53 protein-coding genes and 2 other annotated features (2 of these 55 only partly in view) are annotated in these 57,671 nt (G+C 60.3%); of the genes, 49 read left to right on the top strand and 4 right to left on the bottom strand.

Going from position 1 to position 57,671, the window contains the following annotated elements:
- From hemA to hemL, 9 genes are all read left to right on the top strand, one after another.
- Nucleotides 1-288, top strand: partial view of a glutamyl-tRNA reductase gene (gene hemA, locus ACP26L_RS29040; protein WP_426455136.1) — the end only. 1,110 nt of this gene lie to the left of the window's left edge; 288 of the gene's 1,398 nt are visible here — the last part of the coding sequence; its start codon lies off the left edge, out of view; the stop codon is at nt 286-288.
- A 15-nt stretch (nt 289-303) separates the two neighbouring features.
- Nucleotides 304-1,128, top strand: coding sequence for a cytochrome C assembly family protein (locus tag ACP26L_RS29035; RefSeq protein ID WP_426448702.1), 825 nt, complete (start codon nt 304-306; stop codon nt 1,126-1,128).
- Nucleotides 1,129-1,144: 16 nt separating this feature from the next.
- A complete protein-coding gene (locus ACP26L_RS29030; RefSeq protein WP_426448700.1) occupies nt 1,145-1,927 on the top strand; it encodes a precorrin-2 dehydrogenase/sirohydrochlorin ferrochelatase family protein in 783 nt (260 codons plus the stop codon).
- 16 nt (nt 1,928-1,943) lie between these two features.
- Nucleotides 1,944-2,891 carry a hydroxymethylbilane synthase gene (gene hemC / locus ACP26L_RS29025; RefSeq protein ID WP_426448698.1) on the top strand — a complete coding sequence of 316 codons (948 nt, stop codon included), beginning with the start codon at nt 1,944-1,946 and terminating at the stop codon, nt 2,889-2,891.
- Between the two features lie 103 nt (nt 2,892-2,994).
- A complete protein-coding gene (gene cobA / locus ACP26L_RS29020; protein WP_426455135.1) occupies nt 2,995-4,536 on the top strand; it encodes a uroporphyrinogen-III C-methyltransferase in 1,542 nt (513 codons plus the stop codon).
- Nucleotides 4,537-4,592: 56 nt separating this feature from the next.
- The gene (hemB, locus tag ACP26L_RS29015; protein ID WP_426448697.1) at nt 4,593-5,588 is read left to right on the top strand and encodes a porphobilinogen synthase; all 996 of its coding nucleotides are present in this window, start codon (nt 4,593-4,595) and stop codon (nt 5,586-5,588) included.
- A 306-nt stretch (nt 5,589-5,894) separates the two neighbouring features.
- Nucleotides 5,895-6,968: a uroporphyrinogen decarboxylase gene (gene hemE / locus ACP26L_RS29010; RefSeq protein ID WP_426448695.1), complete on the top strand. Its 1,074-nt coding sequence runs from the start codon at nt 5,895-5,897 to the stop codon at nt 6,966-6,968.
- 1 nt (nt 6,969) lies between these two features.
- Nucleotides 6,970-7,914 (top strand): ferrochelatase, encoded by a 945-nt coding sequence (gene hemH / locus ACP26L_RS29005; protein WP_426448694.1) that lies wholly within the window; start codon nt 6,970-6,972, stop codon nt 7,912-7,914.
- A 66-nt stretch (nt 7,915-7,980) separates the two neighbouring features.
- A complete protein-coding gene (gene hemL / locus ACP26L_RS29000; RefSeq protein WP_426448692.1) occupies nt 7,981-9,282 on the top strand; it encodes a glutamate-1-semialdehyde 2,1-aminomutase in 1,302 nt (433 codons plus the stop codon).
- Between the two features lie 297 nt (nt 9,283-9,579).
- Here hemL and ACP26L_RS28995 read toward each other — a convergent pair whose 3' ends face one another.
- The gene (locus tag ACP26L_RS28995) at nt 9,580-11,268 is read right to left on the bottom strand and encodes a phosphodiester glycosidase family protein (RefSeq protein ID WP_426448690.1); all 1,689 of its coding nucleotides are present in this window, start codon (nt 11,266-11,268) and stop codon (nt 9,580-9,582) included.
- A 294-nt stretch (nt 11,269-11,562) separates the two neighbouring features.
- Between ACP26L_RS28995 and ACP26L_RS28990 the strand changes: the two genes are divergently transcribed.
- The 7 genes from ACP26L_RS28990 (at nt 11,563) to ACP26L_RS28960 (ending at nt 21,697) form a co-directional block, all read left to right on the top strand.
- Entirely contained in the window at nt 11,563-11,724 is a 162-nt protein-coding gene (locus ACP26L_RS28990; protein WP_426448689.1) for a hypothetical protein, read from the top strand.
- Nucleotides 11,721-12,605, top strand: a complete 885-nt coding sequence (locus ACP26L_RS28985) for an RluA family pseudouridine synthase (protein ID WP_426448688.1) — start codon at nt 11,721-11,723, stop codon at nt 12,603-12,605. The genes ACP26L_RS28990 and ACP26L_RS28985 overlap by 4 nt, the downstream gene beginning before the upstream one ends.
- 112 nt (nt 12,606-12,717) lie before the next feature.
- Nucleotides 12,718-13,836 (top strand): LysM peptidoglycan-binding domain-containing protein, encoded by a 1,119-nt coding sequence (locus ACP26L_RS28980; RefSeq protein WP_426448686.1) that lies wholly within the window; start codon nt 12,718-12,720, stop codon nt 13,834-13,836.
- A gap of 126 nt (nt 13,837-13,962) precedes the next feature.
- Nucleotides 13,963-14,231, top strand: a binding site (T-box leader).
- A 299-nt stretch (nt 14,232-14,530) separates the two neighbouring features.
- The gene (locus tag ACP26L_RS28975) at nt 14,531-17,206 is read left to right on the top strand and encodes a valine--tRNA ligase (protein ID WP_426448685.1); all 2,676 of its coding nucleotides are present in this window, start codon (nt 14,531-14,533) and stop codon (nt 17,204-17,206) included.
- Nucleotides 17,207-17,213: 7 nt separating this feature from the next.
- On the top strand, nt 17,214-18,602 hold the full coding sequence (locus tag ACP26L_RS28970; RefSeq protein ID WP_426448683.1) for a bifunctional folylpolyglutamate synthase/dihydrofolate synthase: 1,389 nt from the start codon (nt 17,214-17,216) through the stop codon (nt 18,600-18,602).
- A gap of 7 nt (nt 18,603-18,609) precedes the next feature.
- A complete protein-coding gene (gene murC, locus ACP26L_RS28965; protein ID WP_426448682.1) occupies nt 18,610-19,989 on the top strand; it encodes a UDP-N-acetylmuramate--L-alanine ligase in 1,380 nt (459 codons plus the stop codon).
- A gap of 289 nt (nt 19,990-20,278) precedes the next feature.
- Nucleotides 20,279-21,697: an SPOR domain-containing protein gene (locus ACP26L_RS28960; protein ID WP_426448680.1), complete on the top strand. Its 1,419-nt coding sequence runs from the start codon at nt 20,279-20,281 to the stop codon at nt 21,695-21,697.
- 179 nt (nt 21,698-21,876) lie between these two features.
- Here the strand turns inward: ACP26L_RS28960 and ACP26L_RS28955 are convergent, their stop codons facing one another.
- Nucleotides 21,877-23,181 carry an N-acetylmuramoyl-L-alanine amidase gene (locus ACP26L_RS28955; protein WP_426448679.1) on the bottom strand — a complete coding sequence of 435 codons (1,305 nt, stop codon included), beginning with the start codon at nt 23,179-23,181 and terminating at the stop codon, nt 21,877-21,879.
- A gap of 222 nt (nt 23,182-23,403) precedes the next feature.
- Between ACP26L_RS28955 and ACP26L_RS28950 the strand changes: the two genes are divergently transcribed.
- The 21 genes from ACP26L_RS28950 (at nt 23,404) to ACP26L_RS28850 (ending at nt 42,493) form a co-directional block, all read left to right on the top strand.
- The gene (locus ACP26L_RS28950; RefSeq protein WP_426448677.1) at nt 23,404-23,646 is read left to right on the top strand and encodes a DUF4321 domain-containing protein; all 243 of its coding nucleotides are present in this window, start codon (nt 23,404-23,406) and stop codon (nt 23,644-23,646) included.
- Nucleotides 23,647-23,688: 42 nt separating this feature from the next.
- A complete protein-coding gene (locus ACP26L_RS28945) occupies nt 23,689-24,294 on the top strand; it encodes a Maf family protein (protein WP_426448676.1) in 606 nt (201 codons plus the stop codon).
- Nucleotides 24,295-24,352: 58 nt separating this feature from the next.
- Nucleotides 24,353-25,042: a RadC family protein gene (radC, locus tag ACP26L_RS28940; protein WP_426448675.1), complete on the top strand. Its 690-nt coding sequence runs from the start codon at nt 24,353-24,355 to the stop codon at nt 25,040-25,042.
- Between the two features lie 324 nt (nt 25,043-25,366).
- Nucleotides 25,367-26,401, top strand: a complete 1,035-nt coding sequence (locus ACP26L_RS28935) for a rod shape-determining protein (RefSeq protein ID WP_426448674.1) — start codon at nt 25,367-25,369, stop codon at nt 26,399-26,401.
- A gap of 134 nt (nt 26,402-26,535) precedes the next feature.
- Nucleotides 26,536-27,417: a rod shape-determining protein MreC gene (mreC, locus tag ACP26L_RS28930; RefSeq protein ID WP_426448673.1), complete on the top strand. Its 882-nt coding sequence runs from the start codon at nt 26,536-26,538 to the stop codon at nt 27,415-27,417.
- A gap of 5 nt (nt 27,418-27,422) precedes the next feature.
- Complete coding sequence (gene mreD, locus ACP26L_RS28925; protein WP_426448672.1) at nt 27,423-27,950, top strand: rod shape-determining protein MreD; 528 nt, start codon at nt 27,423-27,425, stop codon at nt 27,948-27,950.
- Nucleotides 27,951-28,021: 71 nt separating this feature from the next.
- The gene (locus ACP26L_RS28920; RefSeq protein WP_426448671.1) at nt 28,022-28,180 is read left to right on the top strand and encodes a hypothetical protein; all 159 of its coding nucleotides are present in this window, start codon (nt 28,022-28,024) and stop codon (nt 28,178-28,180) included.
- A gap of 94 nt (nt 28,181-28,274) precedes the next feature.
- Nucleotides 28,275-28,940: a septum site-determining protein MinC gene (minC, locus tag ACP26L_RS28915; RefSeq protein WP_426448670.1), complete on the top strand. Its 666-nt coding sequence runs from the start codon at nt 28,275-28,277 to the stop codon at nt 28,938-28,940.
- A gap of 117 nt (nt 28,941-29,057) precedes the next feature.
- Nucleotides 29,058-29,858 carry a septum site-determining protein MinD gene (gene minD / locus ACP26L_RS28910; protein ID WP_426448669.1) on the top strand — a complete coding sequence of 267 codons (801 nt, stop codon included), beginning with the start codon at nt 29,058-29,060 and terminating at the stop codon, nt 29,856-29,858.
- Between the two features lie 6 nt (nt 29,859-29,864).
- Nucleotides 29,865-31,019: an FtsW/RodA/SpoVE family cell cycle protein gene (locus tag ACP26L_RS28905; RefSeq protein ID WP_426448668.1), complete on the top strand. Its 1,155-nt coding sequence runs from the start codon at nt 29,865-29,867 to the stop codon at nt 31,017-31,019.
- A gap of 187 nt (nt 31,020-31,206) precedes the next feature.
- Nucleotides 31,207-32,139, top strand: a complete 933-nt coding sequence (locus ACP26L_RS28900) for a peptidoglycan DD-metalloendopeptidase family protein (RefSeq protein ID WP_426448667.1) — start codon at nt 31,207-31,209, stop codon at nt 32,137-32,139.
- Nucleotides 32,132-33,037, top strand: coding sequence for a M50 family metallopeptidase (locus tag ACP26L_RS28895; protein WP_426448666.1), 906 nt, complete (start codon nt 32,132-32,134; stop codon nt 33,035-33,037). The genes ACP26L_RS28900 and ACP26L_RS28895 overlap by 8 nt, the downstream gene beginning before the upstream one ends.
- A gap of 43 nt (nt 33,038-33,080) precedes the next feature.
- Complete coding sequence (locus ACP26L_RS28890) at nt 33,081-34,331, top strand: Rne/Rng family ribonuclease (protein WP_426448665.1); 1,251 nt, start codon at nt 33,081-33,083, stop codon at nt 34,329-34,331.
- Nucleotides 34,332-34,382: 51 nt separating this feature from the next.
- Nucleotides 34,383-34,470 (top strand) — a sequence feature (ribosomal protein L21 leader region).
- Nucleotides 34,471-34,484: 14 nt separating this feature from the next.
- Complete coding sequence (gene rplU, locus ACP26L_RS28885; protein ID WP_426448664.1) at nt 34,485-34,796, top strand: 50S ribosomal protein L21; 312 nt, start codon at nt 34,485-34,487, stop codon at nt 34,794-34,796.
- A 3-nt stretch (nt 34,797-34,799) separates the two neighbouring features.
- On the top strand, nt 34,800-35,135 hold the full coding sequence (locus ACP26L_RS28880) for a ribosomal-processing cysteine protease Prp (RefSeq protein WP_426448663.1): 336 nt from the start codon (nt 34,800-34,802) through the stop codon (nt 35,133-35,135).
- A gap of 14 nt (nt 35,136-35,149) precedes the next feature.
- A complete protein-coding gene (rpmA, locus tag ACP26L_RS28875) occupies nt 35,150-35,461 on the top strand; it encodes a 50S ribosomal protein L27 (RefSeq protein ID WP_013920102.1) in 312 nt (103 codons plus the stop codon).
- A 149-nt stretch (nt 35,462-35,610) separates the two neighbouring features.
- Nucleotides 35,611-36,267, top strand: coding sequence for a Spo0B domain-containing protein (locus ACP26L_RS28870; RefSeq protein WP_426448662.1), 657 nt, complete (start codon nt 35,611-35,613; stop codon nt 36,265-36,267).
- Between the two features lie 22 nt (nt 36,268-36,289).
- Complete coding sequence (obgE, locus tag ACP26L_RS28865) at nt 36,290-37,591, top strand: GTPase ObgE (RefSeq protein ID WP_426448661.1); 1,302 nt, start codon at nt 36,290-36,292, stop codon at nt 37,589-37,591.
- A 316-nt stretch (nt 37,592-37,907) separates the two neighbouring features.
- Nucleotides 37,908-39,140: an MFS transporter gene (locus ACP26L_RS28860; RefSeq protein ID WP_426448659.1), complete on the top strand. Its 1,233-nt coding sequence runs from the start codon at nt 37,908-37,910 to the stop codon at nt 39,138-39,140.
- Between the two features lie 62 nt (nt 39,141-39,202).
- Nucleotides 39,203-41,332, top strand: a complete 2,130-nt coding sequence (gene nasC, locus ACP26L_RS28855) for an assimilatory nitrate reductase catalytic subunit NasC (protein WP_426448657.1) — start codon at nt 39,203-39,205, stop codon at nt 41,330-41,332.
- Between the two features lie 105 nt (nt 41,333-41,437).
- Nucleotides 41,438-42,493, top strand: a complete 1,056-nt coding sequence (locus tag ACP26L_RS28850) for an anthranilate phosphoribosyltransferase (RefSeq protein ID WP_426448655.1) — start codon at nt 41,438-41,440, stop codon at nt 42,491-42,493.
- A gap of 356 nt (nt 42,494-42,849) precedes the next feature.
- Here ACP26L_RS28850 and ACP26L_RS28845 read toward each other — a convergent pair whose 3' ends face one another.
- Nucleotides 42,850-43,353, bottom strand: coding sequence for an NUDIX domain-containing protein (locus ACP26L_RS28845; protein WP_426448653.1), 504 nt, complete (start codon nt 43,351-43,353; stop codon nt 42,850-42,852).
- 144 nt (nt 43,354-43,497) lie between these two features.
- Here ACP26L_RS28845 and ACP26L_RS28840 point away from each other — a divergent pair, with 144 nt between their 5' ends.
- The 6 genes from ACP26L_RS28840 to ACP26L_RS28815 all read left to right on the top strand — a co-directional run bounded on the left by ACP26L_RS28840 (nt 43,498) and on the right by ACP26L_RS28815 (nt 50,525).
- The gene (locus ACP26L_RS28840) at nt 43,498-43,971 is read left to right on the top strand and encodes an ACT domain-containing protein (RefSeq protein ID WP_426455133.1); all 474 of its coding nucleotides are present in this window, start codon (nt 43,498-43,500) and stop codon (nt 43,969-43,971) included.
- 47 nt (nt 43,972-44,018) lie between these two features.
- Entirely contained in the window at nt 44,019-45,305 is a 1,287-nt protein-coding gene (locus tag ACP26L_RS28835) for a homoserine dehydrogenase (protein ID WP_426448652.1), read from the top strand.
- Nucleotides 45,306-45,396: 91 nt separating this feature from the next.
- Nucleotides 45,397-46,362 (top strand): homoserine kinase, encoded by a 966-nt coding sequence (gene thrB, locus ACP26L_RS28830; protein WP_426448650.1) that lies wholly within the window; start codon nt 45,397-45,399, stop codon nt 46,360-46,362.
- Entirely contained in the window at nt 46,359-47,240 is an 882-nt protein-coding gene (gene pheA / locus ACP26L_RS28825) for a prephenate dehydratase (protein ID WP_426448648.1), read from the top strand. Before thrB ends, pheA begins: the two co-directional genes overlap by 4 nt.
- A 201-nt stretch (nt 47,241-47,441) precedes the next feature.
- Entirely contained in the window at nt 47,442-48,122 is a 681-nt protein-coding gene (locus ACP26L_RS28820) for an MgtC/SapB family protein (RefSeq protein WP_426455131.1), read from the top strand.
- Between the two features lie 450 nt (nt 48,123-48,572).
- Nucleotides 48,573-50,525, top strand: a complete 1,953-nt coding sequence (locus ACP26L_RS28815; RefSeq protein ID WP_426448646.1) for a LysM peptidoglycan-binding domain-containing protein — start codon at nt 48,573-48,575, stop codon at nt 50,523-50,525.
- Nucleotides 50,526-50,724: 199 nt separating this feature from the next.
- Here the strand turns inward: ACP26L_RS28815 and lepB are convergent, their stop codons facing one another.
- Nucleotides 50,725-51,282 (bottom strand): signal peptidase I, encoded by a 558-nt coding sequence (lepB, locus tag ACP26L_RS28810; RefSeq protein WP_426448644.1) that lies wholly within the window; start codon nt 51,280-51,282, stop codon nt 50,725-50,727.
- A gap of 124 nt (nt 51,283-51,406) precedes the next feature.
- On the opposite strand from lepB, the gene ACP26L_RS28805 reads away from it, so the two are divergent.
- From ACP26L_RS28805 to ACP26L_RS28780, 6 genes are all read left to right on the top strand, one after another.
- A complete protein-coding gene (locus tag ACP26L_RS28805; RefSeq protein ID WP_426448642.1) occupies nt 51,407-52,117 on the top strand; it encodes a BofC C-terminal domain-containing protein in 711 nt (236 codons plus the stop codon).
- Between the two features lie 231 nt (nt 52,118-52,348).
- Nucleotides 52,349-53,155, top strand: a complete 807-nt coding sequence (locus ACP26L_RS28800) for an HNH endonuclease (RefSeq protein ID WP_426448640.1) — start codon at nt 52,349-52,351, stop codon at nt 53,153-53,155.
- 256 nt (nt 53,156-53,411) lie between these two features.
- Nucleotides 53,412-53,915, top strand: a complete 504-nt coding sequence (ruvC, locus tag ACP26L_RS28795; protein ID WP_014371940.1) for a crossover junction endodeoxyribonuclease RuvC — start codon at nt 53,412-53,414, stop codon at nt 53,913-53,915.
- The gene (gene ruvA, locus ACP26L_RS28790; protein WP_426448638.1) at nt 53,912-54,559 is read left to right on the top strand and encodes a Holliday junction branch migration protein RuvA; all 648 of its coding nucleotides are present in this window, start codon (nt 53,912-53,914) and stop codon (nt 54,557-54,559) included. The genes ruvC and ruvA overlap by 4 nt, the downstream gene beginning before the upstream one ends.
- 176 nt (nt 54,560-54,735) lie before the next feature.
- Nucleotides 54,736-55,740: a Holliday junction branch migration DNA helicase RuvB gene (gene ruvB / locus ACP26L_RS28785; RefSeq protein WP_013920081.1), complete on the top strand. Its 1,005-nt coding sequence runs from the start codon at nt 54,736-54,738 to the stop codon at nt 55,738-55,740.
- 81 nt (nt 55,741-55,821) lie between these two features.
- Nucleotides 55,822-57,671, top strand: partial view of a SpoIID/LytB domain-containing protein gene (locus ACP26L_RS28780; protein WP_426448636.1) — the 5' portion only. Its footprint extends 286 nt past the window's final position; the window shows 1,850 of its 2,136 coding nt (coding positions 1-1,850); it begins with the start codon at nt 55,822-55,824; the stop codon falls past the right edge of the window.

Genomic DNA, 57,671 nt, shown 5'->3' with positions numbered 1-57,671 from the left:
GACGAGCGCGAGCTCAAAGTCATCCGCAAGCTGACGAAGAGTATTGTCAATCAGATGCTGCGTGATCCCATTGTCCGCATCAAAGAGATGGCCGCCGAGCGTCACGGGGATGACGCGCTCGAGATGTTCACACAAATTTTTGCTTTGGAGGAGCAGCTGGCCGAGCAAAAACAGGTGGAATGGGCAGTGCGCCAGCAGGAAGCGGAAGCCGCCGGAGAGCGGATGAAAGAAGAACTGCTGAGCAAAGTACGGGTGCCTGCCCCTGTGGATGCCCTGGCCAAAGCCTGACCGGAAAGGAACATCATGGTCACTCAAACTTGGCTGTACGATGCCATTCTGTATATTTACGCCCTGAGCCTCCTGTTTTACTTCTCGGACTTCGTCGGTCCGAACCGAAGTGCCAAACGGATGGGCGCAGGGCTGCTTTTATTTGTATGGGTGCTCCAAACGGCCTACCTCGGCTATAATCTGGCCGTACATACGTCCTTATCGGCTTTATCTATAGGAGAAACGCTTTTCCTGGTTTCTTGGCTGCTCGTGACGATCTCCCTGATCGTCAACCGGTTTATACGCATCGAAATTTTTGTGTTTATCGTGAATGTGTTTGGCTTCGCCACGCTAGCGCTCAATATATTCAGCAAGCCGGGAATGTCGCCGACCCTGGCGCACTGGGAGATCAATGACGAGCTGCTGTTTATCCACATTACCTTTGCAGCCGCCGGCTATGCGGCATTCGTCGTATCGGCCGTGTTCTCGGGCATGCATCTTTTTCTGCACCGCAGGCTCAAGGAGAAAAAATGGAGCCAGCTGATGCAGCGGCTTCCGAGCCTCGAGAAGACGGACCAGTATGCGATGGTGTCCGTGGTCATCGGCGCGCCGCTGCTGCTGCTGACCATTACCCTCGGAATCGTATGGATCTCGCTGGAGGGGGATACCTCTCTGTTCTTTGATCCGAAGGTCATTAACTCCTGGTTTGTGCTGCTGGCTTATATCTTCTATCTGGTGCAGCGGCTGTGGATGAAAGCTCCCGGCAACCGGCTCGCCCAGTGGAACCTGGCGGCCTTTGCGATCACCTTCCTGAACTTTGTGCTGGCCAACTATTACACAACGTTCCATCAGTGGTCATAGAGTGGGGGGCCAAGGGATGAGCAATGCTTATTATCCGATCCTGCTGGATCTTCAGAACCGCTCATGCGTGATTGTCGGCGGGGGACGGGTGGCTGAACGCAAAGCGGCCTCACTGCTGGAAGCCGGCGCGAGGGTGAAGCTCATTGCGCCCGAAATCACTCCGCGGCTCGAAGCCTGGGTGAAGGACGGGACCGTCAGCCTGCGGCGCGAGAGGTACAGGGCGGGGCTCCCGGAGCTTGGGGAAGCGCGACTGGTGTTCGCCGCTACCGACCGGTCCGAGGTGAATGAGCAGGTGAAGCACGAAGCCGAGCAGCTCGGCAAGCTGTTCAACAGCGCGGATGACCAGAACGCCGGGGGATTCATCGTACCGGCGGTCGTGCGCCGCGGGCGCCTGACGGTAGCGGTGTCCACCTCGGGGGCCAGTCCTGCCCTGGCCGCAGCGCTGAAGCGCAAGCTCGAGGAGGTGTTTCCTGCGGCCTATGAGCCGTACGTCGAGCTGCTCAACGACCTGCGGATGGCCGTGCAGGAGCTGGTGCCGGATACGCAGACCCGGCAGGAGATGTTTCGCGGCATGCTGGCCTGGCCGCTGCTGGCCGTGTTGGAGCCTGCTCCCCGGGAGGCGGCAGGCTTGAAGGTCCGCCTGCTCGAACGGCTCCGCAGCGATCCGTCGCCTGCGGAAGTGCAGCGGGCGGGGGATTGGCTCCGCCGGCAGCTACAGGAGCGCGGAAGCGGCGGGCAGGACGAGTGGATGGAGGATCACAGAAGCAACCCGTCTGATAAGCCGGGAAACGATACATAGGGGGCTGAGGAATCATATGCGCACCATTGTGGTTGGAACTAGACAGAGCGCGCTGGCGCTGACGCAGACCGGACAAGTCATCGACCATCTCCGGGAGCTGTGCCGCCTGAACGGCATCGAAGCGGAGTTTGAACTGAAGAAGATCGTAACCAAAGGGGACCGGATACTCGATGTCACGCTGTCCAAGGTCGGCGGCAAGGGCCTGTTCGTGAAGGAAATCGAGCAGGCGCTGCTCGACGGGGAAGTGGACCTGGCGGTTCACAGCATGAAAGACATGCCCTTCGAGCTTCCGGACGGGCTGGTCGTAGGGGCGGTGCCTCTGCGGGAAGATCCGCGGGACTGCCTCATCATGCGAGAAGGCACGACGATTGACGATCTGCCGCAGGGCGCCAAGGTAGGGACAAGCTCTCTGCGCAGGGCATCCCAGCTGCAGCATTACCGCCCGGATCTGCAGATCGAGCCCATCCGCGGGAACATCGACTCCCGCCTTCGCAAGCTGGAGACCGAAGGATTCGATGCGATCCTGCTGGCGGCGGCCGGACTCCACCGCATCGGCTGGAGCGACCGCATCTCGAGCTACCTTCCGCCGCAGCTGTGCCTCCCTGCCGTAGGCCAAGGAGCACTGTGCATTGAATGCCGCAGCGACAACGAGTTTGTACTGAACCTGCTCTCGAAGTATCTTCATGAGCCGACGGCCGTCGCAGTAGCGGCGGAGCGGAGCTTCCTCGGCCGCCTCAACGGCGGATGCCAGGTACCGATCGGTGCCTTCGGCGAGCTCACCGGTCAGGAGAGCGACGGAAGGCTCGAGGTGAAGCTGACCGGGATGGTCGGTTCGCCGGATGGAGTACAGATGCTGAAAGAAACGCGTACCGGAACCGATCCGGAACGGCTTGGACGTGAGCTCGCTGAAGCTCTGATCGCCAAAGGGGCAGCGGAGCTGCTTGCTGCGGCCGGAGAAGTATAGAGAGAGAAAGCCGCAAGGCACAAGTTTCATGGGAGAGCAGGCACGGTGGAAGAGTACGCCGCCGGGTCTGACGGAATATTGGAAACTGCGCTGCAGGTTCGGGATGGGGGAGATTCGGTTGAAAAAGGGAGTCGTTTATTTGGTGGGCGCCGGGCCCGGGGATCCGAAGCTGATTACGGTTCGGGGGCTGGAGGCGATTCAAAGAGCGGATGTGGTGGTGTACGACCGGCTGGCGAGTCCGCGGCTTCTGAAGCACATGAAGCCGGAAGCGGAGAAGATATTCGTAGGCAAGCTGCCTGATAAGCATATGCTGAAGCAGGAAGAGATCAACCAGCTGCTGGTCGATCTGGCGCTGCAGGGCAAGACCGTAACACGCCTCAAGGGCGGGGACCCGAGCGTCTTCGGGCGTGTGGGAGAAGAAGCGGAGCTGCTCGCCGAGAACGAGATCCTATTCGAGATTGTGCCGGGCATCACATCTTCGATCGCCGTACCGGCTTATGCGGGTATTCCGGTAACGCACAGGGACTTCACGTCTTCCTTCTCGATTGTGACGGGACACGAATACAAGAACAAGACCTACAATACGGTCAACTGGCCGAACCTGGCCCAAGCCTCCGGCACACTGATCTTCCTGATGGGTGTAGCCAACCTGGAACATATCTGTACGCAGCTCATGCAGGGCGGCAAATCGGCGGATACGCCGGTGGCGCTGATCCGCTGGGGAACGTGGATGGAGCAGGAGACCCTGACCGGTACGCTGACCGATATCGTAGAGAAGGTCCGGGCAGCCGGTTTCCAGTCTCCGGCCGTCACGATTGTCGGTGAGGTGGTCCGGCTGCGCGAGAAGCTGGCCTGGTTCGAGAAGAAGCCGCTGTTCGGCCGCCGGATTCTCGTGACGCGGGCACGCAGCCAGAGCAGCGAGCTCTCCGCGCAGATCGACGAGTTGGGCGGAGAAGCCGTCGAATTCCCGGTGATCCGCACCCAGCCTTCCAGCAAGCCGGAAGCCCAGGCGGCCCGGGATGAAGCGCTGCGCTCGCTGGGCGGGTTCGATTGGATCTTCTTCACGAGCGTCAACGGCGTGGAATCGTTCTTCCAGCGGCTTCGCGAGCTGAAGGTTGATATCCGCTCCATGGGCTCCGCACGAATCGCGGCGGTAGGCCCGAAGACGGCTGCCGCTTTGGAAGAGCGCGGGCTGGTCGCCCTGACCGTGCCGGCCGAGTTCCAGGGCTCCGCGCTGCTGGAAGCGCTGGAGGGCGAACTGAAGCCGGGGCAGCAGGTGCTGCTGCCTACGGCGGACATCGCCAGAGAGGAACTGCCTGAAGGCCTGCGTGCCAAGGGGCTGCAGGTGCGCAAGATCGACATCTACGAGACCGTGCTCGAGACCGAGGGCGGCGCCGAAGTGCTGGAGCTTCTGCGGCAGAAGGCGATCCACATCGTCACGTTCACAAGTTCCTCGACCGTCACCAACCTGATCCGTGCCCTGCAGGAAGTGGGCGAATCGGAGCCGCTAGGGCTGCTGCGCGGCTGCAAGATTGCCTGCATCGGTCCCATGACCGCCCAAACGGCGGAGGAAGCGGGTCTCCAGGTGGACCACATCGCCAAGGAGGCTACCGTTGCTTCGCTGGTAGCTTCATTATACGAGTAGGGGCTGTACGGCCGGCTGATGCCGGCGGTCTCCCCCAAGTCAGGAGGAGAATTTCAATGGCTTTTCCATTAATCCGCAATCGTCGTCTCCGTTCTTCAGCCGCCATGCGCCGGCTCGTGCGAGAGAATGACGTTACCCTAAATGATCTGATCTACCCGATCTTCGTGACGCACGGGGAGAATATCAAGGAAGAGATTCCTTCGATGCCGGGCGTGTACCACTTCTCGCTGGACCGTCTGCAGGAAGAGATCGCGGAGGTATCCGCTCTCGCACTGCCGGCCGTTCTGCTCTTCGGTGTACCGCACGAGAAGGACGCCCACGGCAGCTCGGCATTCGATCCGAACGGCATAGTGCAGCAGGCGACACGCTTGATCAAGACCTGGGATCCGGAGCTGCTCGTTATCGCCGATACGTGCCTGTGCCAATTCACGGATCACGGCCACTGTGGTGTAGTGCATTACGATGAGGCGAAGGGGCGTGCCGATGTCGTCAATGACGCATCGCTCGAGCTGCTGGCCCGTACCGCTGTTTCCCAGGCGGAAGCCGGGGCGGACATCATTGCGCCTTCGAACATGATGGACGGCTTCGTGTATGCGATCCGCCAAGGGCTCGATGAGGCAGGATACGAGAATGTGCCGATTCTGTCCTACTCCGTCAAGTATGCCTCTTCCTTCTACGGTCCCTTCCGGGATGCGGCCCATTCGACGCCGCAGTTCGGCGACCGCAAGACCTATCAGATGGATCCGGCCAACGGACGGGAAGCGCTGCGGGAAGCGGATGCGGACGTGGCCGAGGGCGCGGACATGCTGATGGTCAAGCCGGCGCTGGCGTACATGGACGTGATCCGGATGCTTCGCGACCGCTATGATCTGCCGATCTGCGCTTACAACGTCAGTGCGGAGTATTCCATGGTAAAAGCGGCGGCTGCCCAGGGCTGGATCGACGAGCGCTCCATCGTGCTCGAGACGATGGTAGGCTTCAAGCGTGCCGGCGCCGACATGATCATCACGTATTTTGCCAAAGACATCGCCCGCTGGATCGCCCGTTCCTGAAATGACGAATGCAAGAACCGCCTTGCTTCCCGCTGGGGGGCAGGCGGTTTTTTGATAGATTAACTGTCGCGCACCCTCCTTGGGGATGCCGAAGCCGATGATCTTTGGATCCAGAAAAGTGTTCACCCGTAAGTTCATTCACAGCTGCTTACATAGAGGGGTTAGGTCAAGTTCGGCATCGCCGGACCCAGCCGGGCCATGTCAACAATTTGTCGGAAACGGCTTCCGCTGGAAGTTGTTACCCGTTTTCAAATAGGGCATAATGGGAAGAAAGACTATGGAAGCAAGCGGAAAAGAGGAACCCTCATGACCTATAACGACCGGTTTATCCGTGCTTGTAAAAAACAGCCCGTGGATACGCTGCCCGTCTGGTATATGCGCCAGGCCGGACGCTACGATCCCGAGTACCGCAAGATTAAAGAGAAATACAGCCTGCTTGAAATCTGCCAGCAGCCGGAGCTTGCCGCCGAGGTCACGCTGATGCCGGTCCGCAAGCTGGGTGTGGATGCCGCAATTCTCTACTCCGATATTATGAACCCGGTCGCTTCGATCGGCATCGATTTTGACATCGTGAAGAACATCGGTCCGGTGATCGACAACCCGATCCGCACGGCTGCGGACGTGGAGCGGCTTCGTCCGATCCAGGTGGAGAAGGATCTTCCCCACATTCTGAAGACGATCGAGATTCTCGCCGCCGACCTGCAGGTGCCGCTGATCACGTTCGCCGGTGCGCCTTTTACCATCGCGTCTTATCTCATTGAAGGCAGACCGTCGAAGAGCTATATCCGTACGAAGGGCATGATGTACGGTGAACCGAAGGTCTGGTTCCAGCTGATGGACAAGCTGGGCGACATGGTCATCACGTACCTGAAGAGTCAGATTGCCGCCGGAGCCAAAGCGGTGCAGCTGTTCGACAGCTGGATCGGCGCCCTGTCTCCCGCCGACTTCCGGACGTATGTGCTGCCTACGATCCAGCGGATCTTTGCCGAACTGAAGCATCTCGAGCAGCCGAAGATTTATTTCCCGGGCGTGGCATCGGGCGAACTGCTGCCTCATCTGCAGGGAATCAAAGCCGACGTCATCGGCCTCGACTGGAGAGTGCCCATCAGTGAAGGCCGCCGCCGGGTCGGCTCGCGCTACGCCGTACAGGGCAACCTGGATCCTTATGTGCTCACTGCGCCGATGAAGGTGATTCAGGAGCAGGCGAAAGCGATCATCGACGATGGAATTCAGCAGCCCGGGTATGTCTTTAACTTGGGGCACGGCCTGTTCCCTGAAGCTTCCCTAGAAAAGCTGAAGGAACTGACGGACTACATTCACGATTACTCCCGTGAAGCGATCAAAGCGCGCGGGGGGTATACACAGGAAAGCGGGGTTTAGCATGAGCGAGAATCAGCAAAGAACAGTAGGCGTGCTGGTCATGTCCTACGGTACACCTGAGAATCTGGAAGGCATCGAAGCCTACTATACCCATATCCGCCGCGGCCATCCGCCTACAGCGGAACAGCTTGAAGATCTGCGCAGCCGGTACGAAGCCATCGTGGGCGGGGTATTCCCGCTCCGAGAGAATACGGACAGGCAGGTGCAGGCTCTGGAAGAGCGTCTGAACGAGAAATATCCGGATATCCGTTTTGTCTGCTATCAAGGCCTCAAGCACGCAGCTCCGTTCATTGAGGACGGCGTGGAGAAGATGGTGCAGGACGGCGTGAAGGAAGCGGTGGGCATCGTGCTCGCTCCGCATTATTCGGTCATGAGTGTCGGAGGCTACATCAAGCGCGCGAAGGAAAAAGCCGAGGAGCTCGGCCTGCCGATCTCTTTCGTGCAGAGCTATCATCTGCATCCGGCCCTGATCGAAGCGCTGACAGTCCGCGTGGAAGAGGCGCTGGAGAAGTTCGGTGAAGGGGCGAAGGAGCGTGTGCAGGTGGTCTTCACGGCGCACAGCCTTCCGGAGAAGATCCTCGAGATGAAGGATCCGTACCCGGACCAGCTGCTGGCTACCTCCAAGGCGATCGCCGAGCAAGTGGGCTTGTCGCGCTGGCAGTTCGGCTGGCAGAGCGCGGGCCAGACGGGAGTGCCTTGGCTCGGCCCGGATATTCTGGACGTCATGAAGACGCTCAGGGAGGAAGGCGAGACGAAGGAAGTGCTCGTCTGCCCGGTCGGCTTCGTATCGGACCACCTCGAAGTTCTGTACGATCTCGACATCGAAGCGCAGAAGACGGCCCATGAACTGGGTCTGCATCTCGAGCGCACGCGTTCGCTGAACACGGATCCGCTCTACATGGAAGCGCTCAGCGACTCCGTATACGGAAAGCTCGAAGGAAAGTAAGCCGCAGGCTGCGATGGCGAGACAGCCTACTTGGTGGATTGTATCTTGGGGAAGAGGTGTGAGAGGATGAAAGATCAGCGCAAACGGTCCGATGAGCGCTCCGCGCAGGCTTTTGCGGAAGCCAAACAATATATTCCCGGCGGGGTCAATTCCCCGGTTCGTGCCTTCAAATCCGTAGGGCTTACGCCGCTGTTCATCCAAAGGGGAGCAGGCTCGAGAGTCTACGATATCGACGGCAACGAGTTTATCGATTACATCGGTTCGTGGGGCCCGCTCATTCTGGGCCATGCCCATCCGGAAGTGATCGAAGCGGTGAAGCAGACGGCGGAGCTCGGAACGAGCTTCGGCGCACCGACCGAGCTCGAAACCCGGATGGCGAAGCTGGTTACGGAGCGGATGCCGTCCATGGAGCTCGTGCGCATGGTCAACTCCGGAACGGAGGCGACGATGAGTGCGCTGCGTCTGGCCAGAGGCTACACGGGCCGCAGCAAGATCCTGAAGTTCGAAGGCTGCTACCACGGGCATGCCGATTCCCTGCTGATCAAAGCTGGCTCCGGCGTGGCCACCTTGGGGCTGCCTGACAGCCCGGGCGTGCCGGAAGGCGTAGCGGTCAATACGATCACGGTGCCTTACAATGATCTGGACTCGATCAAACTGGCGTTCGAGAAGTTCGGCGAGGAGATCGCAGCTGTTATTGTGGAACCCGTGGCGGGGAATATGGGCGTTGTCCCTCCGCTCCCGGGTTTCCTGGAAGGCCTGCGCGAGATCACGACGAAGTATGGCAGCCTGCTGATCTTTGACGAAGTCATGACGGGCTTCCGCGTGGGATTGAACAGCGCACAGGGCCGCTTCGGTATTACCCCGGACCTGACCTGCATGGGCAAAATCATCGGCGGCGGTCTGCCTGTAGGCGCTTACGGCGGGAAGCGGGAGATTATGGAGATGATCGCTCCGGCAGGGCCGATCTACCAGGCAGGCACATTGTCGGGGAACCCGCTGGCGATGGCGGCCGGCTATACGACGCTGAAGCTGCTTGGCGAACCGGGCGTCTATGAAGAACTGGAACGCAAAGCGGCCCGGATCGAGGAAGGCTTCACGGCCAACGCCAAAGAGCGCGGTATCGCTTCGGTGATTAACCGGGTGGGTTCGATGGTCTGTCCTTTCTTTACGGAGGTGCAGGTTATCAACTACGAAACAGCCAAAACCTCCGATCTCGGAGCGTTCAACCGTTACTTTGAAGGACTGCTGGATGCCGGTGTATCCATTGCGCCATCCCAGTTCGAAGGGATGTTCGTTTCGGTGGCGCATACTGACGAGGATATCGAAGCGACAATCGAAGCGAACCGTGAGGCTTTGAAACGGGTGTAACTTTCAGACGTTCGGGCGAGCTTGGATAACTGCTATATAGGACAAAGGCACGGTCTTCCTCAATGAAGAGAAGACCGTGCCTTTTTTGGTGGTTAGGTGATAAGACCAGAGCGGATGATTAGGAATGATCATCATGTTTGCCGAGGCCAATGAAAAGGCGCCCCTTCCTCAGTCGGGAACAGGGCGTCTTTTAAAGTGAGCCTATCTGATCTCACCGGCAAAGGACTGAGGTGGATTCAAGGCCGGGCTGCCAGTCAGGCTGAATGGCTTGTGACTTACTCGCGCCCGTCCGGGAGATTACGGTTTAACCTGTCCCTCCACTGTGGTACGGCGGGAAGTCGAGGTGGACGTTACGGGAGCGGGCTCAGCCGGCTGGGTTCCGGTATCCGCTCCTGATGTGCTTCCAGCCGAAGGTGCCGGAGCGGGAGCCGTCCCGGTGCCGGAGGCTGCGCCGGCGCTTGTGCCGCCTGCCGCGGGCCGGGCTTCCGTACCGGCTCCGCCGCTGTCCGTGTCGGGCTGCGCCGGTGCAGAGGTCCCGCTGTCCGTCGTGCCGCTTCCTGCCGCGGGAGTACTCCCTGCCGGACTCTGCGTTCCCGGATCCGGGGTACCGTCGCCTTTCGCCGGGCTACCGGCTGCGGGTGCCGTTCCCGGGGCGGTGCTGCCGGCAGCCGGGGCGGTGCCGTTCTTCGAATCCGTCTTCGCCGGAGCGGATTTGGAATCCGTCGTCGTTTTCGTTTCGGTTCCTTTGGACGCCGCGGGCTTCGTCGTTTCAGCCGGCTTGGTGGTGCCGGAGGTCGACGACGGCTCGGTCTTCGACTTTTCCACAGCCGGCTTGGTTGTCGTCGTCGACTGCTTCGCTTTCTTCTCGGCCTGCTCCTTCAGAAATTCAGGGTGGTCATACGAGCCCCCGGCGTCGATCTTGTCCACGCCATCCCAGATGCGAATCGCGTGCACGGACTCGGGATCATCGTAGACGAGGAACGCGGAAGGGAGACGGCGTTCGCCGTAGCGGCTCGATGGCTTGGACAGCAGCTTGCTCTGCTCATCGTCATCGCCCTTGTAGACGAGCTCGGAGGAAGCGCCGCCGTCGAGGTTCCCGGCATTGATGACGCCCTCCTTAAGGAACAGATCCTGCACTTCCTTGAGGGTGGCGCCAACGCTGTGCGACTGGCGTCCGTCGATGACGATAAAGATCACCGTGCCGTCCGCTTTCTGGCCGACGGCGGTCCGCGGCGCGCGTCCCCAGCCTCCGTCGCCGTTCGTAATAAGCCCCTTGCCGTTGGCAATGAGGCGCGGATAGAACGATACCGCTTCGGAGATGCCCATATCTCTCAGCTCGAAGGCATCGTACTTGCCGACGACCAGGGCACCTTCCTTGGTAAAACCTACAATATGCTGTGGAATGCTCCCGTCCTGGTCGGTGAAGACGATATCCCCACCGGAGATGATCATCCCGATAGCGGCAAAGCCGTTACCAAGTCCTTCGGGGTCGTCGAAGCTTCCGCCGTTCACACCCGCCACGGCGCCGGTACGTTCGACCATGGAGGTGATTTTCTCGCCTTCGCCTACCTTGGACGGGGTCATGACCCGGATCGTCTTCGGGTCATAGACATACATCTTCTTGCCTTTCCAGAACTGGCCGGAGATGTCCTCAACCTTGACAAGCTCATCGGCGGAACGGGCGTTGCCGTGAGAGCCTCGGATATTCAGCAGGCTCATGTCCTGCTTCTCCTTGGCGGCCCGTTCGATGGCATCACGGGTCTCCTGCACAAGGGCGTCGCGGCGTTCGGCCCCGACGAAGATCCAGGCCCAGCTGCGGTGCTGGGTGGTGATCACCGTTTCGGCGAGCCATTGCCGGATCTCGCCGCCGGGGCCGGTCAGGTAGAGAAAGCTTGACGTCATAAAGGTGAACAGGGCCATGGAAAAAAGCGTCTTCTTCAGCCTTCCCCAGGCCCGAAACGCTCCGATATTTCGATTCAACTGCAAGTGAAGTCCTCTCCCATTTTTCGGATATGATAGCCGGCACGGCCGGCATAAATCTCGCATCGTGCTGGGTTCCCTGCTGCGGACAGCGCGTCTATTGTCGAATTTTCTATTTTCCCCTCTCACATTCTATCATATGACCCCGGGATTCACCAGCTTTGCGAGAGTAAGATATAGGAAGATCTGGCAGGAGGAGAGATGGGGAATTTGGAGCGCGAACGAATTTTTTGATACAATGAACGATTATATCCTGCAGGGGACAAGTCTTTTGCAGCCTGGGACGGAGAGGAAGGACTTATGCTCAAACGATACAGTTTCTTCGGGGTTACCCTGGAGCTTCTGGCTGTGGCCGGAGGCTTCGCGGCCCTGCTGGCGCTCATCATGGCGATGGCGGTCATGTCGCATGTCAGGTACACCAGACGCCGGAAGGCGGCCGAAGTGGAGGAGAGGGACATATGAAAGGGTGGAAACGCCGGGGCGAATGGCTGGAGTGGACGGCTGAAGAGGAGCTTGCTTCGGTGTGGGCGGCGGATCCGGCCGTACTGGAGCTCATTGGGCACAAATGGCTCCGGACATGGGAGACCTCCGGACATGCGGTGGTCAAGGGACGCCGGCTGCTGCTCCGCATGTTCCCGGAAGAAGCCGGTCCGGAGCCCGGACCCTGGATGCCGCTGGAGGTGCTCTACGAGGATGATTTCTGCCTTGTGGCCGACAAGCCCGCCGGAGTCAAAGTTCATCCGACCGCAGAAGGGGAAACAGGCACGCTCCTGCATGCCGCCTCCTGGCATCTGGAGACATCGGGCCAGCGCTGCCGGCCGCGGCACATTCACCGGCTCGACGAGGATACCACCGGCCCCGTGCTGCTGGCCAAATGCGAATGGGCGCAGGTACGGCTTGATGCGCAGATGCGGGAGAAGCGGATTCACCGCGAGTATGCGGCCCTTGTTCAGGGCCGGTTCGGTCAGGCCCGGGGAACGATCGATGCCGCGATCGGGCGGGACCGTCATCATCCGACCCGCCGCCGCGTCTCGCCTACGGGAGAACGGGCGGTTACGTACTATGAAGTGGAACGACAGTTTGCCGTGGCGGCGCTGGTGCGGCTGAGGCTGGAGACGGGACGCACCCACCAAATCCGGGTTCATCTGGCTCATCTCGGTCATCCGCTCTTTGGGGACCGCCTCTACGGCGGACGGTCCGCCGCAGAGATCGCACGGCAGGCGCTGCATGGGCAGCGGCTTACCTTCAGCCAGCCACTGACAGGGGAACCGGTGGAAGTGTCTTCTCCCTGGCCTGAGGACTTCCGGCTGCTGTATGACCGGCTTCAGCACTCCGAAAAATAGTAGTCATGCTCCATCCGGCCCAGCCATATAAATTGTAGAGACTATAAGGCGATGGTATGGATCTGGTGTCCTGCCGGGACGGCGGGCAAACGTATGGAGGGAGGATGTTCCATTGACGAATCAAAGAAGCGGGCTGCGTTTCGATATCTACGAACGCGTGCATTTATCCGAAGGGGTGCTGGGCATCAAGGAGCTGGAGGAGGTCGAACTCGTTCCGCATATTCAGGTGCTCAGCCAGGGGGAGCAGGCGCTGCTTCGGGGCAATCTGCTGCTGAACGGCACGTATGTGGACGAGCAGGACCGGGCGAATCAGCGGCTTGAACATCTGATCCCCGTGGAGATTACCCTGCCGCTGAACCGGGTGAACCGGGTGGAGGATATTGCGGTCGAAATCGATAACTTCGACATCGATCTGCTGTCCGGCCGCAGCCTCAATATTACCGGCGTGCTTTCGCTCGGCGGACTGGAGGTCGTTTCACCTCCGGAGGAAGAGGAGGCTTGGCGCAGCCAGCGCGAAGAGGGGGAAGTGCTCTTCGTCCATGAAGCGCGTTCGGAAAGGGCGGAGGAGCCGCTGCCTTATGGAGATGCTTCCCCTGGGATCTCAGTGCCCCCAGGGAACGACGCCGCACTTTTCGAGCCGGAAGTCTCCGCTCCGAAAGGCGCTCATCAGGGAGCCGGGCCGGTGGAATCGGCTCCTGTGAGCTGGGACGTATCGGAGGAGGCTTCCCAGGCCGGGGAGGAGGCGTCGGTGTTTATCCTCGAGAGACCGGCACAGGAAGAAGATTCTGCAGCGGAAGCGCCGGCGGCTGAAGCGCCGCGTGAACCGCGGGTGGCCATCAGCAGCGGTGCCGCTCCGGCTGTGGAGCCTGCAGCACTCGCTGCATCGGAGGCTGAGCCGTCTTCGGCCGAATCGGCGGCGCCGATCCGCTCCTTCGGTGTTGGCTCGCTGCTCGACCGGTCATCGGCCAGACGAGAAGCCCGCAGCCAGCCGGAAGCGCAGCCCGCCCCACCTCCCGCTCCGGCCGAGAAGGTGGAGTGGAAGAACCTGCTGCTGAGCAGGGAGGAGCAGCAGGAGTTCCGCAAGCTCCGCTTGGCCATCGTCCAGAAGGAAGAGACGCTGGAATCGATTGCGGAGCGCTATGGGCTCAGCTCCAGGGAGCTCGCACTCTACAATCGTCTCGGGGACGGCGGCGTGAATGAGGGGCAGATCGTGTACATTCCGAAGGTATAACCCCGTCGCTTCAGAAAAAAAGGGCCTCCGCTCAAGCCGAACAGGCTTGGACGGGGGCTTTTTGGGCTATACTAAATATTGACTCTCCTTCTGGGATTGTTTATCATAGTACGCATAGATCATCCCCTAATGACTTGGAAAGGGAATAGTAGGCAGTGAACCCTTCAGAGAGCGGAGCCGGCATCAGGCTGGAAGGTTCCGCAGGACGTATCTGCCGAAGTCGCCCCGGAGTTGCCGAATTGAACGATTGCCTAGATTCGGCCGGCTGCAGCCGTTATCCTGCCCTAAGTGCCGTGCTTTGCCGCAGGCCCGCTGTATTGTTTTGTACGGCCGGTCCAGGGAAAGCTGCGGAATAAAGGTGGTACCACGGAAAGCGCAAGCCTTCCGTCCTTTGCGGACGGAGGGCTTTTTTGACGTTCGGGGTATCTGCCTCCGGCCGCTGTTACACTTGGACTTCTTTGAAATTAGGATAGAGTAGGGGAAGAAGTCCAAGTGTAAAGGCGGACGCTTCGCTCCTGCGGCAGATACCCCTCACTCCGTATTGGGGATTACTTTTTAAAAGGCAAAAAGACTTAAAGGCAAAGAACAAAAGGTAAAGAACAAAGGCAAAGAAAAACCAAAAAAGCGAAAACCAAAAAAGCGAAAACCAAAAAAGCGAAAACCAAACTTGAGATACACACTGGAGGTTAGCAGCATGGAAGAAACAAAAGCAACCGGGGCGCCGGAGATCAGCATGCCGACGCAGTACGACCCGAAGGATGCCGAGAAAAAATGGTACGATTACTGGTTCAAAAATGAGTTCTTCAAAGCGGGAGAGCGTAAGGATGCCGAGCCGTACACGATTGTCATCCCTCCGCCGAACGTAACGGGCATGCTGCATATCGGGCACGCGCTCGACTGCACGCTGCAGGACATCATGATCCGCACGAAGCGGATGCAGGGCTATGACGCCCTCTGGCTGCCGGGCTCCGACCACGCGGGGATCGCTACACAGTCCAAGGTGGAGCAGAAGCTGCGCGAAGAAGGAGTCACCCGCTATGATCTCGGGCGCGAGAAGTTCCTCGAGAAGGTATGGGAATGGAAGGATCACTATGCAGCCACGATTCATGAGCAGTGGGCAAAGATGGGCTTCTCGCTCGACTACTCCCGCGAGCGCTTCACGCTGGATGAAGGGCTGTCGAAAGCGGTTCGCGAAGTGTTCGTCCGCTACTATGAGAAGGGCCTGATCTACCGCGGCAAATATATCATCAACTGGGATCCGGCGGCACGTACGGCGCTCTCGGATATCGAGGTTGAATATAAAGAAGTGCAGGGCGCGCTGTACCACCTGAAATACCCGGTGAAGGACAGCGGGGAGTTCATCGTGGTGGCGACCACCCGTCCGGAGACGATGCTCGGCGATACGGCTGTGGCCGTTCATCCGGAGGATGAGCGCTACCGGCACCTGATCGGCAAAACGCTCGTGCTGCCGATCCTCGGACGCGAGATTCCGATCATCGGGGATGAGTATGTCGAGAAGGAATTCGGCAGCGGCGCCGTTAAGATTACGCCGGCCCACGACCCGAATGACTTCGAGGTGGGAAGACGACACAACCTGCCGCAGATTCTCGTCATGGACGAGTCGGGCAAGATGAACGAGAATGCCGGCAAGTACCAGGGGCTCGACCGGTTCGACTGCCGCAAGCAGATCGTAGCGGACATGAAAGACCTCGGTGTGCTGATCAAGATCGAAGAGCACATTCATCAGGTTGGCCACAGCGAGCGCAGCGGCGCGGTCGTTGAGCCGTATCTGTCCACGCAGTGGTTCGTAAAGATGAAGCCGCTGGCCGACCAGTCGGTGGAAGTGCAGAAGTCGGGCAAGGGAACGAACTTCGTACCGGACCGCTTCGAGAAGATCTACCTGCACTGGATGGAGAACAGCCGCGACTGGTGCATCTCCCGCCAGCTGTGGTGGGGCCACCGGATTCCGGCCTGGCACTGCGGCGACTGCGGCGAGACGACGGTCTCCCGCGAGGATGCGACCGTTTGTTCGAAGTGCGGGAGCACCCGCCTGAAGCAGGATGAGGATGTCCTCGACACGTGGTTCTCTTCCGCGCTGTGGCCGTTCTCCACACTGGGCTGGCCGGATGAAGAGGCCGAGGACCTGAAGCGGTTCTTCCCTACAAGCCTGCTTGTAACGGGCTATGACATCATCGGCTTCTGGGTATCCCGGATGATCTTCAGCTCGCTGGAATTCCGGGGCGATATTCCGTTCAAGGACGTGCTCGTGCACGGTCTTGTCCGTGACGCGGAAGGCCGCAAGATGTCCAAGTCGCTCGGCAACGGCGTCGACCCGCTTGAGGTGATCGAGAAGTACGGTGCGGATGCGATGCGCTTCATGCTCTCCACCGGCTCCACGCCGGGGCAGGATCTGCGCTTCCGCTGGGAGAAGGTCGAGCAGGCGCGCAACTTCGCGAACAAGATCTGGAACGCTTCGCGCTTCGCGCTGATGAACCTCGGCGGCTTCCGGTTCGAAGACATTGACCTCAGCGGCAATCTCAGCACGGCCGACCGCTGGATCCTGCACCGACTGAACGAGACGGTGCGCGATGTAACCCGCCTGATCGATGTATATGAGTTCGGTGAAACCGGCCGTCTCCTCTACAACTTCATCTGGGACGATCTCTGCGACTGGTATATCGAATTCAGCAAGCTGTCCCTGTACGGCACGGATGAGGAAGCGAAGAAGACGACGAAGTCGGTACTCGCGTATGTACTCGACCGCACGCAGCGCCTGATTCATCCGTTCATGCCGTTCATCTCCGAGGAGATCTGGCAGCATCTGCCGCACGAAGGCGAGACGATTACGCTGGCGTCCTGGCCGGTCTACGAGAGTGGCTTCGAAGCCGAAGAAGCGGTCCGCGAGATGGAGCTGCTCATGGACATGATCCGTACGGTGCGCAACATCCGCGCCGAAGTGAACGTGCCGATGAGCAAGAAGGTCGAGCTGCTCGTGAAGCCGGCCGGCGAGGAGACGGAGTCGATCCTGAAGCGCAACGAAGAGTACATCCGCCGCTTCTGCAACACATCAACGCTGGAGATCGGTACGGCGCTCGCCACACCGGACAAAGCGATGACGGGGATTGTCACCGGGGCGGAGCTGTTCCTGCCGCTGGCCGGCCTGATCGACATCGGGCAGGAGATCGCGCGTCTGGAGAAGGAGCTGTCCACGCTGCACGGTGAAGTCGAACGGATCGAGAAGAAGCTCGCGAACCAGGGGTTCGTGGCGAAGGCACCGGCCAAGGTCATTGAAGAGGAAAAAGCGAAGCTGGCCGATTACGCCGACAAGCGTGATAAAGTCACGGCCCGCATCGCCGAGCTGAAAGGATGAGGGCAGCATGAGCGAAGCAGAAGAACACGTGACGGGAGCGGCAGATACGCCGTTCCAAACCGCACGCGAAGCAGTCGATTGGATCGTCCGCTTCATCCCCCTGGCGGGCATTAAGCCAGGCCTCGAGCGAATGGAGAAGCTGATGGAATACCTGGACGACCCGCACCGCAGGCTGAAATTTATCCATGTCGCGGGCACGAACGGCAAGGGTTCCGTCTGCGCCTTCCTAACGGAGGCGATCCGCAGCGGAGGCTATGATGTCGGGACGTTCACTTCCCCCTATATCGAATCTTACAACGAGCGGATCCGTCTCAACGGCGTCAATATCAGCGACGAGGATCTGCTCCGGGTCGTGAACAAGGTGAAGCCGGTCATTGACCGGGTGGCCGAAGAACACGGACAGCCGTCGATGTTCGAGATTTCGACGGTCATTGCGATCGAGTATTTTGCGCGGGTGGCGTATCCGGATTTTGTCGTGTGGGAGACCGGTATGGGCGGAAGACTCGATTCCACGAACATCGTCACCCCGCTCGTCTCGGTCATTACCAATATCGGACATGACCACATGGATTTCCTCGGGGAGACCCTGCCGGAGATTGCGGCGGAGAAGGCGGCGATCATCAAGGCTGGCGTGCCTGTCGTAAGTGCCGTCGAGCAGCCGGAAGTCATTGAAGTGGTGGCGGAGGCGGCTAAAGCAAGGAAGAGCACGCTTTATCTGCTGGGACGCGATTTTCATTACAAGACGGCCGCTGTGGAAGAGAACAAGCAGACCTTCACGTTCCACGGCGTATTCCGGGGGATTCCGGATGCCGTGATCTCCATGAACGGACCGCACCAGGTGAAGAACGCGGCTACCGCGCTCATGACTTTGGAAGTGCTGCGGCAGTACTACGCGCTGATCATCGATGACGAGGATCTGCTGAACGCGCTGCAGCGCACGCAGTGGCCGGGCCGGCTGGAGCTCCTGTCGGAGTCTCCCCGCCTGCTCATCGACGGTGCGCACAACCCGGAGGGGGCGCAGATGCTGGCTGCCGCGCTGAAGGAGACGTACCGGTACCGGAAGCTTCATTTTATGATGGGGATGCTGTCGAATAAGAATCATACTGGCTATTTCAGGCATATACTACCTCTAGTGGACACATTGATTCTGACCGAACCCGAATGGCACAAGAAGGCGCAGGCCTCCGACCTGGCGGCCCTGGCACGGACTCTTCTGGATGAGCTGGGCCGAACGGATGTGGAGGTCATCGTGGAGCCGGACTGGAAGGCGGCCCTGGACCTGACGCAGCGGCTGGCGGAAGAGGATGACCTCGCTGTGGTCTCCGGCACCTTGTATTTGATCGGGGACGTCCGTTCCTGGGTGAAGCATCAATCCGATTCTGAAAAGGGCTGGTGAAACGAGCATGAATACATCGGAGCATATCCATTTTATCGGCATTGGCGGGTACGGCATGAGCGCGATCGCCAAAGTAATGCTGGAGATGGGGTATCAAGTTTCGGGATCTGATCTGGCGCAGCAGGAACTGACGGAGAAGCTGGCGGCCAAGGGCGCGCAGGTCTTCATCGGACATGAGGCGGAGAATGTCAAAGGGGCGGACGTGGTCGTCTACTCTACGGCATTATCCAAGGACAACGTCGAGATGGCCGCGGCGGAGGAGCTCAACATTCCGATTCTTCACCGGTCCCAGATGCTGGCTCGATTGATGAACGCCAAGAAGGGGATTGCGGTAGCCGGCGCCCATGGAAAGACGACGACGTCATCCATGATTGCGCTTGTGCTCGAGCATTGCGGTTCGGATCCCACCTTCATCATCGGCGGAGAGATCATGAACGTCGGCAGCAATGCCAAGGCGGGCAAGGGAGACTGGGTCGTAGCGGAAGCGGACGAGAGCGACGGCTCGTTCCTCCAGTACCATCCGACCATTGCGCTCGTGAATAATATCGAGGCGGATCATCTGGAGAACTACAACGGGGATTTTGAGAATCTCAAGAAGGCGTACGCCCAGTTCCTCAGTCAGGTGAAAGCGGACGGCAAAGCTGTGGTTTGTCTCGACGATGCTTATCTGTCCGGGATGATTCCACAGATTAAGAGCGAGGTCATCACCTACGGCATTCATTCCGATGCCGACGTGACGGCGCACAATATTGTACTGGGCGATCGTAAAGTGTCGTTCGAGGTGATGCGAGGCGGACAGGTGCTCGGCACGATCTCATTGTCTGTTCCAGGCAAGCATAACGTCTACAATGCGATGGCCACGCTGATTACCTGCATGGAGGCGGGATTGACCTTCGCCCAGGTGGCGGAAGCGATCAAGGAGTTCCGCGGCGCGAAGCGCAGATTCCAGGTGCTCGGCGAGGTGAACGACATCCTCGTGATCGACGACTACGCCCACCATCCGACGGAGATTGAAGCGACGATCCTGGCGGCGAAGGCGACCGGCAAGCGGATCATCGCCGTGTTCCAGCCGCAGCGGTATACGCGGACGTATTTCCTCTTCGAGCAGTTCAGCCGGGCGTTCCCCGATGCGGACGAGGTGATCATCACCGACATCTACTCTCCTGCGGGCGAGAAGCAGATCGAGGGCATCACGTCGGCGAAGCTCGTGGAGCTCATCCGCCAGAACAGCAATGCCAACGTAACTTATGTACCGACCAAGGAAGAAGTGCAGAACTACCTCTTCGGTTCCGTGCAGCCCGGTGATCTCGTGCTCACCATGGGCGCGGGCGACATTTGGAAGGCGGCGGACGGCCTGGCTAAAGCGCTCGAAGCCCGCGGGGCGTAACCGGTCCACCAGCCCACCAGCCCATCTCGGCAGGCTTGGCGGCTAACCCTGTTTATCATGAACCCGGTTCCAACAGGAGCCGGGTTTTTGCCATAGGGACAAGGCGGGCTGCAGCCTGGACAGCATGAGAAGGCCTCCACCGGCCCCCGTTTATATAGCATGCGGGAAGGCAGCCGCTCTTATTCCTTTTTCCACTATTCGCCCTCACCGGGCCGTCACAACGGTTCTACTTCTCTTAGAAGTCTCATAGTCTAGTAATACGATAATGGGACAAGGGAGTGCTGGAACGATGAATAAGGCCAAAATGACATTCCGATATAATGGGACGACAGCGGAACGCGGACGGGGGGAAGCGCGGGTCATTCCGCTGCGCAGGGAGGAGTACGAAGTCGTTGAGGAGGCACCGCGGGCCCGTGCAGCGGAAGCTCCCGCGCCGGGTTGGGAGGAGGAAGAAGCCCGCAGCTCGAAGGAAGCGGCGGACGAGCACCGCAGGACGGGGTCCCAGGGAAAGACGGAACGGGAGGAAACAGGACTTGCTGCCGGAGGAGGCCCGTCCGGCTCCAGTGAGGATGCCCCGCGGGCTTCATCGAAGGGGTGGCTGCTGCTGGAGCCGGATGCTGACATCCAGCAGGGGTACGGGAGCGAGTTCGGCGCCTGGCAGAGCTCGTTCGACCCGGAGGCGGAGCGGGTGGAGCAGCTGATCCGGAACTCGGAGCACTCCCAAGCCAAGGCGTCATATGACGGGGAGACCGGCTATATCGGCAGAGACAGCAGCCCCGGCAGGGAGGAGCCGTCGGGTTACCGCTTCACCGGCCGTCCGGGGGACGACGGGTATTACAAAAGGCCTCCCCAGCAGAGCTCCTGGCTGAAGATTACGGCGTCGGTTACAGGAGCCGTGGTGACCGGAGTGGCGTTCGGCTTCCTTGTGCTGTCGATGTTCACCGGAGACGATCCGGCCGCGCCGGCGAAGGGCGCCGCCGTGATCTCGCCTCAAGGGACCGGAGCTCCGGGGGGCGCCGCCGGAGCGAAGACGGGTACGGAGCCGGCCGCCGCGGCCGGGGCCCTCCCCGGCGCTGCCGCCGCCGTTAACCTGCCGCCGCGCTCCTATACGATTCTGCAGGGCGGGGTGTTCAGCACTGCGGCCGCCGCGGAGACGTTCGCCGCCGATCTGCGCAAGAAGGGGATTGAAGCGGTCGCCGAGCTCGGCGATAAGAACACCGTCTACCTGGGACTGACGACGAACAGGGATGACGCTCTGGGGCTCGCTCAAGGGCTGCAGGCCAAGCAGGAAGTAATAGTCAAAGCCTTCGAGGTGCCGGGGGCCAAGAAGGTGCGCTGGAACGGCAAGGGGACGGAGGCGCTCCAAACCTACATCTCCCAAGGGGCCTCGCTCGTACAGCAGGTTGCCTCCCAAACCGCGGCCAAGCTCAAGGAATCCGAGCCGGGCCCGATCGACGAAAAGGCGCTGCAGGGCATCAAGACGGCGCATGTCGCCTGGGCGGCAGGAGCTTCCGCAGTCAGCGACGGGCTGGGCGAAGTGGGCAGGACTTCGCTGCCGAAGATGAACAATGCGCTGAACACAGCGGTGAGCGCACTTGATGAGTATAAGAAGAATCCTTCGCATGCCATCCTCTGGCAGGCACAGGGCGCACTCCTGCAGTATTTGGTGGCGGAGAAAGAGCTCCTGAAGCGTGCCGCGCAGCCGTGAGGGTATTCCCACGGAATGACAAAAGAGCCAAAGCTCCCAGCGTCTAGCAGCGCGGGGCACTTTGGCTTTTTTGGTCTGTACTGCCAAGCAAGGGCCAAAAAAAGAGAAGTTCCTGCCCTTCAGCGACTTCCCAAAGGTCTGTGTCGTCTACATGGGGACAGAAAGGACAGGCTCCGGGTTTACCGGCCTGCCGCAGCCGGAAGGGACCCGGCGGAACCGGCAGAAGCCGTATACCGGTCGAGCAGGGCCGCGGCCTCCGCCCGGGTCATGCCCTGCTCGGGCGCGAAGCGGTCTGCGCTGAACCCGTCGATCCAGCCCGCATCCTTGAGACCCGCGATCGCGCCTTCGGCCCAGTGGCCGGAAGGCACATCGCCGAACGGATGCGACCGCCCCGCGGCTGCTCCGGCGAGCCGCTGCAGGAGCGAGGCCACTTCCGCCCGGGTCACCGGCCGGTCGGGCCGCAGCGTGCCGTCAGGGTAGCCCTCCAGCACCCCCGCCTTCACCGCCCGGTCCAGGGCGGCGAAGGCCCAGTGCCCCGCGTTCACGTCACGGAACGCGGCAGCCCCCCGCGCGGCCTCCGGCCGGCAGCCCTCCCCGCCGCTGTAGACCGCGCCGGTTACGCTGCTGCCGGCTCCGCCGGCGGAGCACCCGCTCCCTGCCGAGGCCTGCGGCAGGTCGAAGAGCCTGCCGAGCAGCGTCACCCATTCCGCTCTCGTCAGCACCCGCCGGGGCTCGTACCGCCCGTCCGCGGCGCCTTCCACCAAGCCCTGCGCTTTCAGCCGCAGGACCGCTTCGCGGGCCCAGTGTCCCGCAAGGTCCGGGAACACCGTGCCCGGAGGCAGGTACGCCCCGATGCCGGAGGCAATCCCACGGGCCATGGCCTGCCGGACGCTGTCCTGGGCCAGAAGTGCGGCATCCGCGGCGTTCGAGAGAAACCCGGTCTCGACCAGAATGCTAGGCATCGTGCCGTTGCGCACGACATAGACCGCGCTCGGGACAAGACCGCGGTTCCCCATGCCGCTTTGGGCGACGAAAGCGTCCAGCACCTGCTGTGCCAGCTGGCGGCTCTGCGGTGTCAGCACCTTCATCGCTTCGCTTGCCGGATAGCTCTCCTGCGGATAGGCGTTATCGTAATAGAGCACCATGGCTCCTCTGACATCCGGACTGCCGTACGAGTTGGCATGGATCGATACGAACAGATCCGCCGACTGGCTGTCCTTGAAAGTAACGCGGTCCTGCAGTGACATATAGCTGTCGGTGTTCCTCGACAGCACGACCTCGTAGCCCTGCTCCATCAGCAGGTTCCGCACCCGGGTGGTGATGTCGAAGTTCACCGTTTTCTCGTAGAGTCCGTTCACGCCGACCGCTCCGGGATCGGAGCCTCCGTGTCCTGGGTCCAGCACCACTTTGGCCGCACCGGCCTGGCCGGGCAGGATCAGAAGGCCGAGTGCCAGCAGGGCGGCACGCGCCCATGGCTTGCTCATGGCGGTCACTCCTTCCTTTACTCATTTGTTCATTGTACCTGGCTGCCCGGGCGCTGTAAGCAAGCAACTTTCTCCACCCGCGGCGCCATCTGCCCAGGCGGTTGCAGGGCTTGAAGGAGGTGTCAAAATCACCATGAAGGAGAGCCAAAATATGCTATAATAATTTTTGACTCTGGCGCTTTGCCGTGAATTGACTACCGTCCGAAAGAGGTATCCTACATCTTGAAGAAGAATTCACTCACCCTGATTCTGCTGCTACTGGTCTGCCTGATCGCGGGCACGCTGGTCGGCCAGCTGCTGGCGCCTTACCCGTACCTCGGTTTTTTGACCAAGACCGTCACGCTGACCTGGCAGCCCAAAGCGGACCTGCTTGTGATCCGCTACGATCTCGACCTGCAGATCCGGCTGAACCTGATCGGCATTCTGGGGCTGGCCCTCGGATTCTGGATTTTCCGTAAGCTGTAGCAGGGACGGCCATGAAACTTATTCGAAACGAGGGATTGTTTTATGACAATAACCGACACGCGCACCTTAATTCTGGCCTCCTCTTCTCCGCGGCGTCAGGAGCTCATCGGGTCCTTGGGCCTTCCTTATGCGATCCGCGTCAGCGATGTGGATGAATCGACCGAGCCGGGGCTGTCGCCCGCCCAGATTGTGGAGGAGCTCTCCGCCCGCAAAGCGGGCGCGGTGTACGAACGTTGTAAGGAAGAGGGTCCGGCGGACGGCATCGTTATCGGTTCCGATACGATCGTCGTCCTGGACGGGGAGGTGCTCGGCAAGCCGCAGGACGAGCAGGATGCCTTCCGTATGCTGAGCTCCCTGCAGGGACGCAGGCACCAGGTTTACACCGGCGTGGCCTGCTTTGACCTGGCGACGGGCCAGCGGCTGACGGAGCACCGGGTGACGGAAGTATACATGAACCCTCTTACGGAAGCGCAGATCCGCCGCTACATCGCCTCCGGAGAGCCGATGGACAAGGCCGGGTCTTATGCGATTCAGGGGCTGGGCGCGACGATGATCGACCGGATCGAAGGCGATTATTTCAATGTGGTGGGACTGCCGCTCTCCCTGCTGTCGGCTCTCCTGGAACGTCTGGGAGTCGCTGTCATTTAGTGCGCGGACATGCTATAATGGTGTTTCGTACTACTTGAAGGGGGAACAAGCTGTACCCATGGAATCGCCGAATACAACACTGCGTGAACTACACCTAGAAGAGCGGCCCCGGGAGCGGATGATCCACTACGGGGCGGAAGCCTTAAGCCATGCGGAACTGCTGGCGATACTGCTTCGCACCGGAACCTACCAGGAGTCTGCGGTCCATGTGGCCCAGCGGCTGCTGCGTGAATCCGGAGGCCTCCGGAGCCTGACGGACATGAGCCTCGAGCAGATGACGAGCATTAAGGGCATCGGCTCCGCGAAGGCGCTGCAGATCCGGGCGGGCATTGAGCTCGGCCGGCGCATGGCCCGCAGCGGCATGAACGAGACGGTCACGATCCGCTCTCCGCAGGATGCCGCAGCCCTGCTCATGGAGGACCTTCGCTACCTGCAGAAGGAGCATTTCGTCTGTCTTTTCCTCAATACGAAGAACCATGTGATCGGGCAGGAGACGCTGTCGATGGGCAGCCTGAACGCTTCGATCGTGCATCCGCGGGAGGTGTTCCGCTCCGCGATCAAGCGCAGCAGCGCTTCGATCGTCTGTGCGCACAACCACCCGAGCGGAGATCCGACGCCGAGTCCGGAGGACATCGCGCTGACAAGAAGGCTGGCGGAAGCCGGCGAGATCGTCGGCATCGAAGTGCTGGACCACTTGGTGATCGGAGACCGGCGCTTCGTCAGTTTGAAGGAGCTCGGATACATGTAATATAATGAAGTGCAGGTTTCGGGCCCGCTCGGCGGGGTTCGACCTGATTGGACATGAAACCATCGGGGTCTTCAGGCACTCGGCCGGAGAACCTTCGTTAATGTCATACACAAGCGTTCGTCTTGCCGGACGGACGCCTCCGTCGTTTACTCCGGGCACGGGACTTCAGCTTTGCTCCCGGACAGGCCCGGCCCGCTCTCGAGAAGAACAGCCGCCTGCCTGCCGGGGTACATACCGGTAATGCGCCCGCTGCGGAGTGAACACACTTGATTTTTGCCTTTTCCGAGAAATTTGCGTTCAAATACAGAAGGGAGCACCCTAATTATGTTCGGAGGATTTACGAAAGACCTGGGGATCGACCTGGGCACGGCCAACACGCTCGTTTATGTCAAAGGGAAAGGGATCGTTGTTCGCGAGCCGTCCGTTGTCGCGATCCGCACCGATACCAAAACCATCGAGGCCGTCGGCAACGACGCCAAAATGATGATCGGCCGTACGCCGGGCAATATCCGTGCGATCCGGCCGATGAAGGACGGCGTCATCGCCGACTTCGAGACGACCTCGACCATGATCAAGTACTTCCTCCGTCAGGCGCAGAAGCAGCGCTATCTCTTCCAGCGCCATCCGAGCGTCATGGTGTGTGTGCCGTCGGGCATCACAGCCGTGGAGAAGCGCGCGGTCGAGGACGCTACCCGTCAGGCGGGCGCGCGCGACGCTTATACGATCGAAGAGCCGTTTGCGGCCGCCATCGGCGCCGACCTTCCGGTGTGGGAGCCTACCGGTTCCATGGTCGTGGACATCGGGGGCGGAACGACGGAAGTCGCCGTCATCTCCCTCGGAGGGATCGTAACGAGCCGCTCGATTCGCGTTGCAGGGGACGAGATGGATGATGCGATCATCCAATACATCAAGCGCACCTACAACCTGATGATCGGCGAGCGCACCGCCGAAGCGATCAAGATGGAGATCGGCTCCGCGCTGCAGATGGATACGCCGACCCGCTTCGAGATCCGCGGGCGGGACCTCGTCTCGGGACTGCCGAAGACGATGGCGATCACTTCCGAAGAGATTACGGATGCGCTGGCCGATACCGTGTTCAGCATTGTCGAGGCCGTGAAGGTTACGCTGGAGAAATGCCCTCCGGAGCTCGCGGCGGACATCATGGACCGCGGGATCGTGCTTACGGGCGGCGGCGGGCTGCTGCGCAACCTCGACAAGCTGCTCTCCCGCGAGACGGGGATGCCGGTGCTTGTGGCGGAGAATCCGCTCGACTGTGTTGCGATCGGTACGGGCCGGGCGCTGGAGAACATCCATTTGTTCAAGACGCGTTCGGGTCCCACCTCCAAAGCCAGACGCTGAAGAATTGTCCCTAGGAAGCCGGGCGGTACGGGTACGAAGACCGTCTCTGCCCGGCTTAAACCTTAAGCTGCTGTGATTGCCGGCATAACGGGCTGGGCCAATTTCTGAAGGAAAGGTTGGAAGGTGCAGGAGAAGTGAAATTACTCGGAAATAAGAGACTGCTCATCTTGATGCTGGGGCTGATTCTCTTTATCGCGCTGATGGGATTGACGTTCGGAAACCGGGGATATCAGACATGGCCGGAACGGTTCGTGAAGGACACGGTTTCCTGGGTTCAGGGGATGATCTACAAGCCAGTCGGATACATAGCCGGATTGTTCGAGGACATCCGGAGCTTTCGTACCGTGTATGAGGAGAACAAGGTGCTCCGTCAGACCGTGACGAAATATGCGCGGGATACGACGCTGCTGAACGACCTGCTTGAGAAGAACAAACGCCTTGAGGAGGATCTGGCCTTCACCGAGCGGCAGAAACAGATGAACAAATACAACTTCCGGATTGCGGAGGTTGTCGACTATAAGCAGGCGCAGAAGATGGTCACGATCAATCTCGGGGAGAAAGACGGCGTCCGGGCCAATATGGCGGTCGTCTCCGTGAACGGGCTTGTGGGGCGGATCGTGTCCGTATCGAACTTCTATGCCGACGTGCAGCTGATTACAGGGATTGATGACAAAGCTTCCGTGGATGCCGATGCGGGCGCCGGCGTATTCTCCAAGGCGATCGCATTGACGGTCAAAGGGAAAGAAACGAAGTCGTTCGGCGTACTCGAGACGGTGGATGCCGACAGCGGTCTGCTGCTCATGACCAAGATCGAACCGGGGGACGACATCCAGCCCGGCGATACGGTCATCACCTCCGGCAAAGGCCTGGTATTCCCTGCGGGCATCGAGGTCGGCAAAGTGGTGGAGAAGCGTCAGGGGGACTTCGGGATTACCTACGTGGCCACCATCCAGCCGTTCGCGAGCTTTACCCATCTGCGTGAAGTCTTCGTCGTCGATGTTCCGGAGGCGAAGTAGCCGGTATGAGATACGGAAAATTATGGCTCATCCTCTTCCTCCTGTTTCTGCTTGAAAGCACCTTGATGCCTTGGTTGATTCCTGCCGCGTGGCAGAGCCATATCCAGATTATTCCGCACTTTGTTTTGGTTATCGTTATTTATATCGGACTCTATATCAACCGCCATACGGCGCTCGCTTTCGGACTCGTGTTCGGGATCCTTCACGACTTTATCCATTATGCGCCGATGCTCGGACCGGTCGCGTTCGGCATGGGCCTCGCGGGATACCTGGCCGGATTGATGCAGGGAAGAATTTACTCTTCGATCTTGATCAGCATGCTGGTCATCGGAGCCGGGAACCTGTTCTACGACGCGGTGCTCTTCGCGCTGTACCGGCTGTTCCGGGTAACCCATGTGGATTTCCAGTGGATGTTCCTTCACCAGATGCTGCCGAGTATGCTGATCAACCTGCTGTTCGCGTTGGCGATCTACGTGCCGGCCCGCCGGCTGTTCGAGAGCCTGCCGGTGGTCTCCAAGGAGGAGACCGAATAATTTTCCTGCCTCCCGGCAGGAGAACCGGCAGGCGAAGCCGAAATGTATAGGCTTAAGGGAAACAGAGCGGCATGTCCATGCGTCCGCGGCGGGAATGGGGGCAGCAGCCGATCGGCGGCGGTGCAGGAGCGGCAGGCGCTGCACCGGCCGCCGCCTTGGTCTGCGGCGGGGCTTGGCTTCATGCCGGCTCCGGCCGGAGGGCCCGGCTTCAGACGGATACGGATCCGTAGCATTATTGTTCCTCACACCGGGACGCCGCGGGCGCGTGTCGTCCTTGGATGTACGGAGAAGCCGTTTATCTTAAGCAGTAAGGTAGGAGCGTTTATGGCGGCAGCAAAACATCATGTGACGATCAAAGGCGTGAAAGAAGGGCTTGTGTTCCTGCTCGACGATTCCTGCGAGTTTTCGGCGGTGCTCGCCGAGCTGAAGCACAAGCTGGAGAAAACCCATCAGCAAATTCTGACCGGTCCCATTATTCATGTGCACGTGAAGCTGGGCAGCCGTGTCGTGACCGAGGAGCAGAAGGAGCAGGTGCGCGATATCATCTCCTCCAAGGGCAATCTGCTGATCCAGTCCGTCGAGACACTGGACCCGACGCATCAGAAGACGGAGCCGGATCCGGCGGAAGTGCGGATGGTGCGGGGGATGGTCCGATCGGGGCAGACGCTCACCCATGAGGGGAACATCATGTTCATGGGTGACGTGAACCCAGGCGGGACCATCATTTCTTCCGGAAGCATATATATTATGGGCTCGCTTCGCGGGATGGCGCATGCGGGAGTGGACGGGGACGAGCGGGCAATTATCGCCGCCTCCCATATGAGGCCGACGCAGCTGCGCATCGCCGGGATTATTTCCCGGCCGCCCGACGAATGGGAGCTCGGGGACTCCTTCGATACGTATATGGAATTTGCTTACGTGAAGGAGGGGAAGATGGAGATCGACAAAATCCATCATCTCCATAAATTCAGCTTGAACCAGCATCACTAAAATTCCGGCATGTGGGAATCGGTCCTCTTTTTTCTTCATCTGTTATTTTACATAAACGCAAATCGTCCTTAAGGGGCGCCGCAGCCGTTTATCTTAAGGGGAGTAGGAGTGAAACCTATGGGAGAAGCAATCGTCATCACTTCAGGGAAGGGCGGTGTCGGCAAGACGACAACGTCGGCCAACATCGGGACGGCTTTGGCCCTGCAGGGCAAGAAAGTGGTCATGGTCGATACCGATATCGGCCTTCGCAATCTGGATGTGGTTATGGGCCTCGAGAACCGGATTATTTACGATCTGATCGACGTGGCCGAAGGGCGGTGCCGTCTTCCTCAGGCACTCGTCAAGGACAAGCGGTTCGATGAACTGTACATGCTTCCGGCCGCTCAGACCAAAGACAAGAGCGCCATTACGCCCGAAGCGGTGCGTCAGATCGTGCTGGAGCTCAAGCGTGATTTCGATTATGTGATCATCGACTGTCCTGCAGGCATTGAGCAGGGCTTCAAGAATGCGGTGGCCGGGGCGGACAAGGCCATTGTCGTCACGACGCCGGAGAACGCCGCCGTACGCGATGCGGACCGGATCATCGGACTCCTCGAGAAGGAGCCGGGTGTCGAATCGCCGAAGCTCGTGATCAACCGGATCCGCCCGAATATGGTGAAGAAGGGCGAGATGCTCGACATCGACGAGATCTGTTCGGTGCTTGCCATCGACCTGCTCGGCATCGTTCCGGACGACGAGTACGTGATCAAGGCCGCCAATATCGGCGAGCCGACCGTCATGAACCCGAATTCCCGTGCAGCGATCGCCTATCGCAATATCGCGCGGCGCATGCTGGGAGATACGGTGCCGCTGATGCCGCTCGAGGAGAAGACGGGCATGTTCGGCAAAATGAAAAAGTTTCTGGGAATGGGCGGATGAGGGTAAGTGCTGCATAAACTGAAGAAAATCGATGTGCCCATCGTTGTCATACTGCTCTGTTTCATGGCCATCAGCACCGCTTTGGTTTACAGCGCCACTCTGACAGGCAACGCGGAGCTCACCTTTGATCCGAATAAGCTGGCTCTCATCTATACCGTATCCCTGCTCGGCTTCACGGCTGCCATGATGGTAGATTATCGCGTACTGACCAAGGTATCTTACTATTTGTACGGTGTAGGCATTGTGCTCCTGATCGCGGTCTATTTCCTGGGGGTCAACCTGAACGGCGCCCGGGGCTGGTTCCGGCTCGGCTTCGGACTGGACTTCCAGCCCGTGGAGCTGGTGAAGATCATTCTCATCCTGACACTGGCCTCTTTCATGGCCAAACGCAGGGGGGAGACACTCCAGCTGACCAGGGATGTCCTCCCGGTTGGACTGCTGGCGGCGCTTCCGATCGCCCTGGTTATCATCCAGCCGGATATCGGGAATGCGATTATCCTGTGTGTCATTCTGCTCGGGATGTTCTGGATCGGCAATATCCGGCTCTCCTATGTACTTATCGGCACATCCGTGCTTGCGGGTACGGCCGGGTTATTCCTGTATCTGTTCCAGCATTATTACGATCCGCTGAAAGCTTACCTGGAAGTAAAGGATATCCCCACGCACTGGATGCCCCGCATCCTGACGCTGATCGATCCTTCCTCGGCTTCCTCCAATGCGAGGTATCACGTGGAGAATGCCATCCGGGCCATCGGGTCGGGCTCCCTGCTCGGCGAGAAGTATCTTCATGGTTCCTCGGTGCACAGCAACTTCATCCCGGTGGTTTACACCGACTCGATCTTCGTCGTCGTAGGAGAAGAGTTCGGCTTCGTAGGGTCCTCGGCGCTGCTGCTGATGTATTTTGTGCTTATTTATCGGATGATTCTGATCTCCTTGCACTGCAAGAATTATTCGGGTTCTTATATCGTCGTCGGTATCGTCTCCATGCTCGTGTTCCAGATCTTCCAAAACATCGGCATGATGATCGGGATTATGCCGCTGACGGGGATCACGCTCCCGTTCATCAGCTACGGAGGAACCTCGCTGCTCATTAATATGATCGCTATGGGCCTCGTGATGAGCATTAAGCTTCATGACGATATGCTGCTCGACGAAGATTAAGCGGAACAAGCCAAGACACCTGACCAAGGTGTCTTTTTTTATTGAATTGGAACACATGAAGGGTCTTCCGTCATCGTGTGCAGTTCCGGCCGCCTTGCTCTCCTGAGAAGGGAGGCTGTCGTATATTCTCGCGTACAAGCTCATAGGATGGTATGGAGAAGCTATGGCGGCAGGAGGAGAAGGGTTCATGGACACGAGAAAAAGCATTCGGGAACGCCGGTCGGAAAAGCTCCGCCAGCTCCAGCAGGGGACAGGCCGCCGTACCGATAAGGGGCCGGAGGCCGGGCATTGGGAGTTCCCGGTCTACCGGGAACAGGAGCAGGGAAGGGGACCAAGGCTGGAGGGGGAAGCCCCGCTGCCGCCGTGGATCCGCGAGGAGCAGGGCCGGGAGCTCGGGCCCGATCCGGAAGCCGAGTGGAACCGCAAGTGGCAGCAGGAGTGGTCCCGCTATGACGGGCGGACAGCCTACGACGCCGGTGGAGGCGGGCTGCAGCCGGACGGGGCGGCCCGCAGGTTCGCGGTCAAGATCCTGCTCAGCGGGCTGCTGTTTGCGGGCGTGTGGGGACTGTATCACTGGGACCATCCTTGGGCTGACAAGGGCAGAGAGCTCGTCACGGCCCAGCTCAACGAATCGCTGGACGTGAATGCCATTGCGGCGTGGTACCAGGAGAGCTTCGGCAGCATTCCCTCCTTTATTCCGGCCATGAACCCGTCTAAGCATCAAGAGGAAGTGAAGAAGGTTGATTCGGTGGCCAAGCACTACTTTGCGCCCGTTCAGGGCAAGCTGATCGCGCCGTTTACCCCGGTCCAGGGGGGCGTGCTCGTTTCGGCTCCGGCCGGAGAACCGGTGGCGGCTCTCGATACAGGCAGGGTGGAATTTGCAGGAACCAAGGAAGACACGGGGTTCACGGTGATCCTGCGGCATACGGACGGGGTTCAATCGGTCTATGGGCACCTGAAACCGGGAACGATCCAGAGCAGCGATTGGATTAAGGGAGGCGAGACCATCGGCACGGTGGCGGACCCTGCGGAGGGCGGCGCAGACGGTACCCTGTTTTTCGCCGTGATGTCCAAAGACGGCAAAGCGGTCAATCCGTCGGATGTGATCGCTTTTGAATAAAGGGCGGAGGCGCGTCTGGAACGAATGGTTCGGCATCCGGCTGCGGTTCCATCCCTTGTTCTCCATCATGCTGCTCTTGTCGGCCGTCACGGGGTATCTGCCGGAGATGGCCACTTTGTTCGGCATCGTATTCATTCATGAGCTGGGCCATGTGGCCGCGGCGCGCGGCTTCGGCTGGCGGGTGCGGGAGGTGCAGCTGCTGCCCTTCGGAGGCGTGGCTGTGGTGGAGGAGACGGGAGGCGCTCCCGCGTGGGAGGAGCTGGCAGTGGCTCTGGCCGGGCCGCTGCAGAATCTGTGGATGATGGCGCTGGCTTATGGGCTTATCGCGCTGCAGATCGTGCCGCCGGAGTGGGGGGGCTATTTTATCCGGGCGAATCTGCTCATTGCCCTCTTCAATCTGCTGCCGGTCCTGCCGCTCGACGGGGGCCGGGTGATGCAGGTGCTCCTCGGCCTCTGGCTGCCCTACCAGCGCACGATCCAAGTGGCGGCGGCCGTCTCTCTGGTGCTGAGCGGTCTACTCATTGCAGCATCCCTTGTCCATCTCTTCAGTGAGCGCGGAGGGGTTCAGCTTAACTGGCTGCTCATCGGCAGCTTTTTATTCTACTCCAACTGGTACGAGTTCAAAGGCGTTCCCTACCGGTTTATGCGCTTTCTGGTACACAGGGGGACGCGCTACGAGCAGCAGCAGGCCCGGGGGTCGCTGGCCGGTCCTTTGGTAGTATCGGGCACCAGACGCATCTCCGAGGTGGTGGGGTTGTTCATGCGCGACCGGTACCACCTGGTCTATGTTATGGACGGGAAGGGCCGGATCCTGCAGGTGGTGCCGGAGCAGAGGGTGCTGGAATGCTACTTCGACGAAGCCCGGCGTGCCCGTACCGTGGCGGAGGTCTTCGCCTAAGGCAGGGGGATTATGGTACAATAAGGCCGGGGTGCTGCCGGACATGAAACGGATACTAGTCAAAACAGGCGACGAACATACCGAGGTTGCCGTCCTCGAGGACGGCAGGCTTATGGAATATTACAAAGGCCGGCGGGATGAAGGGCAGCTCGCCGGCAATATCTATATCGGGCGGGTCACCCGGGTGCTGCAGGGCATGCAGGCGGCCTTCGTCGATGTGGGGCTCGAGCGCAATGTGTTCCTCTATATCGACGATCTGCTGCCGGCCCATTTGGAGAAGCAGCCCAAGGAAAAACCGCCGCTTCACGACCTGGTGCGCACCGGACAGGAGATCATGGTGCAGGTGGCCAAGGAGCCCGTAGGCACGAAGGGGGCCCGGGTCACGACCCATTACGCGATTCCGGGCCGTTTCGGCGTCTTTATGCCCAAGGCCGATTATGTGGGCGTCTCCCGCAAAATCGAGAACGCATCCGACCGGGACCGGCTGAAGCGGATGGCGGAACGTCATCTCCTGGCCGGGGAAGGGTTCATTGTCCGGACGGCCGCGCTCGGGGAGAGCGAGGAAGCGCTCGCCGCTGATTTGCAGGAGCTGCGGTTGCGCTGGCAGCGGCTGGAGCAGGCGGCGCGGCAGCCCGGGGCGGTTCCCCGGCAGATCTACAGCGACCTGCAGATGCTTCCGCGGCTGATGCGGGACCTGTTTAAAGGTGATGTGGACGAGCTCGTGGTGAATACGGAGGAGCTGCTGCTCGAGATCCGCGGCCTTGTCAGCGCGCCGGGGGCTCTGGAGCTTGCGGAGCGGGTACGGCTGCGGCGGGACATTGACCCCATGGCTGACTACGGGGCGTCCAGGCAGCTCGAGATGAGCTTGAAGCGCAAGGTATGGCTTGAGAACGGCGGGTATCTGATCATCGATCAGACCGAAGCTTTGACAGTGTTTGATGTTAACACAGGCAAATATACCGGGACAGTGGACTTGGAGCGGACCGTATTCGATACGAACCGGGAAGCGGCAAGGGAGATCGCCAGGCTGCTGCGGCTGCGCGACATCGGAGGACTTATCATTATTGATTTTATCGATATGGAGACTGAGGAGAACCGGGCGCAGGTGCTCGGGGAGCTGGATCGGGAAGTACGCAGGGACCGGACGAAGACCGTTGTGGCCGGGTGGACCAAGCTCGGGCTGGTGGAGATGACCCGCAAGAAAGTGCGCGACAGCATGGAAGCTTCGGCGCCACAGTACTGCCAGGTCTGTGGAGGCAGCGGGCTGCTCGTTCCCACGAACAACAAAAAATAACAGGTTGCTTTGGGTATACGTCTGTGGTAATATAGTTTGGTGCGTTGCTATAGCATGCTGTAACCGCACGAAGCGGGTTCTTTAAGTGCTGGCTCTTTTGGGGTCAAGCCACCTGGCTTAGGCGAGTCTGAGACATGAGGAGGTGCAACAAGAATGTACGCAATTATTGAAACAGGTGGCAAGCAGTACAAAGTGCAAGAGGGCGATGTAGTTTACATCGAGAAGCTGGCAGCTGGTGAAGGCGAAGCGGTAGTATTCGACCGTGTTCTGGCCGTATCCAAGGACAGCGGCCTCGTGGTAGGAGCTCCGGTTGTTTCCGGCGCATCCGTATCCGGCAAAGTGGAGAAGCAAGGCAAAGGCGAGAAAATCATCGTTTTCAAATACAAAGCGAAGAAGAACTACCGCCGCAAGCAAGGTCATCGTCAACCATACACGAAAGTCGTGATCGAGAAGATCCAAGGCTAATCCATGATTCGCGTAGCGATTCATCGGAAGGCTGACGGTCGGATTTCGGGTTATCGTGTTGAAGGTCATGCGTTCTACGACGATCCGGGCAAGGATATTGTCTGTGCCGGCGTATCCGCAGTGACCGTGGGTACGGTGAATGCCGTCGAAGCGCTGACGGGATTGGAGCTGGAAGCGGACATGGATCATGGTCTGCTGCATGTGAAGGTGCCTTCCCTCGATTCGGCGGATCGTAATGAGCAAGTACAGCTCCTGCTGGAGAGCATGGCAGTGATGCTGGAATCGATTCAACAATCATACGGTGCATATATAGCAATCACCACCACATCAGACAAGTAAGGAGGTAGACAGACATGTTACAATTAAATCTTCAGTTGTTCGCATCCAAGAAGGGTGTAGGTTCCACGAAGAACGGTCGTGACTCCATCGCGAAGCGCCTTGGCGTGAAGCGTGCAGACGGTCAAACCGTTACTGCAGGTTCGATCCTCGTTCGTCAACGCGGAACGAAGATTCACCCGGGCAACAACGTGGGTATCGGTTCCGACGACACGCTCTTCGCGAAAGTCGAAGGCGTAGTGAAGTTCGAGCGTCTTGGCCGTGACCGCAAGAAAGTAAGTGTCTACCCTGTGGCAGCTGCTCCGGTGGCTGCAGCGGTGGAAGTGTAATATCCCATCCATCCATGGATAGAGAACCCCGGCGATTGAAGTTCGCCGGGGTTTCTTCGTCTCGGGGGAAGGCCGCGACCGTGAATTTTGGGCATCCTCATGCTATACTGTTATACATATCACCTGTACCGGAACGGAGAGGTCAAGGTATGTCGAACGCTTATGGACAGGAACGGATCCTGGATACGATGCATGCGGAAGGGGCAAAGGTTGACGAGGAAAAGGCAGGCGCAGACTTGACGGACCCGGATGCCAGGCTGCTCCGGCTGTTTAATCACTACCGGCACGATTGGATGAATGACATTCAGCTTCTAATGGCGTATGTCCAGTTGAAAAAGTATGATAAACTGCCGCCTCTCATGGAAAAAATAAAAGAGAAGGTTCGACAGGAAGGGTATGTCTCCAAGCTGGGCATCCCCTCGCTGATCGTATATCTGCTCTCGTTCCAGTCCGAAGTGAAGGAGCTGGAGCTGGAGATTTCCATGAACGAGGAAATCCGGCTTCCGGAGCTGCAGAATCCATCGGCTGCCGCAGCGTCGCTGGTCCGGGCGCTGGAGTCCTTCAAGGACGAAGCGAGATCTTTTGCGGATGGCCAGGGTCTGCTCGACCTGCACCTAAGCCGGGACAGCGAAGCGGCCCATCTGGCCATTACGATCCAATACGAAGGACCGTACGCGGAAGAGCGAATGAAGAGCAGGGAATCGTCCCTGAACGCCGATCTTGATTCAACCGGATCTGCTGCAGTCAAGGGAACGTACTGTGAAGGCAAGGTTGTGTGGGCGTCCGCGTGGCGTTATTCAGAGTGACCGATAAAGAGGGTGAAGGACAATGTTTGTAGATAAAGCGAAGATCTATGTCAAAGGCGGCGACGGAGGGGACGGACTCGTAGCGTTCCGCCGGGAGAAATATGTACCTGAAGGCGGTCCGGCCGGAGGTGACGGCGGGGATGGAGGCGACGTCATCTTCCGAGTGGACGAGGGCCTGCGGACGCTGGTCGACTTCCGCTACCAGAAGCACTTCAAAGCGGAGCGCGGCGAGAAAGGCCGCAACAAGAGTCAGCATGGCGCCAATGCCGACGATATGATCGTACGGGTGCCGCCGGGTACCGTCGTTGTCGACGACGACACCCAAGAGATTATCGCTGACTTGACGAAGCACGGCCAAGAGGTGGTAATCGCCAAGGGCGGCCGGGGCGGACGCGGGAACACGCGGTTTGCAACGACGAACAATACGGCTCCCGAGATTGCGGAGAACGGCGAGGAAGGCGTAGAGCGCTGGGTCGTTCTGGAGTTGAAGGTGATGGCGGACGTGGGTCTGGTCGGGTTCCCGAGCGTAGGCAAGTCCACGCTGCTGTCCGTCGTGTCCGGAGCAAGGCCGAAGATCGGGGCGTACCACTTTACGACCCTGACGCCAAACCTCGGTGTGGTCGATGTCGGGGACGGGCGCAGCTTCGTTATGGCGGACCTGCCGGGTCTCATCGAAGGGGCGCATGAAGGCGTGGGCCTCGGCCATGAGTTCCTTCGCCATATTGAGCGCACGAGGATCATTCTTCATGTCGTGGATATGGCGGGGACGGAAGGGCGCGATCCCTTCGACGACTGGGAGAAGATCAATGACGAGCTGAGGCTCTACAATGCCAAGCTCGAGGAACGGCCGCAGATCATTGCGGCCAACAAGATGGATCTACCCGAGGCCGAAGAGAATCTGGCCGAGTTCCGCCGCCGATTGGCGGAGACCGGCAAGGATTACGCTGTCTACGGCATCTCGGCGGTAGCGAAGAGCGGAGTGCAGGAGCTTCTGTACAAAGTCATGGACCTTCTTGAGTCCATTCCGGAAACACCGGTGGTTGAAGAGCTGCCGGAGATTATGGAGCGCAAGGTCTATCGCCTCGAGGCCGACGAAGATCAGGACTTCACGATCCGCCGCGACAACGAAGCCTTCGTGGTGGATTCGCCGAGCATCGAGAAGCTTATCAAGCGGACGAATTTCAGCACGCATGAGTCCGTCATGCGCTTTGCCCGCATTCTCCGCAAGCGCGGCATTGACAAAGCGCTTCGGGATCGCGGCGCCAAAGACGGACAAACCATTCGCATCGGCGATTTTGAGTTCGAATTTGTCGAGCAGGAATAGAAACGACCGCCCGCAATGGCGCATCAAGCACCAACCTTACATGTCATGTACATGTGAGGTTGGTGCTTTTGTTTTTGTGAAAGTGCTTTATTTACGAACAATAAAATCAAATATAATATATAATGTTCGTTAATTGTTAGATTATATGTACAAATCGGGAATTATGATTCGAAATTTATAGGAAAAAATGAACTTTTTTTCGGATAGGGGATTGAATTTTCTGATTTTCGGCTGTATATTATAATCATGTAATTAATCCTTACACAAACTAGACAGATAAGGTGCGAAAAAGTTAAAATTATGGGAGGTTAGTGGAGTGGACGTAAAAAACTTTCGTAAGGCAGGTCATTTCCCAAGTCTTTTGTCAGCATTTCTCTACTTTGATGTCAGTTTTATGATTTGGGTTCTGTGCGGAGCGCTCTCTCTCTACATCACGAAGGATTTCAACCTGACGGATGCGCAGAAAGCGACCATGGTTGCCATTCCGACGCTGGGCGGTTCGATCTTCCGGATCCCGATGGGCATCCTCGCCGACCGGATCGGCTCCCGAAAGGCCGGCATGATCGGCATGGGGCTGACGATCCTTCCGCTGATGTGGGGCTGGCTCGGAGGAACCTCGCTGAGCCAGGTCCAGTCGCTCGGCTTCCTTCTCGGGATCGCCGGAGCGAGCTTCGCCGTCTCCCTCTCGCTGGCCTCCCGCTGGTATCCGCCGCAGTATCAGGGTCTGGCGATGGGCATCGCCGGCGCAGGGAACAGCGGTACGGCTCTTGCGACCTTCTTCGGCCCCCAGCTGGCAGCGAAGTTTGGCTGGCATAACGTCTTCGGCCTTGCGATCATTCCGCTGCTTCTCGTCTTCGTTGCCTACTTCCTGATGGCCAAGGATGCGCCGAACCAGCCGGCACCGAAGAAAATTCGCGATTATCTTGCGGTCCTGAAGAACATCGACACTTGGTGGTTCAGCATCTTCTACGCCATCACCTTCGGCGGCTTCGTCGGTTTCTCCAGCTACTTCAGCATCTTCTTCTATGACGTGTACGGCGACCAAACGGTACAGGGCGGTCTGACCCGCATACAGATCGGTTATCTCGTCACCATCACCGTAATCGCAGGAAGCTTCTTCCGACCGATCGGCGGCTATATCGCGGACCGGATCGGCGGGATGAAATTCATGCTGATGCTCTACTCCATCATCACCATCTGTGCCTTCGCCGTATCCACCATGCCTTCGAGCTTCATGGTTATGCTGGCCCTCACAAGCATCATGATGGCCTGCCTCGGTATGGGTAACGGCTCGATCTTCCAGATTGTTCCCCAGCGCTTCTCCAAGGAAATCGGGGTGGTCACCGGGATTGTCGGCGCGGCCGGCGGTCTGGGCGGATTCCTGCTTCCGAACAACGTGCTCGGACCGCTGAAGCAGGCGACCGGCTCGCATGTGACCGGCTTTATCGTAGTAGCCTCGATCGTACTGGTTGTCACCCTTGTGTTCTATGCCGTAACCCGGAGCTGGCGCAAGGATTGGGCCACAGCCGATTCGGGAGTAAACTTCTAATCCTGAAGGTTCCTTTTCCTGTACAAAAGGCCATCCGGGAGACAGTAAGGTGAGTGAGTCTGATGAGCGATTTTTTGAGACATTTTCAGAAACAGCAGGCGGCCCAGCCTCCGCGGGAGAAAACGACCCAAACCGAATGCCCTTACTGCAGCGTGCAATGCACGATGAATCTCCATGAGGAGAAGTCGATTAAGGTGAGCCGTTATTCCGTCACCCCGAACAAGGAAGATCCGGTAACGGACGGCAGGCTGTGCGTCAAAGGGCTGAATGCTCATTCCCACGCGGTGGATGACCGCCGGCTGCGCTATCCGATGCTCCGGATCGGCGGTACCCTGAGCCCGATTACCTGGGAGGACGCTCTCGGGCGGATCCGCAGCGAGGTGACGGAGATTCAGCGCCGGTACGGCAAGGATGCCGTCGGTGTCTACGGGGGCGGCTCGCTGACCAACGAGGAGTGCTATCTGCTCGGCAAGTTCGCCCGGGTGGCTCTCGGTACGAAGCATATTGATTACAACGGCCGCTTCTGCATGTCGGCGGCGGCGGGTGCGTCGAACCTGACCTTCGGGATCGACAGGGGTCTGACGAACCCGCTGTCCGAGGTGCCGCTGGCCAAATGCATCATTCTGGCCGGTACGAACATCGCCGAGTGCCAGCCGACGATCATGCAGACGTTCCGCAAGGCGAGGCAGGAGGGCTGCAAGATCATCGTGATCGACCCGCGTGAGACGGCCACCTGCTCCATCGCGGACATTCACTTGAAAGTCAGGCCCGGTTACGATGCCGCCCTGGTGAACGGCATGCTGAAGGTGCTGCTCGAAGAAGGATTCGTGGACCGCGCCTTCGTAGAGGAGCGGACGACCGGCTTCGCCGAGCTGGAGGCACATCTGAAGAAGGTTTCCCTGGCCGAGGTCGGAGCGCTCTGCGGCATCCCTCCACAGCTCATCGCCGAAGCGGCGAGAATCTATGGGGCGGCGGAGACGGGCATGATCTTCACGGCACGGGGTGTAGAGCAGCATGCCAGCGGCGTGGCCAACGTGCGCAACTTTCTGAACATGGTGCTCGTCACCGGCAAAATCGGCAAGCCCGGCTGCGGCTACGGGGCCGTGACCGGCCAGGCGAACGGCCAGGGTGGACGGGAGCACGGGCAGAAGGCCGACCAGCTGCCGGGGTACCGGCTGATCGAGAACGAGGAGCACCGGGCTTATATCGCCAAGGTATGGGGCGTGCCTGCCGAGTCGCTGCCGCGCAAAGGCGTGTCGGCTTACGAGATGATGGAGAGCATCAACCGCGGGGAGATAAAGGGACTGATCATCCTGGGTTCGAACCCGATCGTCTCGAACCCGAATGCGGGACTGGTGGAGGAGGCGCTGAAGAAGCTGGACTTCCTGCTCGTCATCGACCTGTTCGAATCCGAGACGGCGAAGCTGGCCCATATGGTGCTTCCGGGCTCCTCGTATCTCGAGGATGAGGGGACGATGACGCAGCTCGAAGGACGCGTGCTGGTGCGAAGAGCGATCCGCCAGCTGCCCGGCAAGGCGCGGCTCGACTGGAAGATTCTCTGCGACATCGCCGAGGTGCTCGGCAGGGGGAGCTTCTTCCGCTATACGAAGGCGGAGGAGATCTTCCAGGAGCTGCGGATCGCCTCCAAGGGCGGCAAGGCGGACTACTCCGGCATGACCTATGAGCGGATCGAGCAGTCGCACGGGATGTTCTGGCCCTGTCCGGAGGAGGGCCATCCGGGAACGCCCCGGATGTTCGAGGACGGGTTCGCCCATGAGGACGGCCGCGCCAGGCTGGCGCCGATCGAGCACCAGAACCCGAAGGAGGTCGCCACGCGCAAATACCCGTACCTGCTCACCACAGGCCGGGTGCTCCAGCACTATTTGTCCGGGGTGCAGACCCGCCACACCTCCGAGCTCAATTCCAAGTATCCGGAGCCGCTGCTCGAGATTCATCCGGATACGGCAGGGGAGATCGGCCTGGTGAACGGAGGCCGGGCCAAGGTGACCTCGAAGCGGGGTACGATCCGCCTCAAGGTCAAGTATTCGGCCAAGATCCGCCAGGATACGGTCTTTGTGCCGTTCCACTGGGGCGGCGACCAATGCGTCAACCGGCTCACGAACCCGGCGCTGGACCCTGTATGCCGGATGCCGGAGTTCAAGGTATGCGCCGTTCAGATTTCACCGAATTGAGCAGGACGGGAGCCGAATCTCCCCTTTTTTTAAGCGCGTAACCACGCGCTCTTTTCCATTCATATGGAGCCTTTAAGCAAGGAAACTTCTCCGGAGGTGATCATCATGAAGCAGTGGATCAAAATCGTCGGCACCGGCCGGCTGGGTTCCCGGCATCTGACCTACGACGAAGCGGTGGCAGCCGCGCACGCCATCGCCAGGGGCGAGTCTACGGATGCCCAGACCGCAGCCTTCCTGATGGCCATGCGGATGAAGGGAGAGGCGGAGGATGAGATGATGGGCTTTATCGACGTCTTCCGCAAGTATTCGCTGCCGTACCGCTCCTTCTCACACTCCCTGAACTGCGCGGGCCCCTATGACGGAAGACTGTATTTTCCGGTGACGATCCCGGTGAGCCTGCTGCTTGCTTCCGTCGGGTTTCCGCAGGTGCTGCACGGCAGTGAATCGCTGCCGCCGAAGCTCGGGCAGTCGCTGAAGGAGCTGCTGGAAGGGCTTGGGGTTCATGTGGAGCTGGAGGCCAAGGAGTGGGAGAAGAACTTCCTGACCCTTGGCATCGGCTTCATCTGGACGGATCTCATCTGTCCGCCGTTCGGGCGGGTGAGGCATGTCCGGGAGCAGGTGGGCCTGCGGACCTTTTTCAATACCGTGGAGAAGGTCATCAACCCTGTGCACTCGCTGAATATGGTGATCGGGGTCAACCACAAGACCGCGATGGAGCATCTGATTCACCTCCTGCCGAAGTCCGGATTCGAGACGGCCTACATCGTCCAGGGGGTGGAAGGCTCGGAGGATCTGCCGACCTACAAGAACAGCTCAATCCGCAAAGTCACCCCCTGGGGGGATGAGTCGAGCACGATCGATCCCGCGACCTTCGGCTTCAGCGGGGAACCGCTCGAGAAGTGCGCGAAGGAGCGCCAGCTCGAGCTGCTGACGCGGATTATTGCCGGCGATGACGCGCCCGATATCCGCAACGAAAGGGACCATGTCATCTTCAATACGGGCCTGCGGCTCTACTGGTTCGACAAGGTCGCTTCCTACGAGGAGGGCTTTCAGTTAGCGCGCTCGCTCCTGCAGCGGGGGGAAGCCCAGAAGCTGCTGGGCAAGTGGAAGGAGCTCAGCTCCCGCAGTCCGTTCCCTTCGCGGCTGCAGGCCAACGGATAACCGTTCCATATCGAACTGCCGCAGGGCTGACCGGGCACACGCCGATTTCGCGTGCCCGGTCAGCCCTGTCTGCTTTTGGGGCCTGTCCCGCCGGCCGAAGCACAGCCACAAGATAACCGGCTTCGCCGTCCTATACGGACGATGCGCGTTTATAAGATAGATAAGATGACGGGATCGAGTTCTGGCGAGATCTAAATTTTAAAGAAAGCCGCCCATCCAGCTTAAAGCCGAAGGGGTGGCCCAGGAGAAACCGGCCGTCTGTTGATTGGACGGCAAGCATTGCCGCAGGCTCAAGAGGCCAATCAGCCGGAAGGGGGGGGGGCCGGGCGATCCTCCGGGGCGCAAAGGCGCCGCGATCAGACCTGTTTCGGGTCCACCAGTTCGGTGAAGTGGACGGTGGCCGCCCCTTCGTTGTCGTAGCCGGCCGTGCCCACCCAGACGTGCGGATGGGGACCACGTTCGAAATAATGCTGAAGCACCCGGCGGAAAATAAAAGGAATGGACCGGTTCATCACCTCGGCCCGCGGGATCCAGTGCAGCTCGCCTTCTTCCGTCAGGTTCACGTTCCTCCGCTTGGTCTGTGCGGTATAAATGAACTGCTGCCTGACCTCCTGATCGTTCAGCCGGATCAGAATGTACTGCAGCTGCAGCTCCTCGATCTCATCGGCGAGCAGCCCGGTTTCCTCCTGGATCTCCCGCAGCACGGCGGCTTCGGGATCGTTGATCTCATGGGGTTCGAGGTGACCGCCGACGGCCGCCCACAGGCCGGGCGAAAGCGTGCGGTTCGGTGACCGCTTCATCATCAGCAGGTCTCCGTCGTGGAATAAAATCGCTGTTGCGAGCATGCGGGCGCGGATCATGACATTCTCTCCTTTGCGGCTCAGGTGTTCCCATTTACAACTTTAACATATTTTCGCCTGCAAAGCCTATTGCTCCCACAGCCGAAGCTGAGGTATAATGTCCACTAAGTGAAAACAATCGTCTACGCAGAGAGGACGGTTCAGGTGCCGGATAAAGAGGCAACAGGATTGAATCTTCAGGGCACGGAACGTTATTACCTGGTACGCCAGGACATCCTGCCCGAGGCGCTGATCAAGACGGTTCAGGCCAAGGAGCTGCTCGCCCGCGGGGAAGTGAAGACGGTGCACGAGGCCGTCGAGCAGGTCGAGCTGAGCCGCAGCGCTTTCTACAAGTACAAAGACGGAATTTATCCGCTGAGCAAGCTGGAACGGGAGCGCATCGTCACCGTCTCGATTGATCTGGAGCACCGCTCGGGGATCCTCTCGAAGGTGCTGGCGATGATCGCAGAGCTCGAAGGCAACGTGCTGACGATCCATCAGAGCATCCCTCTTCAAGGGGTGGCGAACGTGGTGGTTTCCGTCGAAACCTCCGTCATGAACGAGACGGTCGCCGAGCTGCTGGGCCGTCTGCGGGGGCTGGAAGGTGTGAGCCGGGCCGCCTTGGTGGGCCAGGGATAGGCAGCGGAGAACGGTAATTTTTTGACTACAAGGTGCAGGAGGATACGATGAAAAAGATTAATGTGGGACTGCTGGGTCTCGGAACCGTAGGGACCGGCGTTGTGCGAATTGTGGAGAACCATCAGCATGATCTGACGAGCCAATCCGGCTCACCGATCGAGATTGTCAAGATTCTGGTACAGGACAAGAGCAAGGCCCGGAATATCAGCGTTTCGCCGGATCTGCTGACGGACAACCCATGGGATGTCGTGGAGAATCCGGAGATTGACGTGGTCGTCGAGGTGATGGGCGGCATCGAGCTGGCCAAGCAGCTTATTCTGACGGGGCTCGAGCGGGGCAAGCACATTGTGACGGCGAACAAGGACCTGATGGCGCTGCATGGCCCCGAGATTATGGCGAAGGCGGCGGAGAAGGGCTGCGACGTGTTCTATGAGGCGGCCGTAGCGGGCGGGATTCCGATCATCCGCACCCTGACGGACAGCTTCTCGTCCGACCGCATCACGAAGATCATGGGGATCGTCAACGGGACGACGAACTTCATTCTGACGAAGATGAGCCAGGAGGGCGCGGATTACGCCGAGGTGCTGAAGGAAGCCCAGGCGCTCGGTTATGCCGAAGCGGATCCCACCTCGGATGTCGAAGGCTATGACGCGGCCCGTAAAATGACGATTCTGAGCACGCTCGGCTTCCGCGCGGAAGTGGCTCTCAGCGATGTGTCCGTGAAAGGGATCTCGCAGATCACCAAAGAGGACATCGCTTACGGCAAACGGCTTGGCTATGAAGTGAAGCTGCTCGGTATTGCAGAGCGTCAGGACGAGTATATCTCGATCTCCGTTCAGCCGACGATGGTGAAGAAGTCCCATCCGCTGGCGTCCGTGAACGGCGTGTTCAACGCGGTGTATGTACACGGGGAAGCGGTTGGCGAGACGATGTTCTACGGGGCCGGCGCAGGCGAGCTGCCTACGGCCACCTCCATCGTAGCGGATCTCGTAGCTGTGGTGCGCAACTTGAATCTCGGCATTGTCGGCCGGCGCGGCTTCGTCTCTTATAATGAGAAGAAGCTGAAGAGCGACGAGCAGATCTCCTCGAAGAACTTTATCCTGCTGCATGTGGAGGATAAAGCGGGTGTTCTGGCACAGATCACCCAGGTGTTCGCGGAGTACGGCGTGTCCCTCGAATCGGTGCTGCAGCATCCGAACGCGGTCAATCCGTCCGCCGAGATCATCATCATTACGCATGATGCGAACAAAGCGGCGATGAACAAAGTACTCAGGCAGTTCGAAGCGATGGACGTCGTGCAGGCGATCAAGAGCGTGTACCGGGTGGAAGGGTAAGACGGGAGGCTGACCTCCCCCCTGCGCCGGTTAGCTTGGAAGCCATCCGAAAGCTTGATAGATAGGAGCAGTCATTGTGGAGAAGGACAGGATGAAAGTACGTGTGCGGGTACCTGCGTCGACGGCGAACCTCGGACCGGGGTTCGACTCGCTCGGTATGGCGCTGAGCCTGTATGCGTGGATTGATATGAGCTTTGCAGAGCGGACGTCGGTCCGCCTGATCGGCGAAGGCATGCCAGGCGTGCCGACGGATAAGAGCAACCTGATCTACAAGGTGGCGCAGATGGTGTTCGACCGGGCCGGCGTGGCGCATCCCGAGCTCGAGATTGCGATGTACAGCGATATTCCGCTGACGCGGGGCCTCGGGAGCAGCGCGGCGGCGATCGTCGGAGCGCTCGCTGCCGCCAATGCCCTGATCGGGAGCCCCCTCAGCGACGACGAGCTGTTCCAGATGGCGACGGAGCTCGAAGGGCATCCCGACAACGTCGGGGCTTCCCTCTTCGGCGGCCTGATCGTCGCCTTCTGGGATGGAGAGCGGGCGGAGCACATCCGCGTGGAGCCTCATGAGCAGCTGGAGGTGCTGGCCGCCATTCCGCACTTCCAACTCTCGACGGAGAAGGCGCGGGGCGTGCTGCCCCGCCAGACCAGCCTGGAGAAGGCCGTCTACAACGTCGGCCATTCGTCGGTGCTGGTCGCCGCCTTCTGCACCGGGCGGCTCGACATGATTCCGCTCGCGATGAAGGATGCGCTGCATCAGCCGTACCGGGCCTCAATGGTGCCAGGGCTGGCGGAGATTCTCGAGCACGCCTCGGAGCACGGGGCGCTCGGCGCGGCGCTCAGCGGAGCGGGGCCGACGATCTTCACGCTCGTCGACCGTACCAGCTCCCGCAAGGCGGAGCTTGAAGGCTATCTGAAGGAGACGCTCGGCCGGGAAGGGATCGAGTCCACCGCCTTGTGGCTGAACCCTGACCCGGCAGGTGTCACGGTCCAGGCCGTACGGCCGGACGATGATCTGGCGGTCTGGGTGAAATCCCTGCAAAGCGGGGTGGGCGCATGAAGAAGGTCGCTCTCCTGGGACCAGGCACCTACACCGAGGAGTCGGCACTGCATTATCTGGGCCGGGAGGAATTCGAGTTCGTAAACTACAAGCTCATCCCGGACGTCTTCAGTGCGACACAGCAGGGTCAGACCGACTACAGCGTCATCCCGATCGAGAATACGTTCGAGGGGTCGGTGTCCCTTCATGTCGATACCCTGGTGCATGAGGTGGACCTGCCGATCCAGGCGGAATGGGTGTACCCGATCTCGATCAATCTGCTTCGGCTCCCTGACGGGGACGCGGGGGCGGAGGGGCTAGAGAGCGCCTGCTCGCGGATCCGCAAGGTCTACTCCCACGGGGTGACCATGGCCCAGTGCCAGCAGTTTCTGCGCAGGTATCTGCCCCATGTGGAGCTGGAGCCTGTCGGCAGCAACGGCGAAGCGGCAAGGCTCGTCCGTGAAGGGGAGGACCCGTCGGTTGCGGCGCTGGCCCCCCTGGGAGCGGGAGAGCTCTATCGGCTGCAGACGCTGGCGGCGGGCGTGCAGGATCACCAGAACAACTTCACCCGCTTCGTGCTGGTGGGTCCGGAGACCCCGGAGCTCCAAAATGGAAGCAGGATGAAGACAACCATCCTCGTAACGCTGCCGGAGGACTATCCGGGGGCCCTGCATCAGGTGCTGTCGGCGTTCGCCTGGCGGCGGATCAACCTCTCGAAGATCGAGTCGAGGCCGACGAAGAAGAAGCTCGGAAGCTACTTTTTCTATATCGACATTGAGGAATCCCTGGAAACGGTGCTGCTGCCTGCGGCCTTCCAGGAGATCGAGGCCATCGGCTGCCAGGTACGCATCATGGGCAGCTATCCTGTGTTTGCTTATGAGGGGACCGAGAAGGAATAAGCTGTAGAGAGTCCGTAGGGATACGGGCTCTTTTTTTATGTTTTTTGGCGGGTGAAGGGGAACGGAACCGGGAGGAGAGCCGAAGGATCCAGAACGGAAGGGCCTTGGTGCAGAGGGGGACAAACCGGGTAAAAGGGGGATACTACGCGCCACGCGGTGACAAGGCGGTAGCCTACATAAGATGAGGGGGCTTGTGCATTGATAAATACCGAAATGATCCTGCGTCTCGCCGTAGCTCTGTTCCTTGGACTGCTCATTGGGATCGACAGGGAGCTCCGCCAGAAGCCGCTCGGCATGAAAACCAGCACCGTGATTGCGGTCGGGAGTTGTCTGCTCACCATCGTCTCGATCTATGCGGTGGATAAATTCAGCATCAAAGGCTATACCCAGATGGACCCGATGCGTCTGGCGGCCCAGATCGTGAGCGGCATCGGCTTCATTGGGGCGGGAGCGATTCTGCGGCGCAGCAATGATGTCATCACCGGTTTGACCACGGCGGCCATGGTGTGGGCGTCGGCGGCGCTCGGTATCGCTGCGGGGGCGGGTTTCTATCAGGAGGCGGTCGCGGCGGTCGCCATGATCATGCTGGCGGTGAACCTGTTCCCTGTTGTGGTCAAGCTTCTCGGGCCCAAAAAGCTGCGGGAGAAGTACGTTTCGGTCAAGGTGGAGGCGCTTGGGAGCGAGGAACTGAGCGAGCTTGTGGCTTACATGGACACGGAATACGGACTGAAGCACCTGAAAATCAAGGATATTGAGGGGGACCGGCAGCGTATTCACTTCTATGTGGTGGCACCGGCGAACCGGAGTACGACGGCCATCTATTACAACATCAAGAAGTTGAAGCAGGTACAGCATGTCGAGGTCGAGGATGTGAGTCACTAGACAGGGCATTTGACCCCAAAAGCATGCTGCGGGAGCGGGAGTGCGGGAATGAAACGGTAGTCAGGTAACGGAAATGGAAAGGGATGACGCCGGTGCGATCCGGCGTTTTTGGCATGCATGCGGCGGGGAGGGCTGGAATTGCGCTCGCTTCAGCTGGAAGACGCGGGGGGCCCGGAAGCCTTGCAGAGCAGGAGCGGAGGGGGAAGAGCGGACCTGCCGTGAGAGGAACGTGGAGGTTTGTCCGGCGGAGGGGAGGGGATTTTTTCGCGGCGGGATGGTCATATGCCTAGGTTCCTGCATAAACTGTAATGTCATTTGCTTATGGTGCCCCGAGGGCAGCCCAGCCGGCACAGGGCCGCTGCCTGCCTCCAGGCGGGGGCGGGTCGACGCCATACATAGCGAAGCCGAGCCGGCCTGATGGACTTCCGCAAACCGAAGGAGGTTACCGCATTGAAGATTCATATCGTGAAGAATGGCGATTCGCTCTACGCGCTCTCCCAAAAATACAACGTGGAGCTGGAGAAGCTGATCGCCGCCAATCCCCAGATTGCCGATCCCAATGAGCTGACGGTGGGGGGAAAGGTCAAGATCCCCCTGGCCCCCAAACCCGCGGCCCCGCCGTCCGACTACCTCTACAAGCATGTGGTTTCTCAGGGGGATACGCTCTGGAAGCTGGGGAAAGCGTGGGGGATTCCGCTGTCGGATATGGTGGCGGCCAATCCCCATCTCAAAAATCCGAATGTGCTGATGACCGGTGATGTCGTGTACATTCCGAAGCTGAAGCCTGAGGGATCGGCAGAGCATGCTGAGCAGGCGGGCAATCCCCACAAAAAGGACACTTCGGTCATTTCTCCGGAAGAGCCGCTCCCGGTGGAAGCGGCGCCGATCTCCGAGCTGCCGCTCGCCCCGAATGTGGAGCTGCCGGAGCTGCCTGCTGTGCCGAATGCGGGCGTGCTGCCGGCACAGGAAGTGCCGCAGGAGAAAATGGGCGACGTATCGGTTCCGAACGTACCGCAGCCGAATGTGCTGCCGGCGTATGAAGAGCCGCTGTCGAGCGTACCGCAGCCGAATGTACTGCCGGCGTATGAGGAGCCTCTGCCGAATGTGCCGCAGCCAAATGAGCTGCCGGCGTATGAGGAGCCGCAGCCGAACGTACCGCAGCCGAATGTGCTGCCGGCGTATGAGGCTCCGCAGCCGAACGCAGGCGTGCTGCCGGCGTACGAGGCTCCGCAGCCGAACGCAGGCGTGCTGCCGGCGTACGAGGCTCCGCAGCCGAACGCAGGCGTGCTGCCGGCGTACGATATGCTGCAGCCGAACGCGGGCGTGCTGCCGGCGTACGATATGCCGCATCCGAACGTGGGTGCGCTGCCGTCGTACGATATGCCGCATCCGAACGCAGGCGTACTGCCGGCGTACGATATGCCGCATCCGAACGCAGGTGTGCTGCCTGCGTACGATATGCCGTATCCGAACGCAGGCGTGCTGCCGGCGTACGAGGCGCCGCAGCCGAACTGGGGGGCTATTGATTTTGGCCTGGGTCAGGCCGTTCATCCCTTCGACCAGTTCGATCTGCCGGCGACCGAAGCGATGGCTGCGGCACCTGAGCCGCCGGGCAAGGGCAAAGAAAATGCCTGGCATGAGCCCGAGCTGCCTAACGCGCCGTACCCATACGGTCTGGAGCCGGCTGCCGAGCATCCGTTCTACATGCCGCCCGAGGACCTCCATGCCTATCCGCATGCTTACGAGCCTTGGGCGGTGCCAGCCGGAGGCTGCGGCTGCGGCGGCCAGCTGAACCTGCCTTACGCCCTGCCGCACGAAGGCTTCCCGCCTCTGCCTCCCGTGCCGGATGCGCCATACGGCCAGCCGGCTTGGACGGCGGGTCTGCCGGCGGCGGGACCGTATGACGCCTTCGTACCGCAGCCGTTCGGCTTCGGAGCGGCTCCGTTCCATGGAACGCCTTCGTTCGCCCATCCGCACGGCTATCTGCCGGGCTATCCGGGCGTCTCGCCTTATCCGCAGTGGGAGGAGCCTGCAGCGGCGCCATTCGGCTTCGATGCCCCGTTCCATCCGCACGATGAGCTCCCGTTCGAGGAGGAGAAAGGCAAGGGCAAGAAGGGCAAGGGCGGCGCTGAGCTCCCGGCCGCCAAGTCGAAGCGCAGGGAGGAGCGGGCCGTTGTTGCGCAGAGCGCCGGAGCAGATGCCGCCCGCGGGGCAGAGCCTGAGGCAGCAGCAAGGGAGCCGGAGCCGAGGGCGAAGACGGCGGTCAAGACCACTGCCGAACCGAAGCGGCGTTCGCGCCAGAGCCAGACCCGGGCAGCCCTCGCTGCGCTGATCGAGCGCAGCCACCGGCGTTCGGCGCGTCCCGAGCCGGCCCGCAAAGCAAGACCGTGGCTGAACGATTAAGACCGGCGGGGATCCTGGCACACAGCCATGACCAGCTCTGCCGGTGCATCGCGGGCCTGATCACAGGAGGGCGGGCTTGAGGCCGCTCATCCACCCATGCGCATGCCCTCCTCGATAGGGCATGACAAAACAGCCTGAAACGGACTAGCTCCGTTTCAGGCTGCTTTTTTGCATATGGCGGTTGGATGCTGTTGTCTCTTCAGAACTTGATGCCGAGAACGTGATCGAAGGGAATGAATCCGATCTCCCGGCTGTCCCGGCTGTTGTTGCGGTTGTCGCCCATGACGAAGATATGGCCTTCCGGCACGGTCCATGAGCGTTCTTCGCGGATGTTCATCGTACCGTTGATATAGGGCTCCTCAAGTGCGGTGCCGTTGCGGTACACCTTGGAATCCTTGAGCTCGATAACGTCGCCCGGTTTGCCAATAACCCGTTTGACATACATGTTCGGGTCTTCGTTGCCGAGCACAAGACGCAGAAGCGGATGCTCGAGCACGTCGTCCTTGAGCGTTCTCTGCCGCTCCACACGGGAGTCGATAATCACGATATCCCCGTAATCCGGTTCCTGCCGGAAGGTGTGCGACAGCTTGGAGACGTAGATGCGCTGTTCATTGTGGAGCGTGGGGTCCATGGAATGCCCGAGCACCTTGGTCGGCTGGAAGACGAACATGCCGATGGCCAGGGTCAGGACAAAAGCGGCGGCCAGGGACCGGAACCAGGCCCAGATTTCTTTGACGAACGGATGCAATGGTATCATACCTTCCTTCCTGTGGATGGGTATCCTGAAATAGGTTATCCTTCAAGTATACATATCCCATGTATAAACGTCGATCCCCGTGGCAAATATAGTAAAAAAGCTGCCATAGACAGAAGGGGATTGCATGATACTGCTTAACTTCTGGAACCAACTCAAAAAGCAATGGAAACGAAAGCTTCGTTCGCAGCGCAGATGGCTGGGACTGGCCCTGATCCTGCTGGCGGCGGGCGTGTTCGGAGCGGGAGCGTGGATGCTGGGTCCGCGGAATTGGACTGGAGCCGTGCCGGAGCGGCTGGCGGACCATGCGGTGTTCGGCCGGGTCGTCCAGCAGCCGAAGCAGCAGGAGAACGAGGTGCGGGAGCTCGTGAAAGGGATCGACGGACAAAGGGAAGCATTCGTCAAAAAGGCTTATGTCTGCGGTGAGGAGCTGCAGCGGATCGGGCTCATGACCTCATCGGACATTCTGGCCTATTACAAAGGCCACCCTGCCTTGACGGTCTCCATGAACGCGGACGGTGCGGTGCTGTTCACCGAGGAAGTGGACGACCTCTCCCCGCAGTGCAAGGACAATGCTTATTTCGGTCTAGATTCCAAGGGGAATCTATCCCTCTTCAGCGGGGTGCCCGCCGGCGGGGGGGAGGAGAATGTCATCCGTACCTTCTTCCAGCTCAACATCCAATACCTGGAGAGCAGCCTGCCGAGAGAGACGGTGAAGCAGCTGTATCAGGGCATCCGCGTACGGGATCTCGACGACTATAACAGCGTGCTGTCCACCCTCAGCGACTATGCGGTGGAAGAAACCGAGAAGGTCATGCAGGTGCGGCCGGGATCGTAGAGTCCCGGACCCGAAGGCAGGAGCGGAGCCGTCCGTCAGGGCGGCTCTGTTTTTTGTTTCTTCAAGAGGGCGCCATCCCGGCGATCACGCATAGCCGAGGCACGGCACGGAATCGAATATTGTCTTATCCTGCCAGTACCTATGGCATTGCGCGCAAGTCTGATATAATGGGGAAAAGTTGGCGTGCCGCGGGCTCTCTCGGAGGGACATGCAGAAGCGGCGTCCGGAAGGGTGAGAACAACCATGGATACGGGAGCGCATTGCCTGCTGCACAAAACCTGCAGCCGATGCGGCAAAACGAAATACTACCTTCAGTTTCCGACCAAGGGCGTCAAGCGCTCGAAGAACGGGGCGAGAAAGAATATATGCCGCACGTGCACCAGAAGAAAGTCCAAGGGCAGACTGCTGCCGGCGGCGGACAGCGCGGTGATGGGTGAACTGACGGCGATGCCGGAAGCGCTTCCCGCTGTGGAGGCTCCGGTATCGGTGCCGCGAGTCCCTGCACCGCCCGCGGCAAGGGCTGCGGAGAAGACCTTCGGGCCCCAGGCTGTAGAGGGCCGGGGGGCGCAGCCGCAGCCGGTACGGCCGCAGGACGGCCGGCCGCGCCGTACCTCGCCGCTGCAGCCGCCCCCCGTGCGGAAGAAGCCGGGAGCCGGACGTCTGCTCCGCCAGGACCGCGATGGTCTCATCCGCATGAAGGGCCGGAGCAAGAACGGCAAGCGGTGGGTGCAGGACATCGACTGGGCGCTGGCGGTGCTGCTCGTCGAAGAGCGTGCGGCTGTCGTGCTGACGCCTTATATGATCCGGAGGCTGTACAGCAATGACGATTTCCGGCTGATGATCCTCGAGCGGGACCGGTTCACCTGCCGCTACTGCGGCGAATACGGGGATACGATCGACCACATCGTCCCGCGGGCCAAGGGCGGGCACACGACGCCGGTCAACTGTGTCTGCTCCTGCTACGCCTGCAACCAGAGCAAGGCGGATCAGGATGCCGAGGAGTTTATTAAGGGGACGCAGGAGCGCCAGAAGGTGTAGGCTGACGGCCTGGAGCCGAGAGGGCAGCGCCCGCCGGGAAGCATGCGGGAGGAGCAGACAGCGGGGGACCGTTCTACGGGACGGGCTCCGCTGTTTTCTTATTTTTGGATGGGGCTCTGGTGACAACACCCGGGCCTTGAACCGGAACCCCGTCCCCCAAAACCGTATTCATCCGCGGGAGAATCTGCTATAATGAAATGAATACATATGTTCGGGAGGGTTTCTTCCGGCATCGCAGCGGATGGGGGAATACGGCTTGCGCGTTCTGGGAATCGACCCGGGCATTGCCATTGTGGGATTCGGATTTATTGACAAACAGGGGCACAAGCTCGTGCCGGTGCAGTACGGCTGTATCCAGACGGAGGCGCATACCTCCGACAGCCTGCGGCTGCGCCAGGTGTACGAGGCGACCGTGCAGCTTATAGACAAATACAAGCCCGACGCCATCGCGATCGAGAAGCTGTTTTTCAGCCGCAACGTGACGACGGCGATGATCGTCAGCCAGGCGCGGGGGGTGCTCATGCTCGCCGCCGAGCAGAAGGGGCTGCCGATCTCGGAATATACGCCGATGCAGGTGAAGCAGGCAATTGTCGGCTACGGCAAGGCGGAGAAGAAGCAGGTGCAGGAGATGGTGAAGCTGTTCCTTCACCTGTCGGCCGTGCCGAAGCCCGACGACGTGGCGGATGCCCTTGCGGTGGCGATCTGCCATGCGCATTCTTCAGGGCTACAACAACAATTGAACGGAGCATACAAACGATGATTGATTTTTTGAGGGGACCGGTGGTCTACCGCGACACGGAATATGTCGTTCTGGACGTGAACGGCGTGGGGTACCGCATCTTCTGCGCGAATCCGTTCGGCGTGGCGCCGTCCAAGGACGGCAGGGACGGCGGCGAAGTGACGATGTTCATTCATTACCACGTGCGTGAGGACGCTCACCTGCTCTTCGGCTTCACCACCCGCGAGGAGCAGTCGCTGTTCCGTCTGCTTCTCGACGTATCGGGGATCGGGCCGAAGGTGGCGATCGGCGTGCTGGCCGGTGGCCGGCCGGAGACGATCGCCGGGGCGATCCGCCAGGAGAACCTGGGCTTTCTCACGAAGCTGCCGGGTATCGGCAAGAAGACGGCGCAGCGCATGGTGCTCGACCTGAAGGACAAGCTTGGGGCGATCACCGGCGGGCTCGACGAAGGTCTGTTCGCGCCGAGTGAGCCGCTCTCCGCCGTGCCGGAGGGCATGGGCGCATGGGGAGAAGCCAAGGCGGCGCTGATGGCGCTTGGATATACGGAGGCGGAAGCGGACCGCGCCGGCAGTGCCATCAAGGGCAAGCTTAAGGGCGGCGAGACGGCGGATGCCGTCACGAAGCTGGCGCTGCAGGCGCTGTTCCAGGAATCGATGATGAGATAATTGCGGCGGAAGAGCTGTAGAGCTTGCGCCGGTACAGAAATATCACAAGTATGGGATGTTGAGGCACGAACTGCGGAATCCGGCGGAACCGCCCGGCACAGTCACCTGCAAGAGGGACCTGCCGGGGGCTTTGCGGGAATTCTGCTTTTTATGGGGGAACAGGAAGGAGTGGGGTTATGGATGACCGGATTATCTCCGCGCATCTGATGATGGAGGACCAGGTTGCGGAATTCAGCCTGCGTCCCCGGTACCTGGCCGAATATATCGGGCAGGCACAGGCGAAGGAGAACCTCAAAATATATATCGAAGCGGCCAAGATGCGCCGGGAGGCGCTCGATCACGTGCTGCTGTACGGTCCGCCGGGACTCGGCAAGACGACGCTGTCCAACATTATCGCCAATGAGCTGGGAGTCAATCTGCGGACGACGAGCGGCCCGGCGATCGAACGCCCGGGAGACCTGGCGGCCATTCTGACGAATCTGCAGGAGAACGACGTGCTCTTCATCGATGAGATTCACCGCCTGCACCGGACGGTGGAGGAAGTGCTCTATCCCGCGATGGAGGATTATGCGCTGGATATCATCATCGGCAAGGGGCCGAGCGCCCGGTCGGTGCGGCTGGATCTTCCTCCGTTCACGCTGATCGGCGCAACGACACGGGTCGGCCTGCTGTCCGCTCCGCTGCGCGACCGCTTCGGCGTGGTCAGCCGGCTTGAATACTACACGGTCGACGAGCTCTCCTATATCGTCTCCCGTACGGCGGACCTGCTGCAGGTGAGCATCGTGGGGGAAGCGGCCCGCGAGATCGGCATGCGGTCCAGAGGAACGCCGCGGATCGCGAACCGGCTGCTGAAGCGGGTGCGGGATTTCGCCCAGGTGAAGGGCGACGGCATCATTACGCAGGAGATTACGCAGCAGGCCCTGATGAGCATCCAGGTCGACCCGCTCGGTCTCGACGAGATCGACCACAAGATGCTGCGGGCGATCATCCTGAGCTTCCAGGGCGGGCCGGTCGGGCTCGACACCATTGCGGCATCCATCGGCGAGGAGAGCCAGACGATCGAGGATGTGTACGAGCCGTATCTCCTGCAGATCGGCTTCCTGCAGCGCACGCCGCGGGGGCGGATGATTACGCCTAGCGCGTGCAAGCATCTCGGACTGCCGATGCCGAGCCGCTCATAGAGTCAAACACGGGAAAATCAGCCGGAGGGCGGTGAGAGGAGAAGACCGCCTCTCCGGCGCGTTGAGAGGGGAATCGGGAAGATGTCGGAAGTGAAACGCCCGGCGGGGCGCAGGCCGGACCGGCCCGAGCGCTGGACCAAGCGAGAGATACATCGAGGGGCGCGGGGGGCATTGGCGGCGGTTCTGCTCGTCACCGGAAGCCTGGGGCCACTGCCCTGGGGAAATCTGCCAGGAGAGGGCTCAGCGGTAGGAACCGCATCGGCGGCAGCGGCCGCCTCTCTGCCGGCGATGCTGGACAAGATCCGTGTCGCCCTGTTCATCGACACGGGGAAGTACATCAGCGCCGCATCGAGCGTCACTCTGTCGGCCGAAGCGGGGGTGGCGCTCAGCCTGCGCGGAGCGGGCGGCGAGGCGCTTCAGGCACCGGGCACGGCGAAGGGCGCGGTCCGAGTCAGCGCCGACGGCTACTACGCGCTGCTGCCGGAGACGGGCTCCGCGGCCGATGCGTCGGCCCAGGCGGCGCGCCTGGCGGCAGGCGGAGCCGGCTCCGGCGTGCGTCAGCGCGGGGCGGCCTACCAGGCGTACCTTGGGCCGTTCCCGACCAAGGAAGCCGCCGCGGCCGCCGCCGCGAAGCAGCCGGGCGCAGCGGTCGCCGGGCCGCACTACGCCAGCGCGGGCAGCTACGCCGGCCTGGCGGAGGCGCAGGCGGCCGCCGCGCAGATTGCCGCGGCCGGCTTCGCCGCCGACCCGGCGCTGTACGGCGCGGGCTACGCCGTCTTCGTCGGCGGGGCGGCCGATGCGGCTGCGCTCGAGGCGCTGAAGGCGCAGGTCGCCGCCGCGGTGCCCGGCGCCGCACTGACGCCGGTCGACGCCTCGCAGGGCTACGCCGTGCTGCGCCGCGAGCTGGCCGGTGCGGCCGCCGTGGGCGCGGCCGCTTTCGGCGGCGGCGCGAAGCTGTGGGCCGAGCCTGCCGGGAACGCCTCTGCCGGCGTTAAGGTCGAGGAACGCTACGAGCGGGCTTACCGCGGAGGGATCGAGGTCTCGCTCTACAACGGCAAGCTCGCGGTGGTGAATGAGCTGCCGTTCGAGGAATATTTGTATTCCGTTCTCGGTTCGGAGCTTGGGGCGGCATGGCCGTCGGAAGCCCTGAAGGCGCAGGCGGTGGCGGCCCGGACCTTTGCACTCAAGCAGGGGATGAAGTACGGCATCGCGCACATCTCGGATACGACGACCGACCAGGCCTACAAGGGAGTCTCTGTGGAGTTCCCCGGGGCGCTGGATGCGGTGAAGGCCACGGAGAGGGAAGTGCTGGCCTACGGCGGCTCGTTGATCGATCCGCTCTTCTACTCCAACGCCGGAGGAAAGACGGCCGAATCCACCGAGGTGTGGGGCAATGAGGTGCCTTACCTGAAGAGTGCTTCTTCGCCTGACGAGGGAGCGCAGAACGGGAAGAAGACCTGGTACCGCATCGTGACGCCAAGCGGACGTATGGGGTATATCCGGTCGGACTATGCCCAGGCGACGGGCGAGAAGAACCCGGCGGGGCTTCCCTATTATGAGGGGAATACGACCGGAACCAACGTGAGATCTGCTCCTTATGTGGATGATACCGGGAATCCTTCACTGTTTACCGTGAATATCGGCGACCGGTTCGTGGTCATCGGCGAAGCGGTCGAATCCAATGCCTATGCCTGGATTCGCGGGCCGTTCGATTCCGCCAAGCTGAAGGAGAAGCTCGGATCCCAGGTTTCGGGCAGCATTCAATCGCTGGAGGTCACAAGCCGGGGCGCGTCCGGTCGCGCGACCGCCGTCAGCATCAACGGCCAGCCGGTGAAGGCCGCGTATCCCGATTCGCTGCGGGGACTGCTCGGCGGACTGCCGTCCACCCGGTTTGAAATCGAGGAAACGGGAAGGTATACTATACAAGGAGC

Source organism: Paenibacillus sp. S-38, from assembly GCF_049942825.1.
GTDB lineage: Bacteria > Bacillota > Bacilli > Paenibacillales > NBRC-103111 > Paenibacillus_G.
This window is presented reverse-complemented; position numbering and strand designations above follow the sequence as displayed.

Bases quoted from the DNA above. Each gene is read 5' to 3' on its own strand.
- ACP26L_RS29035 (WP_426448702.1), top strand. From the start codon at position 304: ATGGTCACTCAAACTTGGCTGTACGATGCCATTCTGTATATTTACGCC.
- ACP26L_RS29030 (WP_426448700.1), top strand. From the start codon at position 1,145: ATGAGCAATGCTTATTATCCGATCCTGCTGGATCTTCAGAACCGCTCA.
- hemC (WP_426448698.1), top strand. From the start codon at position 1,944: ATGCGCACCATTGTGGTTGGAACTAGACAGAGCGCGCTGGCGCTGACG.
- cobA (WP_426455135.1), top strand. From the start codon at position 2,995: ATGGGGGAGATTCGGTTGAAAAAGGGAGTCGTTTATTTGGTGGGCGCC.
- hemB (WP_426448697.1), top strand. From the start codon at position 4,593: ATGGCTTTTCCATTAATCCGCAATCGTCGTCTCCGTTCTTCAGCCGCC.
- hemE (WP_426448695.1), top strand. From the start codon at position 5,895: ATGACCTATAACGACCGGTTTATCCGTGCTTGTAAAAAACAGCCCGTG.
- hemH (WP_426448694.1), top strand. From the start codon at position 6,970: ATGAGCGAGAATCAGCAAAGAACAGTAGGCGTGCTGGTCATGTCCTAC.
- hemL (WP_426448692.1), top strand. From the start codon at position 7,981: ATGAAAGATCAGCGCAAACGGTCCGATGAGCGCTCCGCGCAGGCTTTT.
- ACP26L_RS28990 (WP_426448689.1), top strand. From the start codon at position 11,563: ATGCTCAAACGATACAGTTTCTTCGGGGTTACCCTGGAGCTTCTGGCT.
- ACP26L_RS28985 (WP_426448688.1), top strand. From the start codon at position 11,721: ATGAAAGGGTGGAAACGCCGGGGCGAATGGCTGGAGTGGACGGCTGAA.
- ACP26L_RS28975 (WP_426448685.1), top strand. From the start codon at position 14,531: ATGGAAGAAACAAAAGCAACCGGGGCGCCGGAGATCAGCATGCCGACG.
- ACP26L_RS28970 (WP_426448683.1), top strand. From the start codon at position 17,214: ATGAGCGAAGCAGAAGAACACGTGACGGGAGCGGCAGATACGCCGTTC.
- murC (WP_426448682.1), top strand. From the start codon at position 18,610: ATGAATACATCGGAGCATATCCATTTTATCGGCATTGGCGGGTACGGC.
- ACP26L_RS28960 (WP_426448680.1), top strand. From the start codon at position 20,279: ATGAATAAGGCCAAAATGACATTCCGATATAATGGGACGACAGCGGAA.
- ACP26L_RS28955 (WP_426448679.1), bottom strand. From the start codon at position 23,181: ATGAGCAAGCCATGGGCGCGTGCCGCCCTGCTGGCACTCGGCCTTCTG.
- ACP26L_RS28945 (WP_426448676.1), top strand. From the start codon at position 23,689: ATGACAATAACCGACACGCGCACCTTAATTCTGGCCTCCTCTTCTCCG.
- radC (WP_426448675.1), top strand. From the start codon at position 24,353: ATGGAATCGCCGAATACAACACTGCGTGAACTACACCTAGAAGAGCGG.
- ACP26L_RS28935 (WP_426448674.1), top strand. From the start codon at position 25,367: ATGTTCGGAGGATTTACGAAAGACCTGGGGATCGACCTGGGCACGGCC.
- mreD (WP_426448672.1), top strand. From the start codon at position 27,423: ATGAGATACGGAAAATTATGGCTCATCCTCTTCCTCCTGTTTCTGCTT.
- ACP26L_RS28920 (WP_426448671.1), top strand. From the start codon at position 28,022: ATGTCCATGCGTCCGCGGCGGGAATGGGGGCAGCAGCCGATCGGCGGC.
- minC (WP_426448670.1), top strand. From the start codon at position 28,275: ATGGCGGCAGCAAAACATCATGTGACGATCAAAGGCGTGAAAGAAGGG.
- minD (WP_426448669.1), top strand. From the start codon at position 29,058: ATGGGAGAAGCAATCGTCATCACTTCAGGGAAGGGCGGTGTCGGCAAG.
- ACP26L_RS28900 (WP_426448667.1), top strand. From the start codon at position 31,207: ATGGACACGAGAAAAAGCATTCGGGAACGCCGGTCGGAAAAGCTCCGC.
- ACP26L_RS28890 (WP_426448665.1), top strand. From the start codon at position 33,081: ATGAAACGGATACTAGTCAAAACAGGCGACGAACATACCGAGGTTGCC.
- rplU (WP_426448664.1), top strand. From the start codon at position 34,485: ATGTACGCAATTATTGAAACAGGTGGCAAGCAGTACAAAGTGCAAGAG.
- ACP26L_RS28880 (WP_426448663.1), top strand. From the start codon at position 34,800: ATGATTCGCGTAGCGATTCATCGGAAGGCTGACGGTCGGATTTCGGGT.
- rpmA (WP_013920102.1), top strand. From the start codon at position 35,150: ATGTTACAATTAAATCTTCAGTTGTTCGCATCCAAGAAGGGTGTAGGT.
- ACP26L_RS28870 (WP_426448662.1), top strand. From the start codon at position 35,611: ATGTCGAACGCTTATGGACAGGAACGGATCCTGGATACGATGCATGCG.
- obgE (WP_426448661.1), top strand. From the start codon at position 36,290: ATGTTTGTAGATAAAGCGAAGATCTATGTCAAAGGCGGCGACGGAGGG.
- nasC (WP_426448657.1), top strand. From the start codon at position 39,203: ATGAGCGATTTTTTGAGACATTTTCAGAAACAGCAGGCGGCCCAGCCT.
- ACP26L_RS28850 (WP_426448655.1), top strand. From the start codon at position 41,438: ATGAAGCAGTGGATCAAAATCGTCGGCACCGGCCGGCTGGGTTCCCGG.
- ACP26L_RS28845 (WP_426448653.1), bottom strand. From the start codon at position 43,353: ATGATCCGCGCCCGCATGCTCGCAACAGCGATTTTATTCCACGACGGA.
- ACP26L_RS28835 (WP_426448652.1), top strand. From the start codon at position 44,019: ATGAAAAAGATTAATGTGGGACTGCTGGGTCTCGGAACCGTAGGGACC.
- thrB (WP_426448650.1), top strand. From the start codon at position 45,397: ATGAAAGTACGTGTGCGGGTACCTGCGTCGACGGCGAACCTCGGACCG.
- pheA (WP_426448648.1), top strand. From the start codon at position 46,359: ATGAAGAAGGTCGCTCTCCTGGGACCAGGCACCTACACCGAGGAGTCG.
- lepB (WP_426448644.1), bottom strand. From the start codon at position 51,282: ATGATACCATTGCATCCGTTCGTCAAAGAAATCTGGGCCTGGTTCCGG.
- ACP26L_RS28805 (WP_426448642.1), top strand. From the start codon at position 51,407: ATGATACTGCTTAACTTCTGGAACCAACTCAAAAAGCAATGGAAACGA.
- ruvA (WP_426448638.1), top strand. From the start codon at position 53,912: ATGATTGATTTTTTGAGGGGACCGGTGGTCTACCGCGACACGGAATAT.
- ruvB (WP_013920081.1), top strand. From the start codon at position 54,736: ATGGATGACCGGATTATCTCCGCGCATCTGATGATGGAGGACCAGGTT.